Source organism: Sphingosinicella terrae (assembly GCF_003347635.1).
In the GTDB taxonomy this organism is placed as follows: domain Bacteria; phylum Pseudomonadota; class Alphaproteobacteria; order Sphingomonadales; family Sphingomonadaceae; genus Allosphingosinicella; species Allosphingosinicella terrae.
In genome coordinates this window covers 1-45,164 of sequence record NZ_QDFY01000021.1, presented here as the reverse complement: position 1 = coordinate 45,164, position 45,164 = coordinate 1, and the positions used below count along the sequence as shown (strand labels likewise).

General features: G+C 63.0%; 34 protein-coding genes and 1 tRNA gene. 12 read left to right on the top strand and 23 right to left on the bottom strand.

Annotation, left to right across the window (positions count from 1 at the left end; genetic code table 11):
- Positions 1–17 precede the first annotated feature (17 nt).
- Positions 18–93: transfer RNA gene (locus DDE10_RS22235), tRNA-Glu, on the top strand.
- 658 nt (positions 94–751) lie between these two features.
- Here the strand turns inward: DDE10_RS22235 and DDE10_RS22225 are convergent.
- Positions 752–1,048, bottom strand: a complete 297-nt coding sequence (locus DDE10_RS22225) for a helix-turn-helix domain-containing protein (protein ID WP_114955005.1) — start codon at positions 1,046–1,048, stop codon at positions 752–754.
- Between the two features lie 148 nt (positions 1,049–1,196).
- Between DDE10_RS22225 and dndB the strand changes: the two genes are divergently transcribed.
- From dndB to DDE10_RS22200, 5 genes are read left to right on the top strand one after another with little or no spacing between them, the layout of a single operon-like run.
- Positions 1,197–2,234, top strand: coding sequence for a DNA sulfur modification protein DndB (gene dndB, locus DDE10_RS22220; RefSeq protein WP_114955004.1), 1,038 nt, complete (start codon positions 1,197–1,199; stop codon positions 2,232–2,234).
- 39 nt (positions 2,235–2,273) lie between these two features.
- Positions 2,274–3,767, top strand: coding sequence for a DNA phosphorothioation system sulfurtransferase DndC (gene dndC / locus DDE10_RS22215; RefSeq protein WP_284734831.1), 1,494 nt, complete (start codon positions 2,274–2,276; stop codon positions 3,765–3,767).
- The gene (dndD, locus tag DDE10_RS22210) at positions 3,764–5,764 is read left to right on the top strand and encodes a DNA sulfur modification protein DndD (RefSeq protein WP_114955003.1); all 2,001 of its coding nucleotides are present in this window, start codon (positions 3,764–3,766) and stop codon (positions 5,762–5,764) included. Before dndC ends, dndD begins: the two co-directional genes overlap by 4 nt.
- Positions 5,745–6,113: a DNA sulfur modification protein DndE gene (gene dndE, locus DDE10_RS22205; RefSeq protein ID WP_114955002.1), complete on the top strand. Its 369-nt coding sequence runs from the start codon at positions 5,745–5,747 to the stop codon at positions 6,111–6,113. Before dndD ends, dndE begins: the two co-directional genes overlap by 20 nt.
- Complete coding sequence (locus DDE10_RS22200) at positions 6,113–7,279, top strand: cysteine desulfurase family protein (protein WP_114955001.1); 1,167 nt, start codon at positions 6,113–6,115, stop codon at positions 7,277–7,279. The genes dndE and DDE10_RS22200 overlap by 1 nt, the downstream gene beginning before the upstream one ends.
- 28 nt (positions 7,280–7,307) lie before the next feature.
- On the opposite strand, the gene DDE10_RS22195 is transcribed toward DDE10_RS22200, so the two are convergent.
- From DDE10_RS22195 to DDE10_RS22115, 17 genes are all read right to left on the bottom strand, one after another.
- On the bottom strand, positions 7,308–8,582 hold the full coding sequence (locus tag DDE10_RS22195) for a DGQHR domain-containing protein (RefSeq protein ID WP_114955000.1): 1,275 nt from the start codon (positions 8,580–8,582) through the stop codon (positions 7,308–7,310).
- Positions 8,579–9,106: a hypothetical protein gene (locus DDE10_RS22190; RefSeq protein ID WP_114954999.1), complete on the bottom strand. Its 528-nt coding sequence runs from the start codon at positions 9,104–9,106 to the stop codon at positions 8,579–8,581. Before DDE10_RS22190 ends, DDE10_RS22195 begins: the two co-directional genes overlap by 4 nt.
- A 451-nt stretch (positions 9,107–9,557) precedes the next feature.
- Positions 9,558–10,046 (bottom strand): hypothetical protein, encoded by a 489-nt coding sequence (locus tag DDE10_RS22185; RefSeq protein WP_114954998.1) that lies wholly within the window; start codon positions 10,044–10,046, stop codon positions 9,558–9,560.
- On the bottom strand, positions 10,047–12,026 hold the full coding sequence (locus DDE10_RS22180; protein WP_114954997.1) for an AAA family ATPase: 1,980 nt from the start codon (positions 12,024–12,026) through the stop codon (positions 10,047–10,049).
- Complete coding sequence (locus DDE10_RS22175; protein WP_114954996.1) at positions 12,016–12,213, bottom strand: CxC ATPase DNA modification system associated small protein; 198 nt, start codon at positions 12,211–12,213, stop codon at positions 12,016–12,018. The genes DDE10_RS22180 and DDE10_RS22175 overlap by 11 nt, the downstream gene beginning before the upstream one ends.
- Positions 12,203–14,176 carry a DEAD/DEAH box helicase family protein gene (locus DDE10_RS22170; protein ID WP_284734830.1) on the bottom strand — a complete coding sequence of 658 codons (1,974 nt, stop codon included), beginning with the start codon at positions 14,174–14,176 and terminating at the stop codon, positions 12,203–12,205. Before DDE10_RS22170 ends, DDE10_RS22175 begins: the two co-directional genes overlap by 11 nt.
- Complete coding sequence (locus DDE10_RS22165; RefSeq protein ID WP_114954994.1) at positions 14,173–16,437, bottom strand: sigma factor-like helix-turn-helix DNA-binding protein; 2,265 nt, start codon at positions 16,435–16,437, stop codon at positions 14,173–14,175. Before DDE10_RS22165 ends, DDE10_RS22170 begins: the two co-directional genes overlap by 4 nt.
- A gap of 75 nt (positions 16,438–16,512) precedes the next feature.
- Positions 16,513–17,601, bottom strand: a complete 1,089-nt coding sequence (locus DDE10_RS22160; protein ID WP_114954993.1) for a GTP pyrophosphokinase — start codon at positions 17,599–17,601, stop codon at positions 16,513–16,515.
- A 240-nt stretch (positions 17,602–17,841) separates the two neighbouring features.
- Entirely contained in the window at positions 17,842–19,356 is a 1,515-nt protein-coding gene (locus tag DDE10_RS22155; protein WP_114954992.1) for a hypothetical protein, read from the bottom strand.
- 156 nt (positions 19,357–19,512) lie between these two features.
- The gene (locus DDE10_RS22150; RefSeq protein ID WP_114954991.1) at positions 19,513–19,935 is read right to left on the bottom strand and encodes a CopG family transcriptional regulator; all 423 of its coding nucleotides are present in this window, start codon (positions 19,933–19,935) and stop codon (positions 19,513–19,515) included.
- An 85-nt stretch (positions 19,936–20,020) separates the two neighbouring features.
- Positions 20,021–21,988, bottom strand: coding sequence for a relaxase/mobilization nuclease RlxS (gene rlxS / locus DDE10_RS22145; RefSeq protein ID WP_114954990.1), 1,968 nt, complete (start codon positions 21,986–21,988; stop codon positions 20,021–20,023).
- A gap of 322 nt (positions 21,989–22,310) precedes the next feature.
- Positions 22,311–22,658, bottom strand: coding sequence for a hypothetical protein (locus DDE10_RS22140; protein ID WP_114954989.1), 348 nt, complete (start codon positions 22,656–22,658; stop codon positions 22,311–22,313).
- A 323-nt stretch (positions 22,659–22,981) separates the two neighbouring features.
- On the bottom strand, positions 22,982–23,395 hold the full coding sequence (locus DDE10_RS22135; protein ID WP_114954988.1) for a single-stranded DNA-binding protein: 414 nt from the start codon (positions 23,393–23,395) through the stop codon (positions 22,982–22,984).
- 305 nt (positions 23,396–23,700) lie between these two features.
- Positions 23,701–24,627 carry a HEPN domain-containing protein gene (locus DDE10_RS22130; RefSeq protein ID WP_114954987.1) on the bottom strand — a complete coding sequence of 309 codons (927 nt, stop codon included), beginning with the start codon at positions 24,625–24,627 and terminating at the stop codon, positions 23,701–23,703.
- 60 nt (positions 24,628–24,687) lie between these two features.
- Positions 24,688–24,927, bottom strand: coding sequence for a sigma-70 family RNA polymerase sigma factor (locus DDE10_RS22125; RefSeq protein ID WP_114954986.1), 240 nt, complete (start codon positions 24,925–24,927; stop codon positions 24,688–24,690).
- Between the two features lie 302 nt (positions 24,928–25,229).
- A complete protein-coding gene (locus tag DDE10_RS22120) occupies positions 25,230–26,192 on the bottom strand; it encodes a DUF2493 domain-containing protein (protein WP_114954985.1) in 963 nt (320 codons plus the stop codon).
- 253 nt (positions 26,193–26,445) lie between these two features.
- Complete coding sequence (locus DDE10_RS22115; RefSeq protein ID WP_114954984.1) at positions 26,446–27,384, bottom strand: ArdC family protein; 939 nt, start codon at positions 27,382–27,384, stop codon at positions 26,446–26,448.
- Between the two features lie 296 nt (positions 27,385–27,680).
- Between DDE10_RS22115 and DDE10_RS22110 the strand changes: the two genes are divergently transcribed.
- On the top strand, positions 27,681–28,424 hold the full coding sequence (locus DDE10_RS22110) for a LuxR family transcriptional regulator (RefSeq protein WP_114954983.1): 744 nt from the start codon (positions 27,681–27,683) through the stop codon (positions 28,422–28,424).
- A 107-nt stretch (positions 28,425–28,531) separates the two neighbouring features.
- Here DDE10_RS22110 and DDE10_RS22105 read toward each other — a convergent pair whose 3' ends face one another.
- From DDE10_RS22105 to DDE10_RS22095, 3 genes are all read right to left on the bottom strand, one after another.
- Positions 28,532–29,605: an IS110 family RNA-guided transposase gene (locus DDE10_RS22105; protein ID WP_114954982.1), complete on the bottom strand. Its 1,074-nt coding sequence runs from the start codon at positions 29,603–29,605 to the stop codon at positions 28,532–28,534.
- Between the two features lie 664 nt (positions 29,606–30,269).
- Complete coding sequence (locus tag DDE10_RS22100) at positions 30,270–32,357, bottom strand: ParB/RepB/Spo0J family partition protein (RefSeq protein WP_114954981.1); 2,088 nt, start codon at positions 32,355–32,357, stop codon at positions 30,270–30,272.
- 949 nt (positions 32,358–33,306) lie between these two features.
- The gene (locus tag DDE10_RS22095) at positions 33,307–33,672 is read right to left on the bottom strand and encodes a hypothetical protein (RefSeq protein ID WP_114954980.1); all 366 of its coding nucleotides are present in this window, start codon (positions 33,670–33,672) and stop codon (positions 33,307–33,309) included.
- A 62-nt stretch (positions 33,673–33,734) separates the two neighbouring features.
- Between DDE10_RS22095 and DDE10_RS22090 the strand changes: the two genes are divergently transcribed.
- From DDE10_RS22090 to DDE10_RS22075, 4 genes are all read left to right on the top strand, one after another.
- Complete coding sequence (locus DDE10_RS22090) at positions 33,735–35,294, top strand: recombinase family protein (protein ID WP_284734828.1); 1,560 nt, start codon at positions 33,735–33,737, stop codon at positions 35,292–35,294.
- Positions 35,291–36,184, top strand: coding sequence for a plasmid partitioning protein RepB C-terminal domain-containing protein (locus DDE10_RS22085; protein ID WP_114954979.1), 894 nt, complete (start codon positions 35,291–35,293; stop codon positions 36,182–36,184). The genes DDE10_RS22090 and DDE10_RS22085 overlap by 4 nt, the downstream gene beginning before the upstream one ends.
- Positions 36,181–37,062, top strand: coding sequence for a plasmid partitioning protein RepB C-terminal domain-containing protein (locus tag DDE10_RS22080; RefSeq protein ID WP_114954978.1), 882 nt, complete (start codon positions 36,181–36,183; stop codon positions 37,060–37,062). The genes DDE10_RS22085 and DDE10_RS22080 overlap by 4 nt, the downstream gene beginning before the upstream one ends.
- Before the next feature lie 233 nt (positions 37,063–37,295).
- On the top strand, positions 37,296–38,414 hold the full coding sequence (locus tag DDE10_RS22075) for a DUF4062 domain-containing protein (RefSeq protein ID WP_114954977.1): 1,119 nt from the start codon (positions 37,296–37,298) through the stop codon (positions 38,412–38,414).
- 460 nt (positions 38,415–38,874) lie between these two features.
- Here DDE10_RS22075 and DDE10_RS22070 read toward each other — a convergent pair whose 3' ends face one another.
- A complete protein-coding gene (locus tag DDE10_RS22070; RefSeq protein WP_114954976.1) occupies positions 38,875–42,690 on the bottom strand; it encodes a hypothetical protein in 3,816 nt (1,271 codons plus the stop codon).
- 149 nt (positions 42,691–42,839) lie between these two features.
- Between DDE10_RS22070 and DDE10_RS22065 the strand changes: the two genes are divergently transcribed.
- A complete protein-coding gene (locus tag DDE10_RS22065; RefSeq protein ID WP_114954975.1) occupies positions 42,840–43,649 on the top strand; it encodes a hypothetical protein in 810 nt (269 codons plus the stop codon).
- A 17-nt stretch (positions 43,650–43,666) separates the two neighbouring features.
- Here DDE10_RS22065 and DDE10_RS22060 read toward each other — a convergent pair whose 3' ends face one another.
- Positions 43,667–44,923: a tyrosine-type recombinase/integrase gene (locus tag DDE10_RS22060; protein WP_114954974.1), complete on the bottom strand. Its 1,257-nt coding sequence runs from the start codon at positions 44,921–44,923 to the stop codon at positions 43,667–43,669.
- Positions 44,924–45,164 lie beyond the last annotated feature (241 nt).

Sequence of the window (45,164 nt, the reverse complement as noted above, 5' to 3'; positions counted from 1 at the left end):
GGCTCCGCAAGCCAATTGGCCCCTTCGTCTAGCGGTCTAGGACGTCGCCCTCTCACGGCGAAAACACGGGTTCGAGTCCCGTAGGGGTCACCAGCTAAATCAACGACTTAGCCGCCCCAACCGGTCCGCCAAAAGGCTACTTGCTGCATATTCACTGCAAAGCCGTGGCTGGATTTCAGCGGATCGTCGCGGACATCAAAGCTCGACAGGCGAGCAATCCTTCCGCAACCTTCGCCAGTGGCGAATCACCGCTTCGCTGAGGCGCGTGGGAACCGTGGAGCGAGCTGCGTCGGGATCAACCTAGTGGCGCTGCTTGTTTGCGTGGCTCGTCAGCGGCGCGGCCCACGCCGCTAGTCGTTGCCGCCTATTCCGGGTACGACGCCCGAAGGCCGAGGAACTCAGTCAAGCTCGCAGCCGGTGTTAGGGTGATCGTACCGACCTTGATTGTGCGGATCTGGCCTGCGCGGATCAGGTCATACAGCTTCGAGCGGCCGATGCCGGTTGGCCGGCACGCCTCGGGGATGCGCGCCGTGAGAGCATACGGGGCACTCAAAGCCGAGCGTCTTCCGAATGAGGGGGCTTAGACATCTGGTCGGTGTATCGCAGTTTCAATCGATCCGGGACGGCCTCCTTGACGCATTTAGCACCACCCTGAGAAATCTGGACGCGCTGGCTGGGCTGCTTTTGACCGAAAGCGCGATGGTCCGTAAGGCGAACCAACTCACTACTGAAAGGGGCGGCAGCTCGCTGATTAGAGAGCTTTCCCGGAACTAAGCGACTTGGGGCCGCGGAGTGAACGCGGCATGGACCTTACCTCATCATGCTCAAGTTCGACTGTGTCCAGCAGAGCGGAAAGCGACATGCCTAGTGCGACGGCAATCCGGGCCATCGAGATCAGCCCCACATTGATCTCACCGCGCTCGATCTTGCCGAAGGCTCCGCGGTCCAGATTCGCGAGGGCCGCGAACGCCTCCTGCGACAGGCCTTGGTTACGCCGCAATTCCCGAACCCGGGTGCCGAATGCGAGCTGAACCGAGGGATATTTCATCCCCCCATAATCACGGGTGCACTACGGGGGTCCACGGATTATATATCCCCGGTATATTGACTGTGATATACAGTCAGTGGATTGGTTTGATGCGGGGGCGCGCACGGGCGCCAATGGTAAGGCTGAGCCGGTCACCGAAAGGAAGCTTATGAACGTCTATAGCTTCACGGCCATCCGCGGCGTCCAGGCCGGCCGAGCTTATTATGTGGCGATGGTCCCTCTCAAGACTCTGGAGCGGCTTTTCCAGTTTAGCGAGGGTGAGCTGCCCCCTCAGCTTCGTGCGCAACGGGAGCTGAACAAGGCGCGAGTGCCCGGTATAGCTCGCTACCTTACGACCAATGCTGGACAATATGTGCTCTCGGCGCTGGCCGCGACGGTTGACGGCGTCATGCGATTCGAGCCGGCCGATGGACATCGGTCTGCCGGCAACCTGATTGTCGACATGAATGCCACGATCCTGATCAATGACGGTCAGCATCGAAGAGCCGGCATCATTGAGGCGCTTAAGGAACGGCCTCATCTCGGTGAGGAGACGATCGCCGTCACTCTGTTTCCGGACGAGGGGCTTGCTCGCTCGCAGCAGATGTTCGTCGACCTGAATCAACATGGCGTGAAGCCTTCGAGGTCGCTCCGGCTCTTCTATGACAGCCGAAACCAGGCAGCCGGGCTTTCGCGGGCCGTCATTGATGCCATCCCACTGTTCCGTGACCTCACCGACCTCACCCGAGCCTGTGTCTCAAGCGGATCGCGCAAGCTCTTCGCCTTCGGCAATATCCATAGCGCAACCGCCACTCTCGTCGAGGAGGCAGGTTTGGATGCAAGTGAAGACAATCCCCGACCTGCGGTCGAGTTTTGGACCCACGTCATCGCAGCGATGCACGAATGGCGGCTTGTTGGCGAAGGCCGGCTCACCGCGGCGGAGCTCCGGCAGGATCGGGTACACGCCCACGGCGTCGCGATGGAGGCGATGGCGATCGCCGGCGCCAGAATGATGGTGGAGCGCCCGATTGAATGGCCCGAGAGCCTGCAAGGCCTGGCCTCGATCGATTGGTCGCGATCGAACGCTCGGCTGTGGGAAGGCAGAGCGCTCGTCGGCGGTCGTATCAACCGGTCTCGAACGAGCGTGCTTCTGACTGCCGAGGTTATCCACAGCGCTTTACGAAAAGAGCCGAAAAAGGCGAACTAAAGAACTGACGCAGGCAAGCGCATCAGCTAGGGTTTTCGGGTGAAGGACGTGAACAGCAAAGCCTCGATGGAAGCGCCTGCGGGGCCCGAGTCCATCGACAAACTCATGGAGGACGTGCGGGAGATTTATCTCTCGGATCACCGTCCATGGGTCGTAGGCTACTCCGGCGGGAAGGATTCCACGACGGCGCTCCAGATCATCTGGAGCGCGATCTCCGTCCTCCCGTCGGCGCAGCGCACGAAGAATATCTACGTCATCAGCTCCGACACGTTGGTCGAGACTCCGGTCGTCTCCCGTTATATCGATGTGACGCTCGAGCGGATCGCAGCAGCGGCACTCGAGCAGAAAATGCCCATCATCACGGAGAAGGTCGTTCCTAACGTCGACCGGAGCTTCTGGGTCAACATGATCGGCCGCGGCTATCCTGCCCCCTCCCGCCGTTTCCGCTGGTGCACCGAGCGGCTGAAGATCGAGCCCGCTAACGACTTCATCAAGAGCCGCGTCGCCGAGTTCGGTGAGGTGGTAATGGTTCTCGGCGTTCGCTCGCAAGAGTCGGCGACAAGGGCTCAGGTCATGTCCCTTCACCGGATCGAGGGTTCGCGGCTGTCGCGCCACTCGTCTCTGCTCAACGCCTTTGTCTATGCGCCGATCGCGAGCTTCTCGACCGACGACGTGTGGACCTATCTGCTCCAGAACCCCTCGCCCTGGGGTAATGACAATCGCGACCTCGTTGCCATGTACCGCAACGCGCAGGCGGGCGAATGTCCGCTGGTCGTCGACACTTCAACGCCTTCCTGCGGCAATTCCCGCTTCGGATGCTGGGTCTGCACCGTGGTCGAACGAGACAAGGCAATGGAGGCAATGATCGACTCCGGCGAGGAGTGGCTTACACCTTTGCTCGAATTTCGCGACCTGCTAGCGGAAACCCAGGACCCGGAGCGCAAGCGGGAGTTTCGCGATTTTCGTCGCCGTACCGGCCAGATCAACTTCATTCCAGGCACCGACCGGGTGATGCCCGGCCCCTATACCCTTGAATTTTGCCGGAGTCTGCTCCGCCGGCTCCTCGAAACTCAGAAAGAGGTGGCGAGGGATGCGCCGATTGGCGAAGCGCCCATTCTTATCCAGGAAGACGAGCTACACGAGATTAGGCGGCTTTGGCGAACCGAGCGCGGCGATTGGCCGGACAGCGTGCCGAGGATCGTCCGGGAAACCCTCGGCAGGGACCTTGACTGGGTCGCCGAGGATGCCGTCGCCTTCACTGCCGACGACGGCGAGCTGCTTGACGAGATCTGCGCCGAAAACCAGGTGCCAACCGATCTCGTCATGCGCTTGCTCGATATCGAGCGGGCTTCGCACGGCCTCAAGCGCCGTCATGCGGTTCATACGCGGATCGAGAATGCCTTCGGTCTCGACTGGCGTGACCTCGACCTCGTCGTCGACGAACAGCGGCGCAGGCTCGGAATTGAGAATGCCGATCGGCTTGAGGACGATCCCGAACATTCGCCTGCCTCCCAGGAAGACAGGACAAAATGATTCTTCGAACGATCGAACTCGAGAACTTTGGGCTGTATGCCGGCCGCCAGCAGCTCGACCTCGTTCCGACCCGGGGCCGGCCCGTCGTCCTGTTCGGCGGGTGCAACGGCGCCGGTAAGACGACTCTTCTTGAGGCGGTCCGGCTGGCGCTCTATGGAAAGCGCGCGCTCGGGCTTAGGGTCTCCCAGTCTGAATATGAGGATTATCTCCAGCGCCGGGTTCATGTCGGCTCGAAAGGTAACGCTGCGCGAGTTGCCTCGGTCGGCCTTGAGTTTGATTACGCGGAAGCCGGGATAGTCCAGCGCTACCGGGTTTCCAGACGCTGGACGGTGCGGGGCGCGAGGGCCGTCGAGACACTTATCCTCGAGAAGGACGGAACTCCGGTCGAAACGGTTCCGCGCGAGGAATGGCACGCCTTCCTTCAGGAGCTGATTCCGCCCGGAGTGTCGCAGCTCTTCTTCTTCGATGGCGAGAAGATCGCCGAAATTGCCCGTGACGACCCGGACGAGGGGCTTGCGGACGCCGTCCGGGGCCTGCTCGGAATCGAGCTGGTCGGCCGCCTTCGTACGGATATCGGTCTTTATCTGGCCCGCCGCAGCCGTCGCGACGACGGCGGCGCGGCGGAGATGCTCGAGACTGTCGTTCGTGAGATCGGCGCCCTTGATCGCCGAATAGCCGATCTGACCGAGGAGGTAGCCGAGCTTAACACTCGCCATCTCGCGCAGACCGGGGCGGCGACCAAGGTCCGCCAGCGCTTTATCGCCGAAGGCGGCGATGCCGCTAACAAGCGTGCCTCGCTAGAGGGGATGAGGACGGAGATCCGAGAGCAGATCGCCCGGCGCGAGCAGGAGCTTCGTGACCTTGCAGGAGGACTGCTGCCCTTCGCCATGGCCCCCAGGTTGCTCGAGCGCTTCCTTGCAGCTTTGTCGCGGGCGGGGGATGCCGGAGCCGCCGAGGAGGCCGAAGCGCTTCGGCGCCGCCTGCTCGCCTGGCGGGCAACCGGCGAGCCGGCCAGGAGCGCCGCCTGGAAGGATGGGCATTGGCGCGATCTCGAAGCCTTCCTCACGGCGGATGCCGACAGCTCAGGGCATTGCGACACTTCGCTCGCCAGGCTGGACGCCGCTGAGCGTCGACGGCTTGCTACCCGGCTCACGGAGGCGCGCGACGGGATGCCGGCGAAGGTATCGGTGCTGGTTTCGGACCTCGATGCGCTTACCAAGCGGCTCAGAAACGTCGATGCCGAGATGGTCAGGGCCTCGGGCCACGCTGCCGGCGTCGTCCTGGACGAGCTCCTCCTTGCCGAGAAGGATGTCGGGGTTGTCGAGGCCCAGCTGAAGGCGCGGATCGAGGAGCTTCGAGGCCTTGAATATGAGCGGGCTACTTTGATCCGGGCGAAGGACCGAGCGATCGAGGCCCAGAGCGAGGCGGCCGCGACGGAGGAGCGAGCGGCTCTGGCCGGGCGGGTCGGACGAGCGCTGAAGCAATATGAAGAGCGGCTTCTCGAACTCAAAATCGCTCAGCTCCGGAAGGAATTCGTCGAGTGCTTCAATCACCTTTCGCGAAAGGGCAGCTTCGTCGCCAACGTTCGGATCGATCGCGCCACGTTCGATGCGACCCTCATCGATCGCGACGGAGTCGAGATTCGCAAATCGAGCCTGTCCGCGGGTGAGAAGCAGGTCTATGCGATCGCCATGCTGTGGGCGCTCGCCCGCACCAGCGGTCGGGCTCTTCCCATGATCATCGATACGCCCCTCGCTCGGCTGGACAGCGAGCACCGCTCGACGATCGTCGAGCGGTACTTCCCTCAGGCCAGCCACCAGGTCATCGTCCTTTCGACCGACACCGAAGTGGATGGAGCTCTGCTCGAGCGGCTATCGCCCAGCGTCAGCCACTCCTATCGTCTCGAATATGATCACCAGTGTCGGGCGACACGCGCGGTTCCCGGTTATTTCGGCGAGGAACCCAGGGAGGCAGCCGATGCACTACAGCAAGCTTAGAATCTCGACCGAAGCGACAAGCCGGCTGCGCTCTCTTCGCCAACGTACCGGGGTCACTCCCAATCTCCTCTGCCGTGCCGCGATCATGCTTTCGCTTGAGGAGGGGCCCGTCACCTCGCTTGCGCCGGACGAGAAGGGACTGGAATTCAACGCCTACACCCTCACCGGCGAGCATACCGGGACGATCGGCGCGCTGCTTCGCTTCGTCGAGGAAGATGACGGCGGCCCCGAGCTCAGCGACCCGGTTCTGATCGAGCGTCTTCGGGCGCACATTCACCGCGGCATCGGGACCCTGGCGGTGCGAGCCAAGTCACCGGCCGATCTGGGACGGCTGGCGATGAGGATCTGATGCTCGGGTCAACCCTTCCCGTCTACCTCGACCATAATGCGACAACCCCTGTCGATCCGCAGGTGGCCGCGGCGATGATGCCCTACCTCAGCGAGATTTTCGGCAACCCGTCGAGTGTTGAGCATGTTCACGGCAGCCAAGCCCAGGGCGCCGTTGCTAAGGCTCGCGAACAGATCGCTCAGGTCCTCGGCGCAAGAAGCAATGAAATCATCCTGACCGGGAGCTGCACCGAGGCGAACAACATCGCCATCCTCGGCGCAGCGCGAGCACAGCCAGACCGCCGTCACCTGATCACGACAGCGGTCGAGCACCCGTCCGTGCTCGAGCCCTTTCGGCAGCTCCAGCGGGAGGGCTATGCACTCACGGTTATTGCTGTCGACGAGCAAGGCCGGGTCGATCCGGGGGATGTCGATGCCGCGCTGCGCGATGATACCGGACTCGTCTCCGTCATGGGCGCCAACAATGAAGTCGGAACGATTCAGCCGATCGCAGAAATCGGCGCCTTGTGCGAACGCCGGGGGGCTCTGTTCCACAGCGACCTTGCTCAGCTGATGGCTCACCGCAAGGTCGACGTCGCCGCTAGCCACATTCACCTTGCGAGCCTTTCGGGCCATAAGGTCTATGGCCCCAAGGGCGTCGGGGCTCTATATGTTCGGTCACGCTCGCCTCGGGCACGGCTCCAGCCCATCATGTTCGGCGGGGGGCAGGAAAAGGGAATTCGCCCGGGGACCGTCGCCGTGCACCTTGCCGTCGGCCTTGCCAAGGCGGTCGAGATTGTTACGCGTGAAGCGGAGGCGGCCGATCAGCGCCTCCGGGCAATGGCCGAAGCTTTCCTCGATCGTGTCTCGGCGGGAATAGACGGAGTCCAGCTCAATGGCCACCCGACCGAACGGATCGTCAATAACATCTCCTTGTCGATCGCCGGCGTCGAGCCGCTGGCGCTCATGCAGCGCCTGAACACGTTCGCCAGCTTTTCTGCATCCAGCGCCTGCGCCACCGAGAAAGTGCAGACCAGCCCAGTCCTTCTTGCTATGTTCGGCAATACGCCGCGCGCGCGCCAGGCGTTCAGGGTGTCGCCGGGGCGATTCACGAAGGACCATGAGCTGCTTGAATTTGCAGATCTCGTCGTCGTAGCGGCGAAGGACCTGCGCCGCTACGCCGCCTGACGGCGGCGCTTAATTCCGTCAAAGTGGCTCACCGAAGCCGGGCGGCCTCCTCGATCGCGCGCCTGATGATGCTTCGCCCTGATCCGGAAGCGTTGCGGAAGCGGTCGTCGGCAAAGTCGATGCGAGCTGCCGGCTCGAGCACTCGACGGAAATGGCCGACGGAGATGATCTTCGTTTCGAACGCATCCTTCGCCAGGATGCGGAGAATGTCGAACAGGGCCTGCAGACCGACGGTTTTGAAAATGAAGGAGTCGGTGCGCGCAAATGACCAGAACAGGTCGTTGCAGGCCGTAAGATAGTTCAACACCATCGTGTAGATTACAACGTCCTGGCCCTCGAAATATGCCTCACGCAACGGAGAGCGGTCCTTTCGCCGCTCCCTGATATCGATTCTTCTGACTTTTCGGGGAGTCTGGAGGTTGTTGGCATCCGCCTTTGGATTGCTGGTGATCAGGCGAGCAATTCCCTCCACCACGACCGCCGTCGACACCTTCCAGCCGACGCCGCCAGTAAGGTGGGCTAGCTGCGCATCCTTCTTGGGAGCAATGATGATCCTGCCTTTCAGCGGGGACTTGGGATCACTGCCAAGCCGCCGGGTCAGGAACACCGCAAGCTTGTCGGGACTCCAGTAAGAAGGTTCATCATCGTCGATATTGTAACCAAACATCTCATAGGTGAGACTCTTGTCGACCCTCTTCTGATTCGAGTTGATGGTGGCGAATATCTGCGCCTGAAAGGGCTTGGGCAGGTCGAGATAGACTGCACAGATCATGTCCATGCCCAGGCGCTCGACGACTTCCGCCTTGGCGAAGCCGAACAGGCGGTGCTGCCCGTCAACGACGGCAGCGAGCTTGTCGATCGTGGGAATGACGAGTTCGTGGCAGCCGTCGGCGGCCAACTCGATGCGCCAGCGCCGGTCGACCTGGGCGGAGCTTGCCGCCGTAGCCGCTGTCAACTGGTCCGCCTCGGCGTCTTCGAGCGCCTGATCTTCCGGGGCATCCTCGATCATTCCGTCGGTCGGCCGCGAGTTTGCCGCAAGGATGATGGAGTTCGGAAATGCGGAATCGTCACGATCGATATACCTACCGATCTCCTGAAGACGCTTTTCCTGATACTCCCGCTGAATGCCTCCCAAAAGATACGGCTTTTCGGGATTATCGGTATGCTCTGCGGTCAGCCGGTCGCTGAAGCAGACGTCGAGGAGAAGCTTGGCAGGCAGTGCCGCAACCCAGCATTCCGCTAGCTCCTGATGGACGCGGAGCGCCTTCGTTCGGAAGGGGAACGTGATCTGCGGGATCGTCATGATTGAAATCCTGTGAGATTGCCTTCGAGAGGACGCGTCGGATCGTCGCCGCCGATCGAAGCGGTCGGAGCCCGGTCGTCATAATAATCGGCGTTGTCCGCGTTCGCGATCCACCAGTACCACAGGGAAGCCAGAGTGCTTGCGCCGCCGACGAAGAACGCGGTCTGAGGCCGCAGAGCATCGTCCATGATTAGCCACGCGCCGATCGCCGAAAAGATCAGAGTGAAAACGATTGAGAAGGCTTTCATTGCCTTGAGATATGTCCCGAACAGGATTTGCAGACAGGTCGACCCGATCAATGCCGGAAAGAAGGTCGCGATGGCCGTTCTAAGATTGGTGGTGCTGGCCGGCGGGTCGGAGCGTGCCAGCATGACGAACTCCAGCCAGATCCCGAGTCCGCCGACGAAGATCACGCTGGCAATAAAAAAGAAGCAATAAGTGGCGTGCCTGAAGGGCTCGCGCCAGCGGCGCGCGAGGTCACGCCGGAAATCCCTCCAGCCCCCGCCGGGCACAATCGTTGCCAAGGTCACTCCTCCACGCTTGTGCTCAGCGGGCTGCGGTGAAACAGGCGCTGCCCGTCCCCCTTCACCTTCAGGTCGCCGGCTCCGAAACCGAAGCTGAGCTTCAACGGGCAAGCGATCGGGAGTCAATATCCGGCACCTGATTGAATTCCGGCGAGGCGCCGGAACAAAAGAATGCCCCTCGCTCTTTTCCAGTGCCATCGACAGGAGCCCAATCGCCGCCAACGGACTGAACCAATTACACTCATCTATAGGTCGCGTTCGCCGCTTCACCACTCGCCCCAGACCTCGTGGGAAGGAGCCGTCGCGTCAGGACTGACAAGCGAATGCGCCTTCCAACTGAATGCATTTCGGAGCCGCAAGCTCGCGCGCTTGGCTGGCGGTCGCTGCGGGCGCGATCAGACGGAGCTGCCTAACGACTCCGGCAGCTCGGAAGCCGCGGGTTTCAGTTCAATCAAGAGGACGCGAAAGGACCTTCCCGGGCTGCCTTTCCAACGATGTCAGCGAACTGACGGAGGAATTCCTCGCTCGACTGCGGCTTCTGATCGAACCTTTCGGCGAGATAATCGTAGCCGCCGCTTGCATAGGCATTGAGGCGGCGGGTGCCTTCGTCCCGAAGATAGCTGTCGCCGTTACCACCAATCAGCTCGCGGAAGGTGGAGCGGACCTCTTCCTCCTCGCTGAGATCGACCTTGCGCTTCTTCAGCTCGGCGATCACGAGCATTGCAAGCAGGAAACTCTGGGACGGCTTGTAGTCGTTGACGAAATAGTCGACCATCTCTTTGGTCGGCATTCCCGCCCGTACCGGATCATCGCTAGATCCGGTGACTAGGCCAGTGACCGCACAGAAATAATAGAGGTCGAAGATGGTGCCGTTGGGAAGAGTCTTCTCGACATTGGAGAACCAAGCGTACGCGTCCTCGCGGATCCGGAAAGCAGCCATTTAGCGCCCCTCGACTTCCATGTCGAAAGCCTCGAAATAAGCCTCGTCCTCGACAAGTATCCCGTCGGCAGTCCGGGTGACTCCAGTTTTCGGGAGCCCGGCCATGAGCCTCTGAGTTCCCGGCGTCTGTCGAAAAAACGTGAGGTGAAGCACATCGCGCGCCGCCCGCTTAAGGGCGGGCACGAAATAGGGCCGCTCGGTATTGATGACGAAGGTTACGAACTGCGAGCACAAAGTCGGGACGAGCTCGCCAACGGCCCGTCTGACGGTTCCATCCATCTTCCCGACGGGGCTGTCAACCAGAAGCGGGAAACGGTTGTCGCCTCGCTCGAGGAGAGTCATGAGGAATGTATAGCCGACAGACAGCGTCTGGGCTTCGCTTCCCCGCTCCTGACCCGCCAATACGAGGTGCCCGTCGATGGACTCCAGGGCGATGGGATCGTCGGCCAGGATCTGCCTCAGGCGCCGATTGCAGGAATCCACAAGCTCGGTCTTGATCGCCCTGCGCGCCAGCTCCTCGGCACGCCGGATGATCTTCGTGACAGCCGCCGTCTTAGCGCGCAACATCTCGGTGCCGGTCGCGTCAGCGATCTTCTTGCTCGCGTCGTCGATCTCGCGCTGGATCCGGGCAAGCGAGAAGATTTCGCCGGTTCGAACGTTGAGCCCCGGATCATCGATGTCCCGAATGAGATCCTCGCATTCACCGCATTTCGCATCATGCGCCTTCTGCTGCTTCTCCCACTCCTTGACCTCCTCGCCCCCAGCATCGACGATCTTGCGCCAGTAGGTCCTCACATCCTGACTCGCCTTGAGGTGATCACGCCGGGCAGTGGACAATGCCGCTAGCCGGTCGAGCATCACGTCGTTCAGGCTGGGCTCGCCGGCCTTGGGCTGGTAGTGCTCGATCTCGCTCTTGATGAAGTTCATCGCTCCGGTCTCCTCGGAGCTCAGAACAAGCCTTGCTTCGTTGGAGATCTGCTCGCGCATGACATCCGTCATCGGCGTTCCGCAGATGCACTCCGTCCGCTTCTTGAGGTCGTTAAAGAACTGGGCCGAGGTGGCTTCCGGAAGCTTGAGCTCGTCAAGACAGTTCTTCCAGTTCACGAGCTTCGCGCCGATGGCCGGACTGAAGCTCAGCGGATTGCGAAGGGACTGAAGAAGCAGGTCACGGGCGGACTCGACCGCCGCCTTCGCCGTCGCTTCCGCGACTTTCGCGTCGGCGTGAGCGGCCTTGTCCTTCTCGTGGCCGCTGGTCTTTGCCGTGATCCGCGCCTGCAGCTCCTCACTGGCCTTCTTCGCTGTTTCGCGATCCTGCACGGCCTTTGTCCGCATGCGCTGAAGCTTGGCCTTTCGGACTCGAAGCTCGTCGCGCTTCCTGCGCAGGGCAAGGAGCGCCTGCGAGGACTTGGGCCCGGTCGCATTCTTGATTGCGGTATCGAAGCTGTCTTCCACGAAATCCATGATGTCCTCAACCAAGTAGAGCTGGCATAGTGAATCGATGGCATCCTCGGCCTTGGCCTTATCTTCGAGGAACAGCTCGTTCGCGAGCTCGCCGTTGAACACGAACAGGTTCAGGAATGAGCTTTCCACGAAACGCCGGATCTCGGGCAGCGGCTTCCACCCACGAACCAGTCCACCGCTTCCCGGCCGCGTCGTGAGGCTAGTCGCCCGGCCGTTGACGAAATCGAGCTCGAGCTCGAACGTTACTGGCTTTCCGTCCACCATCAGCCGCACCTTGAACCTGCCCGTCGAATGCTTCGCGTCCTTTCGGCGCATGGCCCGCACCTTGGTTTCGTCCCAGCTCGCGCCCTCGCCGCTCAGGGTAGCCTTGAGCATTTCGAGAGTCGTGGTCTTGCCGGTGCCATTCGGCATCTGGAGCAAGGCGACGTGATAGGACTCGCCGCCGTCCTGGCGCAGGTCGACATCGACGTCGGGACAGCGCAGCCCTTCCGAGCTCCAGCCCGCAATGTTAATCTTCATCTGCGGTCTCCGCGCCACTGACCGCCGACATCAGGCGCGCATAAAAGCTCTCCTGGCGCTCGACAGCGTCGTCCCCTTCCGCGAGGGCTTCCGCCCAGGCGATCAGCCGTGCCGCGACAGTCGCGGGCTGGCCTTCCTCTTCCGCGGCTTCACGAATTGCGGCCTCAAGCGCTGGATCAAGCGCCATCCTCGTCCCCCTTTCGTGTAGTTGCGAGCTGGCCGAGCCAAGCCGCCCTGTCCTGATCGGCATTCGCCATGAATTCTCCCGGGGCCGGGGGGCGAACGAAGTCGATGACGAGCGCTCGTTTCGAAGGCCGGGCCGGGTCGCTTCGGAGGCAGCGGCCGATCCGCTGCACCGTCTCGAGCCTCGCCCGCGCCGACGCAAACAAGACGACAGCATTGAGCGACTGGATGTCGATGCCCTGCGAGATGCGATGACAGGTCACCAGACAGGCAATCTCGCCGCGCGCAAAGGCAATGAGATGATCTCGATCGTCATCGGCATAATAGGTCCGGTAGCGGTTGGTATGTTCGTCGATGATCTCGAGGACCTGCTCGCCATATTCGCGCGTCTCGACGAAAATGATCGACCGGTCGAGTGTCTCGGGCCGCTCGTCAAGGAAGTTGCGATAGACCTCCGGCTTCATCTCCGCCGTCTTGTAGACCTTTGCGATCTCGGTCCAGATCTCTTCGTTGGTCATCGGTCGCCCCTCGCGCAACCGGGCCGCCTTCCTGGCATAGATCGCCTGAAGCCGGTCGCGGTCTCCCGACGTGAGATCGTAGGCGAGCGGCAGATAGTCGAATTCGGCAAGTACGCCGCGGGCGATTGCTCGCTCGAGCGGAAAGCGATAAAGCGTGTCGCCAAGCTCAGAGGCGATAAACTCATTGCCGGTCTGATCGTAGGCGCGCTCCGGGGTCGCGCTGAGCCCGAGGCGCCACCCGAACTCGGAATGCCGGCCGGCTAAGGTGCCGACCAGGGCGGGTACGCCCAGACCATGGACCTCATCATGAATGATGAACGCTCGACGGGTGATGTCTGCCCTCAGCGGCTCCAGTATGCGCGCCAACTGGCTTCGTGAGACCACGATCAGGGCCTTTCGTGGATCGAGCAGGTATTCCGCCGCTTGGCGATTCGTCTCGTATTGCCGAAGTATGAGCCAGCCGGTTCCACTCTCCTGCGACCAAGCCTCGAGCTCGACCGACCACTGATCGAGCAAATCGGTCCCGTCTGTAGTCACGATGGCTGTATCGATCCTGTTTTCAGAGATCAGTCGCGTGAGGATTTTGATCGCCGTACGGGTCTTGCCCGTGCCGGTAGCCATTTCGAGAATCCCCGACTTGGCCTGCATAAACGCGTCGGCGGCTTCATCTTGGTGCCGCCAGCGTGGATCGACTGGAGCGACATCGATGCCAATGTCGGCGGGCGGAGAAACCGGAGCGACGGCCTTCAAGCGAGCAATCACTTCGGCGGAAGGGGGAAGCACATCGAGTCCCGGCGCGAGGTCGGCCCAAGTCTCCTCGAACTGCTCGACCTTGGTCTCGACTCGGCCGACTTCCGTCGGCACCCAGTCACGGTAGACGTCGATAGATTCGTAATTGCGGCGGTGACCGCGGGCCGTCTCGTTTGCCGAGCCGGTGAAGGCTAGTCGAGCACCGCTGTCGAGGTTAAAAACGCCCATCTTCTCGTGGAACAGCCCAGCGCCTTCCACATGTGCGGCGAAGGCGAATTTGAGTTTTAGCCGCTCGTTCGCGATCAGCCAGGCGAAAATTCGCGCCCGGACCGATTTTTCTCCAGGCTCGGCGGCTAACTTGGCAATGTCATCGAGGACCGAATCCACGAGCACCGCGCGATAGCGTTTCCGTTCGACCTCGTCGTTTAGCGCCGCAAGCGTCGCAAGGTCTCCGGCAGGAATCTCAGGCGAGGCAATCAGCCTGATCTCGAGTCCGCTTTGGTTGCCGAGCCTGAGCAGTCCCTCCGACCAGGTGAGCAACGCAGCCGAGGAAAAATAACCCGACATTCGCCGGTACAGGCGCGATGCGGCTAGACATGGGGCGAAGAAGTCTTCGGCAAGGTTATCCTGACCCGAGCGGTAATGGGGTTTAAGCCGAAGCATGAGGTTTTCGGCCGAGTGCCCCGCCCCCTGGATCATTCGGAGTCCAGCCAGTTCAACGCATCCTCGCGGCGCTGCTCGGCAATCGCCCGGCGGTGATCCTGGATGAAGCGCTCGAACTCGTCATCCTCATCGGAAAAATCGGCAGGCACGACCGGATCCATCTCGGGCGAAAGCCCATCGGTCACCCGCGCATCCAACGCCTGGCCTAAGGCGGCCCCCACATCGCTCTGCCAAGCCAGCTGGCCGTCCGAATGGTGGGCCTCGGACAGGGCCTCGAGCCATTGATCTAGCCGGCGACCGGGCAGGTGCGGGCGTTGCCACGAGGCGCCTCCATCCGGCGCAACTGCCATCGCGCTCCCCGTCAGCACCGCGAGCACGGTCGCCGCGTTTGAGGAATCGAGCCGAATGCCGAGGATCCGGTTGACCGTCATGAAACCGATGCTGCCCTCTGTCCGAAGTTGTAGCCCGGCCGCTAGAATGCGCTCCAGCGGCGGTCGACCGACCCGATCTTCGCGACGAGAATAGCCAAGCTCGAACCGCCCGTGACTGCGTCTAAGGTCGAGCCACATCTGCCTGTCCGATTGATCCGTCGGCCATTCCTCAGGACTGGCCACGGAGAGAAGTGAGCGAAAGATTGACGGCGCGGCATTTGCACGGGCCCAGCGGCAGAGCCGCATTTCCGCCGCCGGGCTCCACAAGGGAAACCGGCCCCAGGGCTCGCCGCAGCGCCGGGCAAGCCCAAACAGCCGCGCCTGCTTCTCGTTGAGCAGAAAATCGAGCCTGTGGGCGCTCAGAATCTCCTCCTCACCGAGCTTGTGCGAGGGCAATGCGTAGACCCCCGGAAGTACACGAATGAAACGCGCCGGGTTCATGATCAGGGTGGGAGCGAGACTGTTCGCCGAGCGCCCGCTGGGAAGAATATCCCGGGCTCGGGCCATCAGCTCGCCAAGTCGGGTGGGTCCGACGCGAAGAAGCTCCCGCTCCAGCGCCGCGGTGATGGTGTTCTCGTTCGCCTGCTCGGAATCCGCGGGCGGGACCGTCGCCGAAGCGCTTGGCGGGATATCCCCCGCCGGTCCGACCGCCTGCCACCGCCCCTCCCAGATCTCGACGAAGAGATGCCTTGCCGCTTCCATCACGATGACGAGGTCGCGATCCGAGCATGGATCGTGAGGGACGGCCGCGTGATACCGATCGAGCAGCTCGCGCACCTCGGCCGGTCCGCCGAGCCGCGTCAGCAGCCAATGAAGCGCTGTCGCTCGGCGAAGCCGGGTGGCTGGCTTCTTGGGATAGGCATAGCCTGCCTCCAGATGCCATCTGAGCACGAGTTCAGCCGCCGCGGCGGCTTCCTCGATGGCGATACTCCCACGAGCATGGTCGAGCGTTCGCGGTAGCGGGCGCCCCCGGCTTGAGAGTCGAAGCTCCTTGGCGACCCGCTTGACGTGATCACGATTGAGGCGGTGGTGGAGGCGGCCTGCGCCGATCCGCGATGCGAAGCCGGCGATCCAGCGTTCAAGGCCAAGCCCGCGAATTGCGAGTGCAAGGTGCAACCGGCGGTCAAGTCTCGATTCGCGGCGATTAAGCTGAGCGGCGGTCAAGTGAGCCTTGCCGTCGGCAAGCCGGTCCCAAGTAACCGGTCGATATTCGTCTAGCAGGGCCTTGAGCCTCGAACGGCGGGAGTGAAGGCGAAGCTCGCTAAGCGCACGCGATTCGAGCTGACGAATCCGCTCGCGAGTAAGGTTGTATGACCGACCAATCTCCTCGAGCGTCTCGTCTGCGCAGCCGATCCCGAAACGCCGCCGAATGATGTCGAGTTGGCGCGGCTCGAGCCGAGCCAAAAGCCAGTCGACGAGGTCGAACAGAGAGCAATCAGGTGGAGGATCGTCAGGCAGACCTATCTCCAGATCCGCTGGGATTCCAAGCAGCCTGGCCGTTGCCTCGCCGAGTTGGTCATCTGGAACCCCGTACCGGCCGAGCTGGGCGCGAACGTAACCTGCAAGGTGCGTCATCAGCTCGCTGACTGACCGCTGCCCACAATTGGGCTGGCGAAGCATCCAGGCCTCGACCATCAGCCGCTGCTGTAGCAGCGAGCGCAAGGACATGCCCGCCAGCTCGGGCCGGCCTATAATCCGCTTGAGGCGAACCGACATGGGCCGGTCGGCCAGAAGCTCGCCAACCGCGGTCTCGTCGATGAGCGCCATCAGCTGACCGATCTCGCCGACATCGAGCCGAGCCGGCGCTCCGGAAAAGCTGGTCGCGTCAGCTTCGGAGCGAGCGGACGAAGACGATGTGAGCCTCATCGCGCGCGCACGCTGGTGCGCAAAGCGGCTCGGACGGCCGGCCCTATCTCGATCCTAGGTGACATCAGCCGCCCACTATGCCGCCTCAGATTCGGGAGCCGGGTCGTCGAGTCTCGCCAGGAAATCGACATATCTCTTGCTCAGCGTGGCGGGTCGGGGAGGACGGGTGGTGGTGCGATCGGCGAAATACGCCAGTACCTGTTGCGCATTCTTCTGCAGCAAGGCGACGGTCAGAACGTCCGCAGATCGCGGATTGAGCCTCACGTCGGGGACCCCGATCCGGTCTAGATAGAGGTTAAACTGCTCGACCCGCGCCTGGGCAACCGCGATATCGGGGAGGCCCGTTCCAAGCGCTTGAGCAATCCTCCCGGGATTTGAAAGCTCGAGGATCATCGCAACGTCGAATGCCACCCCCGCGTTCACAGCCAGTTCGAGCCCTGGAAAATTCTTGCGCAGCCGAGCAACGAAATCATGAACGTCGGTAAAGTCGCCGGTCTGCTCCTCGAGCCGAACTTCCGTCGCCTCGATCAGCCGACTGATCGTCGCGTCGCCAGAGAGGGTGAGGTGGCCGAGCGCCTGGAGCAGCCCCTTCTCGACGAGACCTGGTCCTCCACCCTGAGGCTTGTAGGAGATGTCGTGTTCGATCTCGTTCCAGACATGGGCCATCATAGAGCAGATCTGGACCTCGCAGCTCGTACCGCGAAGATTCTCAAAGTCACCGATCAGCTCCTGCTCCGGAAGGCAGACTTGGCAATGGACTCCGCGATAGAAGCGGGCGTTGGCGAAATCGATCTTGTCCTTCGGGTCGGGGACGACGTTTCCGTCGCCCGGCCCCTTGAACACCTTGCAGATCTCCTTCTCGACCTGTTCCTGGTCCTCTGGTCTATACGTCGCGACCCTGACTCCCGCCAAATCGCTGATCCCGGCGAAGATCTCCTCCACCGACGTGTAGTTCTTCTCCGGGTTCATGGCGAAGCGGCGAAGCTTTCCCTGGAAGCTCCGAACCGACTTTGTTCGGGATGTCACCTGCGCACGAATCACGCTCTCTTCGAGGATCGCCGTACGAGTGAGATCGGCCACCCGCGCGGCTAGCTTGATGTAGCGATCCCGCTCCCGGCCGTAACGCTCAACGGCCTCGGTAATCTGTTCCTCCGATAGTGCCATCGCCCCGTATTGTGCCCCCAACCGCAACCGACTGGCAGGCTAGCCAAAAAATCGTGAATGGACAACGGCCTCACGCAGAACGGGCACACAAAGCCATGCGCTCGCAAGCGATGACTGTACGCCCTTGCAGAAAATGGGAGCAGTGTCACGGCGACACAGTAACGTGTCAGCTACCAGCGAAACCTTTTGTCTTGATCGACCAAGCGACGACCGCTCCACGGCAGGAACCCGCAATCGCCATTACCAGCGAAGAGCGCTGAACCAGTCCAGCAGCTGCTCAATCACGTTTGAGCCTTTTTCACCCTTCCACATCGCTCTGACATATGTTGAGAACCCAGTGACGAAGCGGACAAAGGGGATCTGCTTGATTGCTTCTGCGCCTGCCTGCTTAGCCGCGCCTTCGACGAAGCTCTTCCGGGCATGACTTGTAGCTTTCAGCCGCCGCTTGGCTTCGAGTAAGGCGCTTTGCAGCAAGGCTCGAATCCCGTTGCGCTGCATCTCCACGGCATTGACTATCGCCTGGTCGGCATTAAGCCCCGAGGTGCCGCTTGCCGCTTCGGCCGTCGCGGTCGCCGTCGCCAGCACCTCGGCAGCTTCTTTGTCCATCACGAGAGGTGAGTTGCGAAGAGCACCCACCAGCGCTGCTCCGGAGCGGAGCCGTTCAAGTAATTCCGCGCGTCCAGACGGCCCGATCCGCGCGTTGTCCAACTCTCGGAGCAACGGATCCTGCTGCGCATAGACGTTGAACTGTTCGACGAGGTCGCTCAGCAATTCTCCCACTTGCTCGGGTAAAGGAAGCGAGTCGGGATCGGGGCTTGCTCTGGCGCGAATGTCGGCATCGTCCAGCCGCCGCAGAGTGTTGCCGTGGGACCAGATGATGTGCCTTTCGGCAGTTTCAGGAGTCTTGCCGAGAGCATCTGCAAAGGCATTGAGCGGATGCCTGAGATGCGCCGAACGGTTGCTCGCCGTGGGAACTGCACGCTGCAGGACCCGGCATTTTATCAGCAATAGGCGGTGCAAGTCCGCCTGAATAGCACTAACAGCCCTGGTGAGATGATTCAGAGCAACCGGAGTCTCGCCCGTCGCGAGGAACTCGGGACCGACTGCCGAAGCCGGCGGGAGAGCGTCGACATCGAACGCGGCAAGCCCTTCGCGCGCCGACCCGGCACCACTTTCGGCAGTTCGGGTGAACAGGTCGGACTGTCCGCCCACCGAGCGAAGGTAATCGGCGATCCTCGCATCATCTGGCCAGTTCTCCGGGCGATCAAATTGCGCACGATCTAACAAGGGCCGAAGCAGCGGTCGGCACTCGGCGTCCTCGCTGAGCATGAGCATCATCTGATCACGAAGCTCCTGACGTGCCCCTGTCGAGTCCCACAGCATCCTGTAGCCGGGGCTTATCGCCTGGACATCGAACGCGTCGAACAGCTTCCGCCGTGTTCTCGGCAAGGTTCTTTCGAATGAGCGCCGGTCGAGCGGCTTGCCCTTGCGATAGAACTTCCACAATCCGTCGTTGGACAAAGCCCACAAGGGTTGCCAGCCGTTCGAAGCACGGTCCGGAAAATTCGGCGCCACATATTCACCGAACCTTCGCTCGATCATCTCCGAATGGAGGAGATCTGGGTCTAATCGGCCCAGATCGGCAAGGTCGATTGCAGCAATAACGCAGACAGGCTTGAAGAAGCGCGCACTCGGCGCGCGGCTTCGGTGGACCGATCGAATGAGGGAAGCCCAGTCCTTCCGCTGTTGCGCCATCCCCTCCCCCTACCTCGCCTAAGCGCGCTGAGGTACGACATTGGCCTCGCTCCCTCTTCGCGGCTGTGACTAGTGGTGTTCCTCCAAGGGCCAATCGAGGTGGCCTGGTCCAACTAGACTCAGAATAGAGGTTTCTCCATCAATGCTGCGGCATTATCAACTGCGCTCGGCCCGCAAACCGTCAGATACTTTGGCCAGACGCACTTCCGAATTTGACGCCAACCGCCGCCCCACCAAATCGATGAACGCCTGATATCGCTTAAGCCCAAGCTGCCGCGTCTCGTCATCGAACGGCGGCTGGTGCGCGACCATCGTCAGCTGATGGTGGACAAACGTGCCGAGCGCTTCGGCCAGAAGATCGACCTTGCCTTCGAGCCGCTCCTGCCCGCGGCTGATCCGGTCCAAGCGCACTCCGAACCTCAGGTCCAGCTCGTGACCAGCACGCCGCTCGAGCACGGCTTTAAGCCCCTCGGTCAGCACGGCCGTCTTCGACGAACCGGACGATGCGCAGAGCCGATCGAGAGCCTCCGACAGATCGTCGGGAAGATAGAACTGATGGCGTGTCTTCAACGTCTTCATGGTAGCGCCACTATGGAGGCAAGCGGCGTCGTGCCAAACGACGACTCCGCCGCACCAAGCGCCCGCTCACCGCACGTCATCCGGCTCACATGCCGATGCTGGGCCCCTGCCGCTCGCGGCCAATGGTCCAGCTGATCCCGCCGCCTCGCACTATGCACGATATTTCCCGGCCGATCTGCCGCTCCAGTACCGGCCGCCACGGCACCAGACTGAACTCGAGCGAGTGCTCAACCAGCGCAAATTTTCGGTCGCCGACCTGAATGGGCCCGCGGCAGATCCCCTGCACGTGATCGCCGATCCCGTGCTCGCGGAAGGCTCGTCCGCTCTCGCGCTCGATCTTCACCGCGGCGGCCCTGAGCTCCCGCCGCTCCAGCTGATCCACCAGGTCGGACCTGAAGCGGTAATCCTCCCCCTCCAGATCGATCATCCGCTGCGCCGCCAGCCACTGCATCCGCCGGTCGATTGCCTTACGGACCTCAGCCCCAAAACCTCGCCCGAGCTCCACCGGCTTCTCAGCAACGATCTCACGGTCGAGCCAGGTCGCTCCGTCGCGCTCGGGCAGCAGGTCAAGCCGGTCACCGCTGAGGAGCGCGACGGTGAGGGGCATTCGAGCGCGAAGCCGCCGCTCATACGCCTCGACCCGCTCCAGATGATCCGGAGCGATCTGCCAATAGCCATCGACCTCCCGCTCGACAGGAAGGCCGCTCCGGCGAAGGGCCTCGAGCCGGCGGATATGCGCCGTCGCGAACGACTCGCTCGCCGTCGGGTCGCGGAACTGATGAAGCTCGACGCTGTACCAGCCCTTGCTCGTGCCGGCGATCGCCGCAATCGTCCGATCCACCTCGCGCACGCCGGCCCGCCTGGGCTCGATCTGCACGATCGCCCCCGGCCGCGCGTCGAAGACGCTAGCTCCAACATCGAGATAGTGGGTGTGCCCATCGACCCCGTCCACGATGAGGAACCGCCGATCGGCATGCTCGTCCGCCAGACCGGATGCGACTAGCCGGCCCACCACCGGCCGCGCATCCGATGCATCCGGATCGTAGATCGCCTGGTCCTGCGGCGCCCGCGGCTGCATCGCGATCCTGAGCGCGTGGTTCATGGTCCGCACGATGTCGCCGCGCCGTCCCATCTTTCGCAGCGTCGTCTCCAGCTCCGGATCGAGCTTCCACCGGCCGCCGGGCTGCTCGCTTGCCAACCCCATCCCCGAGAGCGTCCGCAGCCGCGCCGTCCGCAGATCCTGCTCGACCCAGCTCCCCCGCCGCGGATCCACGAGCCCCTCCGCGTCCATCGACCGGATCAGTCGCCGATCAATGCCGGTCAGCCGCTCCTGCTCGACCTCGCCGAGCTGCGAGCGAAGGATCTCCCGCTCCGTCCGCGGCCCCAGGTCCAGGTTGACGAGTTCGGCCGCTCGCTCACGCAGCCCCTGCGTCAGGTACTCGCGCGCAATGATCAGGTCCTTGCCGCGATCGTCCTTCCCGCGGACGATCACATGGCTGTGCGGGTGACCGGTGTTGAAGTGATCGACCGCCACCCAATCGAGCTTCGTCCCGAGGTCCTTCTCCGCCTGGGCCATAAAGCGCCGGACGAGCGGCTTCAGGTCCTCATATTCTGAACCATCCTCCGGCGCGACGATGAAACGGAATTGATGGCGGTCTCCCTCGCCCCGAGCGACGAAGTCCTTGCCGTCCGCCCGATCCTCCCGTTCCGAGTAGAGCCCGCCGCGCTCGCCCTCGCGCGTGGTCCCGTCCCGTTGCAGGTAGCGCATGTGGGCCGTCGCTCGTGCGAGGCCCTTCTGCCCGAGCTTCACGATGCTGGCCTTCACCACCACCCGCCGCGCCGTACGGCCTCTATACCGCGGCCCACTCGAAAGCACGCGCCCCGCGCCGGCACCGCGACCGATCCGACTCCCGTCGAACTTCGGAGCGCCGCCGCGCACCCTCGGTCCGCCGGCAAGCTGCGCCGCCTGCCTAATGCGGTTGGCGAAGCGCTTGCCGCTCCCGCGACCGCGGTCGCCAATGCGGCCGAGCCACAGCTCGAAATCATCTTCCATGGGACGAGTATGAGGCGAGCCTAACGGCTGTCTTCAAGGTCCTCCACAACGTGCCGCAGAAATCCGCCACTTCTCGAGCAAGTGGAGGCATGCGCCCCCGCATGCCTCCACAAAAAACGATGTGCAGACGCCACTTTCAGGGCCTCAGGGAGGCACTGCTTTAATCTTGCCTTCCCCTGCTCCCTACTGTCTCCCTACTGCAGATCCTTCCCAAGACCTCCCACCACCAGCACCACCGATCGCGCCAAAGCTGCACCGAGTGAGCAAAAGGAAAGCGGAGCGACGCTGCCGCGTCGCCCCCGCAAGAGCCATTCCGGAGCGATCATCGCGCCCGAAGGAGCTCGAATTCAGCCTCTCCGCGACCCTCGCAAGGTCGCTTCCAGAGCAGCTCCACCGCCGCTCCTTCGCCATCGACCAGGCACATTCCGACATACCAGCGGCCATCCAGAACGCTCAAAATCGAAACCCGGGAGAGCTCCTGAGACGCATATTCATCGTCGAGATCCCAGCCGATCTGCTGACCCAGGTACCGCTCCCGAACCCGAGCCTCCCATAGGAAGTCGACGGCTTCAGCCTCGATAATCCGCGCGGCCAGAACTCCTCCGAACTCCGCCCGAAGCGCGTCCAACGCGGCATCGCACCCGCGTCCGATCGTCGAAAAATTGTTCATCGGATGTCTCCTTCAGCATCGTCTTCCGATCGAAGACGGCGCCTGCGGAGCGGGCGGCGAGGCGGCTGTCAGGGCCGCCGAAGGCGCCGCGAAGCGGGGCGTGGGGGAGCCGATTTGCGAAGCAAATTGGGGGCACCGCGCAGCCTTGATCAGCTGCCTCGCCGCCCGCCACACTGGGCCTCTACGAGACGAGACCCCTCCCCCGCAGTCTCTCCTCCCGCACCAAGACGCACGAATCGAGGAGCCTCTCGGCGGTGGAATGGCAGCACGAAAGAGGATGGTAAGAGCCCCGGCGACCGAAGCCGCCGGGGCGATTGACCGCCTTAGAACGGCACGTCGTCGTCGAGATCCTGCTGCGGTTCGGACCCGCCGCCGGCGCCGGACTGCCGCGGCCGGCTAAGGAACTGGACGTCCTCGGCGATGATCTCGCAGCCGTAGCGCTCGACGCCCTCGCGGTCGGTCCAGCGGGTGTAGTGGAGCCTGCCGCGGACCGAAACGAGCATGCCCTTGGTCGCGTGCTGGGCGATGATCCTGCCGAGGCCGTTGAAGCAGGTAATACGGTGCCACTCGGTGTCCTTGGCGGTGAAGCCGCTTGCATCCTTGCAGGTCTTGCCCTCGCTGTCTCGCTTGGGACGGCTGGTGCCGAGGCTGAAAGAGGCGATGTCGGTGCCGCTGTTCGCTGTGCGAAGGTCGGGATCGGCGCCCAGGTTGCCGACGAGAAGAACGGTATTGGTCATGTCGAAAGTCTCCTGTTCCTGTCGCCGGGACCACCCCGTCGACAGCCCGGAGAGAGGCGCGGCGAATGCGGCGGCGCGCACCGGAGGCGCAGCCGCAGGGAAACCCCGGACCGAGGCCGGCGCGGGCAGCCCAAAGGGCAACACGGGCCGAAGGGACGCGGGTTGCGCCCCGCCGCGGCCGTGCCAGGAGGGCTAAAGAAGGAGATGGGTGAGGTCCGTCGGCCAGCTTCAGGAGAGTCGAAGGTGATCAGAAATCGGTTCTATAGCGCTCCTGACGATCCGCTCCGGCCGCTCGTAAGAACGGATCAAGCGGCGTTCGCTTGCGCCTCAAGCATCGCGATGCGTTCCGAGCAGACCACGTGCACGACCTGCCCGAGCTCTTCCACGCGCTCACCGAGCCAGGTCAGCTCATCCTCGCTAATGCGGTAGTGTTTCGAGTATCGAGCCTTCACGTACGCGGCTTTGAGCTTCTCAAAAAGACGCCTGTCGCGGCGGCTATCCTGCGGCCAGATGTGCACCAGCCGGCGATCAATCCGCTCGGCCTGAGTGCGCAGGAACGCTAGGTTGTGGACGTGCGGCGTGTAAAAAGTCTGCACCAATAGTACGCAGTGGTAAAGGTTCTCGGTCGCCTGATGGAGGAGGAACGCGGCCTTCTTCCAGCTACGCCGCCCCATATAAAATTTGAATCCCTCGAGAAACTCAGCGCCACTAGGCATCCACTCCTCAAAATACTCCTTTGCCATCGCCAGGGCTTGCTCCGGCGTCTTCGGCTTCGGCTCCGGAAGCTCAGTATCGTCGCTCTGATAGAGGGCGACGCCATCTCGGGCGACGTCCATGAAGAAGTATCGACCGTGCGCCAGCCCGTCGTTCACCTCCTGAAGGGTGTGGACGATGAAGTTGACTGGTGTCCGGAGCGTCTTGGTGATCGAAAGCTCACGAATCAGGCGGTCCTCGGCCTTCGCCCAATATTCGACCCGGTCGGTCAGGCGCTTGTCGTTGACGATGATCAGCAGGTCGAAATCCGACTGATAGCCCTTCGCCGTGTGCGGCTCGTCGACCCAGTTCCCTCGTGCGTAGGAGCCATAGAGGATGATCTTCTGGATGCGTCCCCTGCGTTTCCAGTCCTGCGTCGCGAGCCCGATCTTCTCCTCGAATTCCTCGAAAAGGATCTGCACCACGCGCTCCAGCTCGCGCTGCTTTGCCGGTGGAAGATGGTCGAGATCCGTTCGCATCGGGGTCGATCCTAAGAGGTCGGGACGCCGCTGGCGAGGGCAAGAGAGCGTCCCGGATGGTCAGAACCACCGCTCCCAACAACTGAGCTTCCGGCCGCGCAGCTGCTTGTCGAGCTTGTAGATGGCCCTCGCCAGATGTCGCTCCACCTGACGGACGGTCAGCCCGGTACGGCGGGCGATCTCGCCGTACGATATGTCGTCCAGGCGGTGGGCCATGAAGATCTCCCGCTGCATCTTCGGCATGTTGAGCATGGCGTCTTCCATGCGGCGCAGGAGTTCGGGATCGGGTGTGTCGGACATGGCGGCATTCCTCGTGGTACGGAGGCCGGCCGCGTCGGAATGACGTGCCTCGCGCCTCCGCCCGACGTCCGCGCCCTCTCCTCTGGCCGAACCGCGCCACGCGCCGGAACGCGGCCCCGATACGGGCTGTGAGATCCATGTTTGGGAACATGTGCCGACGCCTTGGTTATAGCGCCGGCAGCCGTATCGGCGCCGCGGCCGGCCGAAGCCGGCAGCAGCATGCTAGTCCCAGCGCCAACGTTCCAGCAAGCATCTGCCGCGATGGGAGGCCTGGACCGGCATCATCCGGTCCAGGCCGGCGGCTACGCCGCCTGGGCGGCGCGCGCCGCACGCTTCGGGTTGGTGCCGAGAGGGCCGCGGCGGTCGACGACGGGGACGCCTCTTTCCTTCGCCTGGATGACCAAACGCTCGAGAACGCCGTTGCCAGCGAAGGCCACCAAACAACGCGGATTGAGCGAGAGCATCTGCTCGTTGCGCTTGAATCCGGCGCGTTGCCCGAGCCGGGTCTCGAGCCCCAAGACGAGCTGCGGGACCTTGCGTCGCTCGGCCCAGGAAGCCGCGAGGCGATCGATGCCCTTGCTGTCGCCGCCGTGGACGAGGATCAGGTCGGCGACGCGGTCGCGTACCCTGTCGAGCGTTTCCCAGACATTGGTAGCGAGCGTCTTCGCCTGCTCATCGGTCTCGAACGAGAGGCGGCCGCCTGCGAACAGCACCGGCGTTCCCTCGGGCATCGCGGCCCGACGGCGGGATTCAGCCCGCGCCCGCAGGAAGTCGCGTCCGTTCACCACGGCCGAGGTGCAGCCGGCCCCATGATTGAGCCGCGAGCTACCGGCCGGCCGCCAGCTATGACCGGTCTCGCGCATGTAGAGGAGAGCCGCGGTCTCACGAAGCGCCTCAAGGCCAAGCATGGCGGCTTCGGCCGCCCGGGCGCGCTCGATCTCGGTCTCGAGCTGGCCCGAATGCACCTCGGAGCCGTCGGCGGAGGCGAGGAGGCACCGGATCTCGTCCGTCGCCCGGTCCACCTGCGCCAGGCGCTTGGCCGCGGCGCGGTGGAACAGGTTCACGAAAGCCCAGGCGATCTCTTCGGCGTCGTCCTCCAGAGCCGTATCAGGAAAGAGGGCGAAGAGGTCCGACCAGACGGCGGCCAGCGTCTGCTCGGCGGCATCAGGGTCGATGCTTTCGGTGCAGGGGCTCGTGCTCGGTCGAGCTACGTTGAGGTGGCCGAGCTCCAGCGCGGCGAGCTGGGCGGCAAGGTTGGTGTGCATGGCGGACTCTCCTGATTCGCGCCGGGATCGGCGCCGGGAGCCCGGAGCCCCGGCTAAGGCGAGTGCCCGCACTGCCCAAAGGGCCGGACACCCCGAAGCCGCGGCTGGCGCGGGCAGGCTGCCGCGCAGCGGCAAGCCAACACGGGCCGCGGGCGCAGCGGGTTGCGGGCGTCTCGCCGCCGGGGCAGGGCCTCTCCCGGCCGGCCGTGCCGCGCATCAATGCGGCGGTCCACGCCACCTCGCGCCGCCACCCTTAGGCCGCGCGCACCTGCACATCCTCGGCATCGCGCTCATGCACCAAATCTGCCGACGCCTCATTCCGCCCAAGCCGCAGGAGCAGCGAGGCGGCTTCCTCGGCCTTCGCTGCCACGGTGAAAATAGCGCGGCTGTCCGCCTTGAGCACCTTGAGCCATGAAGCGAGGTAGCTGGCGTGATGGTCGAGATGCTCGACGGGGAGCCCCAGCTCGGCACCGAGAATTGCGGAGGAAAGCTCCGCTACCAGCTCCTCCATCGCGTAAGCCTCGCTGCCGAACCGGCCACCCATCTGACGGGCAAGCCGGCCTTCGTGGCCGGTCCAGTGCGACAGCTCGTGCGCCAGCGTGGCGCGATAGTGGTCGAGGTTCCGAAAGAGGCCGGGCTCCGGCATCGTCACCTGGTCGGACACGGGAGAGTAGAAGGCCTCGGCGCCGAAGTGGCGCAGCCTCGCTGGAATCGCTGAAAAGAAGGCGTCGAGGACCTGGTCACGCTCCGTCGGCGGCGGAAGCGGCTGCGGCTCAGGGAAGAAGCGATCCGGCAGGCCGTCGACCTGGCACGCATTGAACACGGTGAAGCTCTTGAGGACGCGGCGGGTGCGGTCGCCTTCGGCTTCATCATCCGCGCTGGCCTCCCGTGGCAGGTACGTCCGATAGAAGATGGCGATCGAGCCCCGCTCGCCCTTCCGCACCTGGGCTCCAAGCATGTGCGCCTGTCGATAGGTCATCCAGAAGGGCGAAGTGTGCCCCGCCGCCTCGGCCGCCATCCAGAGCCAGAGGACGTTGATACCCTGGTACGGCGTGCCGCAGGCGCGAAGTGGCCGCGACACCGAGGCTCCGGTCCAGGGCTGAACCCACGGCCGCGTGCCCGCCTCGAGCCGCTTCACGACCGCGGCGGTGATCGTTTCTGCCGGCGAAGGCCGGCCGAGTGAATGTTTCATCGGGAGTCTCCCCAATCTGACCGGCTCGAATCGAGCCGCGATTTCGGAAGCTCCCTCTCCTTTTCATGTCCTACCTTAGGTTAAGCTATTCCCCCAATTGGGGGGTTGAAGAGCGATACTATATCTTGTCATACTCTGATCGTGGACAAGCTCGCTGACTTGTTCGGCGAGCACTGACACGGCCATCGATGGCCACTCTCTCGGAGTGAGATCCCGGGAGGCGGCCTCAAGAGGGCGGCACGTGGACTCGGCGCTTGGGACGCCCCTCGTGACCGTGCGGAACGCAGCGGTTCGGCATGTTCGAACGGGTCAGTGCCTTTGTCGGCGACATGAACGCCGCCGACACGCAGGCGGAACTGCGGACGATCCTTGCGGAAATCACCAGAGAGCTGGGCTTCCGGCACTTCGCACTCACCCATCATGTGGATCTGCGCCGCTCATCGGAGCCTGCCATTCGAATCCACAATTATCCCGAGGAATGGGAGCGCTATTACGATCGCAAGCTGCTGGGGCGGACCGATCCCGTTCACCGGGCCTGCCAAACGACGCTGGTCGGCTTCACATGGTCGCAGCTGCCGAAGATGATCCCGCTCACGCGCATGGATCGCGCGCTGCTCGACGCGGCCGCTCGGCAAGGCCTTGAAGAAGGCTATACCGTGCCGGCGCACGTCCCGGGAGAGGTGAACGGCTCCTGCTCGTTCGCGACTGCTCGCGGCCGGCCGCTCTCAGCGGAGCACTTCGCGACGGCGCAACTGGTGGGCGCATTCGCTTTCGAGGCGGCAAGACGGCTCGTGAAGCGCGATCATCAGAAGCGAGCCGACCCTGCCCGCTTCTCGGACCGCGAGCGTGACTGCTTGATCTGGGTCGCTCGCGGAAAGTCGGATTCGGAGATCGCGACGATCCTCGGCATCAGCACGGAGACAGTGCATCAGTACGTGAAGCAGGCCCGGGCAAACTACGATGCAGTAAGCCGATCTCAGTTGGTCGCCCATGCGCTGTTCAGCGGCACCATCTCCTTCCTCGACATCTTCAAGCGATAGTCTCTCCGCTTGGCACGTCTAGCGCGTCGCAGGCAGGCTGAGGCAGCTTAACGCTGAACGTCTCCGGCTTACGCGCGGGCCGCGACAGCCATGGGTCCATGCAAAGGCTAGCCTTTGGGAATCCTCGTCCCGCGAGGAGGGTAGGCTTCAAATGGCGTGTTTGTCTTCCACATGGCTAGCAGCACGATCGCCAGCTTTCTCGCCAATGCAACACGCGAACGGGACGAGCCGATTCGATCTTTCAGCTGAAGACCCCATTCCTTCAAGGCGCAGTCGCGGCCGCGAGATCGCAGGATCAAAGCCGCCGTCGCCAGATGGGAACGCGTCAACTTGTTTCCGCTCTTGGTTATGCCCAGGGTCCGGTTGTTATCACCGGACTGATAGCGTCGAGGCACGAGCCCGAGGTACGCGCCCACATCGCTGTTCCGCTTGAACCGATGAGGATCTTCGATCGCACTGTAGAATGACAGAGCACTAAGCGCTCCCACGCCTGGCACCTCCATCAAGAGGCGGCACACGGGATGCGCGTGTGCTCGGCGCTCGATCTGCTTATCAGCGTCCGCAATGAACGCTCGAAGGCTGTCGCAGACCGCAACCAGCGGTTCCAGCTCCGGCCATAGATCGAATCCGTCCTCTTCCCGGATCGCTGCCACCTCGGCTTCTACCCGTTTTCGGACAGGGCGGTTCCCGCTCGGCATCTCGACTAAGCGGCCGAAGAGTCTGAGGCGTGAACGGAGGCCGGCCTCGAGCGACACCCGTACCTTTACCGCCCGATGCCGCAGGACGATCTGCGATCGGATTTCCTGACACTCCAGGCTCTTCAGGTAAACCTGGGAGACCGTGTGCTGCCCCAGGCGAGCCATGTCGGCCAAGCCCCTCGCGTCTCCGCAATCTGTCTTATTACGGCGGATCGCGAGAAATCGCCTCGCCTTCCGCGCATCGAAAATTCCCACCGGAAACCCTCGGTCGCGAAGCTTCCGCACAATGTGGGTTGCGGCCCCCGCCTCGACGGCGATGAGGCCGATTGACGCCATTGGAAATGGCGCAAGGGACTCCACAACGTCAGCAAGGCTCGTGGCACAATCCTGCTCGCGCAGGACTGCGCCTGAGTTGTCCACTACGCAAACACTGATGCTCTCGTGCCCGAGATCGAGACCTACCCAGAATTCACCGACTGCCATGCGTCAAATCTCCGTCGTTGGACGGGTGGTATGACGATGGTGAGGCTCCAAACCCTGGGTTTTTTTGCATCCAAGGACCAGTATGATGTTTACTAGCGCAAACGGACGCGGTCCCACGCTATGCGCCGTGGCTCGGAGCCACTTAGGTAACATCGGGATTCCGCGTCCGCCGCTCCGATAGGGAGAACGCAACACGAGCCGGTCGTCAGGTTGGGGCAAGCGGGTCAGCGCCCCGGGCCAATCTCACGACGTTTGATCCGGTCTCAATCGCCTAGTAGCAGGCAGAGTGCCGAGTCAGCCAGATGGGCGGTTGTGATCCGTCCGATATCGCTCCTAATCGTTCGCGATTGGAATAAGCTCGCCACGGGTTGAGGACGGCAGGGACACCGGGCGGCGATCATTTCGAACTTGGCGCCGTCGTCGCCAATCTCCTGTGAGCGATCCGTCGCCCGTCCGGACGGGTGATGACGGCCGGCTCAGTGAGGCTCCTCAGCCAAGCGCCGTGGGGTCCGGGTTGATCGCGGCGGAAAGTAGGGCGTGCCTGCATATCCCTCTTGGGCAAGCCCTCTGGCCAGTTCTCACAAGTTCCGGTGGCTGCCCCCAGCCAGTGACGAGAGTGCGGAGCGGCGCCGGAGCGCCGCCCCTGAGAAAGTCGTGGAAGGCCTCAGGCCGCTTCCTCGATCGTCTCGGACGGCTCATCGCCGCCCGCCTCCGGCGCGCCTCCTCCACTCTCGGGCGCCGTTTCGGCCGGCAGATCCTTGTCTGGAGCCGCCGCAGGCTCGTCTTCCCACGGCGGAGTCTCGTCCGCGGCGGGAACGGAGGATGCCGCGGGCGGCGCGAATCGCATCGGCTCCGGAACCCAGTCCAGTGCCCGCTCCTTCACCTCCACATCCGCGATGAAGTCGCCGGCGAAGATCCGCTCCGCCGACTGCGAGAGCTGCGCCTTTTTCAGTCCTGCATAGCGGGAGGCGAAAGAGGGGCCGCCGACCTCCTCCAGCGCCGCGAGCGTCACCGCCTTCGGCACCCGGTCGAAATAGTTGACGCCGGTCGGCCGCCACCATTTGGCAACGTCGATCTCCAGCAGCGCTCCGACATGGTCGTGGAAGGGGCACATCCTTTCGGCGGAGTTGGCGCTCGCCTCCAGCGTCCGCGCGACGGCGTGACTGAGCCAGGCCGCTCGCGCTTCCTCCGGCAAGGCGCGGAATGCATCGAAGCGCTCGCCGCGCGTCGCGCCTTCCGTCCAGCTGCGCTCGAGCGCCTCCACCGCCTGCGCCCGCGCCACCGTCGCCGGAGCGTCGGGCGTCTTGAACCCGAACACGGGATCGGAAGGCTGAAGCGCGAGCAGCGACGACCCACTCCTCCCGCTCGAATGTCCCGCATCCCGGTCTACCATCAGGAAGATGGCCAGATCGAGAGCCAGCCCCGGATCGGCGGCGACATGGACCGCGAGCACGTCCCGCCGCTGGATCGCCAGCTCGTCGAGGAGAGCGCGGGAGATCGCCTGCGGACGGTCCTGGGGCTCCGGCTCCTTGACGGGGGCGGGAGTATCGGGTCGGTCGACGCCGGTGTCGTCCCCCGGCTCCTCGTCCTTGTGGTCCGTGGCTTCCGAGTAGAACACGGAACCCAGCACCGGCGCGCCGCTGTCGTCGAGCTGGAGAAAGGCGCCGAGCTTCGGCCGCAGCGCCTCGTCGATGATCGCCGGCTTGTGCCGAAGCGCGGCGATCTCCCGTTCCAGCGCTTCCGCCTTCTCCTCGGCCTCCTGCCGTACGTCGTCGGCGGTCTCCTCGTCGTCAATGACGGCGATCAGTGCCTCGATCTCCGCATGGGCGGTCTCGATGCGGCAGGCCTCGTTTTCGGTCAGCGGCTCGCGCTCGGGCGCGACCCGCTGCAGGCCGGCGGTCGCGGGATGGCCAATCCAGGACTCGAGCGCCGGCCGGACCCAGGCGAGACCCAGTTCCTCCGCCTTGTCGGTGGCGAGCGCCTCAAGCTTGTCCGTGGCGAGCCGCTCGAGCAGGGCAATGTCGAGCCAGCGCGCGTCGTCCTCGTCCGAGAACAGGTCCCGCTCGATGCGGCCCCCCGCCGCCACATAGGCCTCCTCGCCGACGAACCGCGCCCGTCGATCGCTCGCGCTCACCGTCGCCTGCGTCATCATCCGGCGGATGCTGTCGGGATGCTGCGCCATGTAGCTGCGGCTCACCTGCTCGAAGACGAACGCCTGCCGCTCCCGGTCGGGCGTCGCTCCATAGGCCTTAGCGACGTCGAGCGTGATCTCGCCGGCGCCGAGCGCCTCGAACACCACAGGCGCGAGGTTCGCGAGCCGCAGTCGCCCCTCGACGAACCGCACGGTGAGCCCAAACCGGCGGGCGACACCCTCGACGTCGGCCCCCTGCTCGATCAGCTGTCCGAACGCCAGACACTCGTCGGCCGGATTCATGGCGAGCCGCTGGAAGTTTTCGGCAAGGCCCGCTTCCTGCACTGCCGCCGGGGCGCCGTCGACGACGAGGCAGCAGACCTCGTGGTCAGCCGGCAGCTTTCCCTCCTTGGCGAGGCTGGCGAGCGCACGGAAGCGGCGGCCGCCGGCCTCGACGGTGAATCGGCCCCTGGGCTTGCGGCTCGAGGCGACGACGAGGTTCTGCAGCAACCCCCTCGCTTCGATATCCGCCTTCAGCTGAAGATCGGCCTGCTCGTGCGTCGCCCGCCGCACGTTGCGGGGGCTCGGCATCAGTTTGTTCAAAGGTATCGTCCTGATCATGGAAGATCTCCGAGTAAGAGCCGGTGCGGCCTCTCCGCACCCGTCGCTCGTCCGGTGACCGCCTCCTCTCCTCCAGGCGCGGCGCCGCCGCGCCATCGCGCTGGAACTCAGGGCACCTCCAAGCCAACGAAGCGCCCGCCCCGCCGGCCGCAGACGGTGAAGGGCTCGACCATCCCCCAGGGGATCGTCGCGGATTGCGCGAAGATCCTTCGGCGGCGTGTCTAGCCGTTCGGAATGCGAAGATCGGTCGGGAGCGTTCCACGGCACTGCCGGCAGCCGAGCCGAACCCGGATCCCGTCTGCGGCCACCTCCTCGAGGCTGAATTCCCAAAGCCAATTCGTGCGTATCTCGTGCCTGATGATCGGGCGGACCCGCCGCGTTCTGCAGGAGTCGAAGATTGGAGGTGTTATAGCCGCTCCTACGGCATGAGCGGCAAAGTTGGTCTTGGAGAGGAGGGACACGAGTCGTGTGGGCTGACGGTCGAGCACTTCGAAGATCAGCACATGCCACTCGTGGAGGATCTTGCTGATCCGCGTCCTGACGGAGTCATGCGCTCGCGCCTGCTTCTCTGACGTGCGCAGATGATTGCGAACCCGCTTCCCCAACCTTCGACTGACCGACATAGATCGGCCAGCCAATGTTGCCCTTCAGGTCCACTTGTCGGGGATCCCGCGCGAGATAGGTGATCACCCCCCTTCCCTCTCCGCATCCCGGGCCGACACAATCGTCGTGCGGATCGCGGCTTCGACTTCGGAGGTCGTACGGCGCGGCATGAGCACAGACATGGTAGCACGCCTTCGAGTCGCCAGGAAAAGCCTTCGCGCCTTTCGGAGCTGTGCAGCGTGCTCATGTCCCTCGCGCGCGCGGCTGTCCTACTTCCGGTGCACTTCACTGGCGGCGCTCCACGCTATTCAAGCTAGGTCACGGCCCGGAAAACGGCTGTGCGGGCTCAGGAAGGTTCTCGCGTGCTCGGCAGGGTGGCATCGATAAGCTGCACGACGCGGGCGAGGGCGTCTCGCATCCCCAGCAGCTCGGCACCCACCATGTGATGATTGCGTCCCGCGAGCGCGAGAACGGTCGCGAGGACGATGTCAGACTCCCTCGCGAGCTGGACGAGATGATACCCGCTTGGACCGTAGCGCCCGCTGAGCCAGTTCTTTGCTGTGCGTTCGCTGGCTCCCGTCCAGCGCATCAGCGTCTTGGTTGCCCGGTGGGACGCGCCAAGCTCGGTTCGAAGGGCCTCAGCGATCGCTTCAGCATATGCATCGCTGGCGCGCGAGCGTGGCGGAAGTTTGTTGCCCGTCTTCGGAAACATCTTTCCCGCTCCAATGATCTAGGGCTGCCGCGACTCGTCAAGCTGCTGCTGGAGGAGCGGTCATGATCAATTGGGATAAGACGTCTGAATCAGCCGATCCCCTGGTGCCGGCCGCCGAATATGTGCGGATGTCCACCGAGCATCAGAGATATTCGACCGACAATCAGCAGACGGCGATCAGGCGTTACGCCGAGAAGCGCGGCTACGAGATCGTCAAAACCTACGCCGATGAAGGCAAGAGCGGTCTCCGTCTCGACGGCCGAGATGCGCTCAAGCAGCTACTCGCAGAGGTCGAGACCAAGTCCGCGGCGTTCAAGGTAATTCTCGTCTACGACGTCAGCCGCTGGGGCCGGTTCCAAGATCCCGACGAGGCCGCCGCAATCGAGCTGGCATGTAAGAAGGCAGGCATCGCGGTTCACTATTGCGCCGAGCAGTTCGAGAATGACGGCAGCATCGGATCGTCCATCATCAAGACGGTGAAGCGGGCGATGGCAGGAGAATATAGCCGGGAACTCTCGGTCAAAGTGTTCGCCGGCCAGTCCAATCTGATCCGGCGGGGCTTCCGGCAGGGAGGTCCGGCCGGATTTGGCCTGAGGCGCCTCCTCGTCGACCAAAATGGAGCTGCGAAAGGCGAGCTGGGACGGGGCGAACACAAGAGCATCACCACGGACCGCGTCATCCTGATTCCCGGGCCGCCCGACGAAGTGGCGGTCGTGCGCGAAGTCTATCGTCTGTTCATCGAGGAGCGGCGGACGGAGACGGAGATCGCCGATATTCTCAACGGCCGAGGCGTGCTCACGGACCTGTCGCGCCCGTGGACGCGGGGAACGGTGCACCAGCTCCTCATCAACGAGAAGTATATCGGCAACAACGTTTGGGGGCGGACCTCCTTCAAGCTGAAGCAGGCACGGCAGGAAAACCGGCCTGAGGACTGGATAAGGTGCGATGGCGTGTTCGAGGGGATCGTCGATCCCGCTGTCTTCGCGGAAGCTCGGGCAATCATAGCGGCTCGATCCGCGCGACTCACGGACGAGCAGATGCTCGAGAGGCTCTCGCGGCTGCTCCAACGGAATGGGAGCCTCTCCGGACTAATCATCGACGAGTGCGAAGAATGCCCTTCCAGCAGCGCCTTCCGCAGCCGGTTTGGCAGCCTACTGCGGGCTTACACCCTGGTCGGCTTCTCGCCCGCGCATGATTATCGCTACCTCGAGATCAATCGGGCCCTTCGCCGCATGCATCCCGAGGTCATCGCCGGAGTGATCGAGGGAATCCGCACAGCCGGTGGGAGGGTGCTGCAGGACAGCGGCACTGACCTTCTCTGGGTGAATGGCGAGTTCACCGCCTCACTCGTCGTCGTCAGGTGCCGGCATACCGCGGCGGGTTCGTTGCGTTGGCAGATCCGGCTTGACCGGAGCCTCCGTCCCGACCTGACGATCGCAGTCCGCATGGACCGAGAGAACCAGAATCCGCTCGACTTCTACCTGTTGCCAAGCCTGGACGTCCGCGAGGCCGTGATCCGCCTGTGCGAGTATAACGGCCTCTCACTGGATGCCTATCGCTTCACCTCCCTCGACAAAGTCTACGAGATGGCGCGGCGTGAAATGCTCCGGAGGGCGGCATGACCGAGGCCACTCCAGCCCAGAGGGTCGAGATGATCCCGGTCGATCGGGTCGTCGTCGTTAATCCGCGCGTCCGCAACCGCCGCATCTTCAACGAAATCGTCGAGAGCATAGCCCTCGTCGGGCTCAAGCGACCGATCACTGTCACCCGTCGCCAGCAAGGGGACGAGTCATTCTATGACCTCGTCTGCGGCCAAGGTCGGCTCGAGGCCTGCAGGACCCTCGGCTACGAGGAGGTGCCGGCGCTGATCGTCACTGCGGATCAGGACGACTGCCTCGTCTCGAGCCTCGTGGAGAATTGCGCCCGACGGCAGCACCGGGCGCTGGATCTTCTCCAGGACATCGCCGCGATGGGCGAGCGAGGTTACTCCATCGAGGAAATCGGAAGGAAGACGGGCCTCTCCTATGAATATGTGAGCGGCGTGATGCGACTGCTCAGGAAGGGCGAGGAGCGCCTGCTACGCGCCGTGGAATCCGGGGCGATCCCGATCACGGTGGCCGTGCAGATAGCCGATGCGGACGACACGGAAGTGCAAGCAGCGTTGCAGAGCGCCTACGAACAGAACCTCCTCAAAGGCCGCAAGCTCGTGGCGGCGCGACGCCTGGTCGAACTGCGCCGCCGCCGCGGGAAAGGGCTCCGTGTGGACCACAGACAGAAGCGCCCTCTGTCAACGCAGGCACTTGTCCAAGCATACGAGGAGGACACCCAGCGCAAGCAGGATCTCATCAGGAGGTCCGAGATCGCAAAGGCGCGTCTGAGTTTCATAACGGAGGCGATCAGAAGCCTGATCGACGACGACGCCTTCTTCGCCATACTTGAGGAGGAGGATCTGATCACTGTTCCCGCCAACCTCGCGGCGCGTATCCCGGAACTGGTGGGGGTGGCCGAATGAAGCGAAAACTCAAGCTGGCGTTCGAAGCGGCCAGCCTGCGTATTCCTCTCACTCAGATCCTTCCGCTTCGGCCCGTGCCGGAGAAGGTGAAGAAGTCCGTCAAATATGCCCAGATCGCGGCATCGATAAAGGAGGTGGGGATCATTGAGCCGCCGGTCGTGATCAGGGACGCCGGCGAGCCGAATACCTACCACCTTCTCGACGGGCACCTTCGTGTCGAGGTTCTGAAGGACCAAGGTGTAAGCGCCGTCGTCTGCCTCATCTCGACCGAGGACGAAGCTTATACCTATAACAAGCGAATAAACCGGCTCGCGATCATCCAGGAGCACCGGATGATCATTACCGCGCTGGAACGCGGAGTGTCGGAGGAGCGGCTCGCGAGAGCGCTCAATGTGAACATCAAGGCCATCCGGAGCCGGCGGCGCCTGCTTGAGGGTATCTGCCCGGAGGTGGCGGAATTGCTCCGGGATAAACATGTTGCGATCAACACGTTTCGTGAGTTGCGCAGGCTCCGCACAGAGCGTCAAATCGAGGCGGCTCAACTCATGGTGGCGATGAACCGCTATACCATTGGATACGCACGATCACTCGTCGCAGCGACGCCCGAAGACCTCCTGGTGAGGCCTAAGAAATCCAAGACGCTGAAAGGCTTAAGTGCAGAGCAGATTGCGTTAATGGAGGAGGAGTCAGCCAAGCTCCAGCGGCACTTCAAGCTCATCGAAAAGGATTACGGAGCGGACCATCTCGATCTCGTCCTTGCCACCGGATACGTCGCTCGTCTCCTCGCGAATGCCAGAGTCGTCGGCTACTTGGCTCAATGTCACCCAGAGATCCTGGCCGAGTTCCAGAAGGTTCGAGAGCTGCAAAAGGCGGCGTGAGAATCATCGACCTATGTGACACCAGCCGCTCTTCTGGGTCCCACCTCTCCCCGCGCTCCCCAGTCTCGGACCCCGCACCCATCTCCACAGGGAAAACTAAGCGTCAGTGCCGCGCGTGAAGCTGCGTGGCTACCGACGCCGGGCGGCTTCATCGCTGTTGTCGGGTTCCGCATTTCTTCCCTGCTCTCGTGTGTACCTCTCGACAACTCTCAATCGCGTCCTAGATCGCACCCATGAAGGTTTTCATCAGTTCTCTAATCAGCGACTTCGGCCCATTTCGGGATGCCGCGCGACGAGCGGTAACGACTCTCCGCCACGAGGCCCTGATGGCCGAGGACTTCGAGGCACGACCAACCTCGCCTCAGATCGCATGTCTGCAAGGCGTTCGCGATGCCGACATCGTGGTGTTGATCCTCGGTGAAAGGTATGGACCGGTCCAGCCTACCGGTCTTTCCGCGACACATGAGGAGTATCGCGAGGCGCGCGGCACGAAGCATGTGCTCGCCTTCGTGCAACAGGGCGTCACGCCTGAGCCTCGACAGGCCGAATTAATCACCGAAGTGCAGGACTGGGAGGCCGGACTGTTCCGCGGCGGCTTCGCCGATGCTGAGGACCTGCATGCTGGCATCATCCGGGCCCTGCACGACGTTGCCCTAACTGACGCGGTCGGTACCGCTGATCCGGAGGAACTCACCCGTCGGGCCCTCGCGCTGATCCCTCCGGAGAACCGCAATATGTCCTCAACCGGTGCGACCGTGGACATTGCCATCGCCATGGGCCCACGACAGCAGGTGCTGCGGCCCGTCGAAATTGAATCGCGCGATTTGTCCGAGCACGTTCTCCAATCTGTCCTGTTCGGACCGGACCGCCTCTTTTCACCTTCGCTCGGAAACAAGGTCGAGATCGCAGATGGCGCCCTAGTAATCCGCCAGGATCGCGGCGCGTTCCTGCGGCTCAGCGAGGACGGCTCGATCCTCATCCTTCAGCCGCTCGACGAACCATCGACCGGGAGGGGATGGGACATGGGCGGTCACATGGTTATCATCCAAGAGATAGTCCAGCAGCGGATCGCTACCGCCCTGGGCTTCGCGACCACCCTTATCGACCATATTGATGCCACGCAGCGTTTGACTCACGCCGCTGTCGCCGTACGGATCGCCGGTGCGGAGTACCGTGCCTGGCGAACGAGGTCGCAGAACGACGCGAGCCCAGATTCGGTGACGATCGGCATGGGTGAGCGCAATCACCAGCCTGTGGTGAAGGTCCAGCGCCGAGCGGCGCTGCGAGTCGATCGATCGCGCCTCATCGAAGATTTGCTCGTGCCGCTCCGTCGGCAGTTCCCGGCGGGCTGAGCGGAGTCGTTCACACGGTTCCAATCGCAGGAGTCGCGGCTCTATCGCCACAGAAGTTTATGGAGATTCCGCTCAGTCGCAGGATGTTCGAACATGCTGGAGGACGGCACCGCGTCTACTCGATGCTTCTGCTCCGTACTCCCGACCCACCAGACGCTATCGTCAGATCGGCCGCTCTTGTAGTCGTCCCTACCATCACTCCCTCTGCAGGTTCGCTTGGACTTCAACAGAGGCTTCTTTCCGGGGCGGAATGCAAGTGGACGCCCCTGCACAGGTCGAACGAGTTCTAATGCGGATTTAACGGCCGCGCCTATCATATGACACCGCCTCCGGACAGGAAGTGGACCCTCGCTCCATCGAATCGCTTCTGTGGAAGACAGTTCGGGCATTCTCGTCAGCACGTATGAGAGCCGTCGCGATACTTTACAAAGTCTGCAGCGCGTCGCCTGCGAACCGGAGTTCAGCCCCGGAGGGAAGCTCCACCGTGCGCCGCTTTAGGCTTCAATTCTCCCCGCCATCGCACACCTGCCGGGCCTCTAGGGTCCGTTGCGTCTTTCAAATCACGTCCATTTTCGAGGAGGGTCGTGACAGCCCCACTTATGGGAGACTGCCGCTCCGTCGGTAGCCGTCGCCAGTAGATCAGGAGTGACTCGGCCAGCGACCCTTCCCGCCCACTTGCGTGGTACAGATGCCTGCGGACAGCCTCGTCCCACGCAATTTCACGTCCTTCGACGCGGAGCCACTTGAGGTACACCAGGGCAAGGCGTCGCGGGACCACATGGGAGTTGTCGCAGAGCGTCTTCACGAGGCTCTCGACGTTACTCCCACTGAGGGGAGCCGTCCTTAGTTGTCGGAATATCGCTTTTCTGATGCGCCAGTGACACGGCCAAACGAGCGTGCTGCACACCCTCCAGACGGCTTCGCCGCCTACCGCAAGGATGCCAAGCCCGAGCTCCGGAAGCCGTATCTTCTCGGCTTCTGCAAAGCTGAACGCATAGCTCTGGCGGCCTGTCGCTTCGAGGAGCTTCAACACGGCCTCGGCCATCACGGCAGCCGCCTGTTCGCCGTGAAGATCCAGATAACGGCTGAGCACTTGAACGAGACGGGAATATTTCTCCATCCGCTGGGGCTCCCTTACCCTTCGCGCGGTCAGGAAATTCTCGATTGCTGCAAATCCGGAAGTCCGCAGACCGCCGGCATCCTGGATCTGCTGTTGCAGGAGCTCCAGCCCGGCCTCGAAATCCTCTTCAAGCAGATACAGAAAGTCCACGGCCATTAGGTCTGCCTCGTGGTTGACCTGGAGGTGGGCCCGCAGGAGGACAATTGCCTGGTCCGCGATGGGCTGCAGTATTGAGAGCAGCTCCAGAAAATGCTCTCTGAGATCCGGAACAGTGGTCATGTGCCGGTGGCGGGCGCGGTGGGCGAAGAAGATACGAATCGCCCATACGAGTTCCATGCCTCTCGCCTGGCCCGAGGAGAGCAGGCGCACTGCGTAAGGAAGCATCTCCTCGCCTGACATAAATGGAGAGTCGGCAGCATACCAGAGAGCCCGTTGAAGGCGCTCCGTCTGCTCCGGCCGCGCATCCGCCAGGCAGGTGAGGCATGCGGAGGCTAACTCATCCGGGTGCGTCTGGGCGAACGCCTCGAGCAGCTTGGCAGCCGAGGCTGAGGACGCAGCAAGAGTAGTCCAGATGATTCGTTCGGGAGCGAGGTCGCGGAACCGGAACAGCGTCCTCATCGCGATTGTGCGGACCGGGAGCCGAGGGCGAGTTGCGTCGCCAACGCTGGTCAGCAATCTATCATCATCCAGCACAGCGCCGAGCCAATCGATTGTATCGTCGAGGTCGACTTCAAGCAGGTACTCGATCAGCCGGGCGGAGGGGGACTTCTGAAATGCCTGGTTCAGGGTGGTAGTCTGGCGCCACAGGGTCTCCCAAAAGGCGTCGCGGGCGACGTCCGCTCCTCGCCAGTGGAATTCATCCTCTCGCGCCAGCATGCGCGAGAGGTAGACGCGTTTACTCTCGTGCGAGAGGGATGATCGCCTTAGGTAGGCAGCCACCGCTTCGTCGACCTGCTCGGACCAGCGATCACGATAGAACTCCGCCTGATCAAGCATCTGGCTGATCCACCAGCCGAAGATCGGATGCTCCGCGGCTGCACCCGGGCACAGCGCGAGCAGGAGCAGGATACATTGGCGTGCATAGTCCTTGGCGGAGCTAGTATATGGATCGGACGCGGCACGGCGGAGTTCCTCCAGCACCTCCTGGACTTCCGAGCCTTGAACGCCGCGCATCAGGTCCAGCAGGCGGAATGCCACGACTGCCGGCGGCAGCTCTGGGTGGCCGTGGAGCCGCGGCCACAGCCGACCCCCAAGATTCTGAAAGAGAAGGAAGATGAATAGAAACCAACCTCCGGGGACGCCGAAGTCGGGCCGCCTGGGAAGAACGGGAATACCACGGCGGACGGCCGTGAGGTCAAGCTGGGAAGCCTGCAGGAACTCGCGAACCTGATCGTGCTGAAATCGGTACTCACCTTCAATCAGCTCTAGGAGATGCTCATCGCAGAGTGCATCCACGGCAATGAAACGGTTTCCGAAAAGCTTCTCCATTCGGTCCTTCGTGACGTTCTGCCGAGCGGCGCCGAGCATGTGCATAGCCAGGCTTCCAAGAAGGGCAGTCACCTCTGGCTGCCACCTTGGCTTGCCGAGGAGTTCCAGCGCCGTAGCGACCCGGTGGTCGATGAATGCTTCCAATACCTGCGGAAGGTTCATCGTTCGCACATCCGCCCGCGAGCCAAGTACGTCCGCCAAGTGAAGCAGAAATGGGTGTCCTGCGGCTCCTGCGGACAACCAGCTTTCCATTCCGTAGGCCTTAACGGCCTCCGCCGCTTCTTCGCGTGTGAAGTCCCGTAATCGGATCAAGCGGGCCGATGCATCCTCCCGCTTACGCTCACCAGAGGAGTCGGTCCGCTCTGGGAGTAGATGGAGCAGCCGGGGTGGTATCGTGGGCTGGATGGCGGACCAGCGCTCCGGACGACACGTTACGACGAGCCTGGCATCGTGGGAGATCAGCCAGTCAATCGTGCTCGGAAGCCAACACTCGCGCAGATGAGGATCGCGGACATCCGCATCGTTCAAACCGTCAAGAAGCACGAGAAGCGGTCCATCCCGATGGTTCGCGAAGTCCGAGAGGCGACGTGCGTCAGGTCGTGAATAGCCGGCGGCCGGCCATGGAAGACGTTCCAGCATGTCTGCGATGCCGTCAATATCCGGCTTAATCTCGGCACCGCGGATGAGCAGGCGGGGCGGAAGTCCCGCTTCCTCCCGTTCGGCGAGCTCGGCCAGTGCCGAGGTCTTTCCCACGCCCGAAAACCCTATGATCGGCAGGATATTCGCGGGCCCAGCGAGAAATCTCCGAAGTGCTTGCTCGAAGTCCGCCCGCCGCACGGTTCTGTTTCGCTTGTAGATGTCACTCCGGTCCAGCTTGTCCGCGACGAGCTTCGACACCGTCGCCGCGGCAGTGCGCCTCGGCCGGCCCGCAACCGGTAGGGGCCGAAGCGCTCTTTCGGGAAAGATCTGCTTCAGCTTACTGCCGACGGCTCGCTCGACAGCGGCCGGTGAGGCGATTTGATCCCATTGGAAAAACTGCTTACGCACCGGCCGAGCATTTGAGAGCCATTCGTCCAGCATAGCGGGGAGCAGCAGGTGATAATCAATCGTTCGCATACGCGAGAGCACGGTTGGCAACACTTCACCGAGAGATAGTTGAGAAAGCGATGCGTGCTTATCGAGCAACTCTTCGATCCATGTTGCGATTAGAGCATGGTTTTCCTCGATCCACCGGCGCGGTTTCTTGAAGAAAGCGTCGGTGGTACGGGCGGGATCAGTCGCAAGGACAAGGTAATACCGAAGTCGCTTCTCCGGAGGCGGCATGTCCCCGTCGACAATCAGGAAAAGAAGAAACTTCAAAATCTCTTTCAACGCGTCCGGACGCGGCATCCGGTAGGACAGACGTTTGCACTGCATCACTCCAACGAGCTGCTCGTCCTTCCAGAGAGAAACGTCTATGCCAGCATCACCGCCCGCCAGAGCGAGCCGGACTCGATCATAATAGCCCTCCTTTTGAAGCTGGAACCTGGCAAGCGAGTGCAGAAGACGCTCAAAGTCTTCATCGCTGAGATTCAAGTACGGGAACCTTCGTGAGCCGGTGGGGCCGGCGTCCACAGGTGTGACCTGGCGGAGGTACGCCTTTTCCGCACGCTGGGAGAGAATCCTCATGGTGGGGAATGTTTAGCTCGTTTCGCCCGCGCCGACATCTTCCGAAATTGGACGCGGTGAAATAAACAGGCGAGGTGATCGTGTTCTACTGATAGTGTTTGGCCAGCAAAGATCCGGTTGGCGGAGCGCAGCTTCGGGCGAGCAGGCAGATGCAGTGGACTAACTTCATTCCCTTGGTAAGCGGATTGGTCGGTGCCATCATAGGAGCGCTTGCGAATGCCTTCCTTCGCGATCGCAGCGACAGGCGAACGGCGCGTGAAGCCTTGGTGGGTGAGATCGCGAGGCATGCTTCCGAGATCCTGGCAGCTCTTCTGGAGTTTTTTCGGGCGCGGCAGATCGACGGCGCCGGTCTTGAGAAGTGGAGTGCCCTCGCCGCGCTCGAACGTGCCCTCGGCCAGGGAACGGCGTTGGAGATCCGGATTTTCCGGGAGTTCCGCGCGAGGCGGGTGCGCACTGCCTACCACCGGCTTCTGAACAGGTCGGAGATCCTCAAGGACGCCTTGAGCAGTGAGCAGGCGCTTTCGGAAAAGCGGTTCAAGACCGGCACTAGGTGGGTCGAGGAACAGATTTCTGAATCCGTGCGCGTTGCGTCAGCGGCGGCGGGAATTGATCTTGTCGACCGGGCTCGGCTCATTTTTGTCGGCTGGCGGAAGGTTACACTCAAGGATCGGCAGGCACTGTCGTATGACCCTGACCCCCTGCCCTGGGAGTATGCGCTCGCCTTGCAATTCGCTGACCCCCTCCCGCAGGACGCCGTGGAGACGATCCATCGCCGCTCACGGGATCGCATAGGTGACATGGTCTGCGCGATACACGACCGCGCCCCTCACGTCGTCTTGTCCGGCCAGTCGAGCAATTTTCGTGTGGAGATCGATGCCTGCTGCGCGCTGTTCGCCGAAGAGGTCAATCTACGGTTCATGGGTCTCGGACATGCCGAGCGAGGGGCCCCGACGCCATAACGGGTGCACCGAACGCATCACCCGTGGACGAGCCGAAGACCCTGCGCCTTCACGATACCAAGGTTGCCCAAGCCGATCCGAACAGCATCACGTACATAGGATGGTGCCAGATGTGCATAGTGCTTGCGGGTGATCCGCTCGTCAGCGTGTCCCAGAGACTCCGCTATGACCGCCACTGGCACTCCCGCCATGGCCAGCCTAGAACCATAGGTGTGGCGAAGGATGTGGAACCCCGCCTGGTCAACGCCGGCGGCACGACAAGTCTCTGTCATTGGTCGGATCTGGTGCGAGGTCCCGAGTGGACGCCCGTGCTGATTCAAAAACATGAGCTCGTCGCCGGCGCGGCGGCCACTGACCTGGCGGAACAACTCCACGCCCTCGTCGGAAAGATAGACGTGGCGAGGCTTGCCACTCTTCGTCTCTGGAAACAGCACGACTCCGGCCATGAAGTCGACGTCTCGCACGCGCATCCGAAACAATTCGGACCAGCGGGCACCGGTCAGCAGCGCAGCCTGGATCAGCGGCCGGAACCATTCGGGGGCTGCTTCGATGAGGCGCGAGATCTCGCCGGGCGTGAAGTAGCGGATCCTCGGGGAGTCGACCTTTGCAAACGGCTTCACCCGCCGCCAAGGGGTGTCGTCCGGCACCTTCCCCATCATGAACGCTCTGTTGAGTGCAGCACGGAGCGGCGTGAATACGCGGTTCGCGTTCGACTTTTGAATGCGCGCGGAATCGGGCCCGATCGGACGCTTCTTTCTCACCCCCATTTTGTTTGCGCGGTACACCGACGGAGTGCTGGCGATCCTGTTCACGAACGCGGTCAGCCGCTCAGTCGTGAGCTCGCTGACCTGCATGGCACCGAACTCGGGCCGGAGATGCCGTTCGATCGTGTGGCGCGTAGCTTCCAGCGACTTGCCGGTGAAGTTCTCAAGGTAGTCGTTGAGCGCCTGCCCCACCGTATAGGGCTCAGGCTTTCGCCCCGAATTTCGGTCGAGCTGCGCGAACCACTCGCGGGCAGCCGCCTGCGCTTCGGAGAAGGTCAAGACAGCAGACGTATCCGCGTCGAGCACATCGTCCGCCGGCCCCAATAGGGTCTGGGCCCGCGCTCCATCGCCGGATCGATACTTTGCGACCCAGGTTCCCCCCTTCTCACCCTTGCGGTATCCGAGCGCCCTCCCCCGCGCGAGCGAATGCCAATAGGGATTGCTGCGGACCGGCAGCTGCGCGCGCGCGGTGCGGCTGTCGATCTTGGCATGACGGAGGGTCCTGGCCATTGAGCGCCCTTTCAAACTCGCCACAAATTCGTTGCAAAACCGTAGCAGGATTAGGGTGGACGAGGAAGGACCCGAAGCTCAAAGAATGGCGGAAAACCGCCATCCGTGGGCGTCCGCCCGCGTCCGCAAAACCCCCGCGACCTCTGCTCTCACGGCGAAAACACGGGTTCGAGTCCCGTAGGGGTCACCAGCCTTTGCAAAGGCTGAGCGAGATATTGGTCGCCCTCGCGGCTCATCCCCG

Excerpts from the sequence above, each read along its gene's own strand:
- DDE10_RS22225 (WP_114955005.1), bottom strand. The coding sequence starts at position 1,048 with ATGAAATATCCCTCGGTTCAGCTCGCATTCGGCACCCGGGTTCGGGAA.
- dndB (WP_114955004.1), top strand. The coding sequence starts at position 1,197 with ATGAACGTCTATAGCTTCACGGCCATCCGCGGCGTCCAGGCCGGCCGA.
- dndD (WP_114955003.1), top strand. The coding sequence starts at position 3,764 with ATGATTCTTCGAACGATCGAACTCGAGAACTTTGGGCTGTATGCCGGC.
- dndE (WP_114955002.1), top strand. The coding sequence starts at position 5,745 with ATGCACTACAGCAAGCTTAGAATCTCGACCGAAGCGACAAGCCGGCTG.
- DDE10_RS22200 (WP_114955001.1), top strand. The coding sequence starts at position 6,113 with ATGCTCGGGTCAACCCTTCCCGTCTACCTCGACCATAATGCGACAACC.
- DDE10_RS22195 (WP_114955000.1), bottom strand. The coding sequence starts at position 8,582 with ATGACGATCCCGCAGATCACGTTCCCCTTCCGAACGAAGGCGCTCCGC.
- DDE10_RS22185 (WP_114954998.1), bottom strand. The coding sequence starts at position 10,046 with ATGGCTGCTTTCCGGATCCGCGAGGACGCGTACGCTTGGTTCTCCAAT.
- DDE10_RS22180 (WP_114954997.1), bottom strand. The coding sequence starts at position 12,026 with ATGAAGATTAACATTGCGGGCTGGAGCTCGGAAGGGCTGCGCTGTCCC.
- DDE10_RS22175 (WP_114954996.1), bottom strand. The coding sequence starts at position 12,213 with ATGGCGCTTGATCCAGCGCTTGAGGCCGCAATTCGTGAAGCCGCGGAA.
- DDE10_RS22170 (WP_284734830.1), bottom strand. The coding sequence starts at position 14,176 with ATGATCCAGGGGGCGGGGCACTCGGCCGAAAACCTCATGCTTCGGCTT.
- DDE10_RS22165 (WP_114954994.1), bottom strand. The coding sequence starts at position 16,437 with ATGAGGCTCACATCGTCTTCGTCCGCTCGCTCCGAAGCTGACGCGACC.
- DDE10_RS22160 (WP_114954993.1), bottom strand. The coding sequence starts at position 17,601 with ATGGCACTATCGGAGGAACAGATTACCGAGGCCGTTGAGCGTTACGGC.
- DDE10_RS22155 (WP_114954992.1), bottom strand. The coding sequence starts at position 19,356 with ATGGCGCAACAGCGGAAGGACTGGGCTTCCCTCATTCGATCGGTCCAC.
- DDE10_RS22150 (WP_114954991.1), bottom strand. The coding sequence starts at position 19,935 with ATGAAGACGTTGAAGACACGCCATCAGTTCTATCTTCCCGACGATCTG.
- rlxS (WP_114954990.1), bottom strand. The coding sequence starts at position 21,988 with ATGGAAGATGATTTCGAGCTGTGGCTCGGCCGCATTGGCGACCGCGGT.
- DDE10_RS22140 (WP_114954989.1), bottom strand. The coding sequence starts at position 22,658 with ATGAACAATTTTTCGACGATCGGACGCGGGTGCGATGCCGCGTTGGAC.
- DDE10_RS22135 (WP_114954988.1), bottom strand. The coding sequence starts at position 23,395 with ATGACCAATACCGTTCTTCTCGTCGGCAACCTGGGCGCCGATCCCGAC.
- DDE10_RS22130 (WP_114954987.1), bottom strand. The coding sequence starts at position 24,627 with ATGCGAACGGATCTCGACCATCTTCCACCGGCAAAGCAGCGCGAGCTG.
- DDE10_RS22125 (WP_114954986.1), bottom strand. The coding sequence starts at position 24,927 with ATGTCCGACACACCCGATCCCGAACTCCTGCGCCGCATGGAAGACGCC.
- DDE10_RS22120 (WP_114954985.1), bottom strand. The coding sequence starts at position 26,192 with ATGCACACCAACCTTGCCGCCCAGCTCGCCGCGCTGGAGCTCGGCCAC.
- DDE10_RS22115 (WP_114954984.1), bottom strand. The coding sequence starts at position 27,384 with ATGAAACATTCACTCGGCCGGCCTTCGCCGGCAGAAACGATCACCGCC.
- DDE10_RS22110 (WP_114954983.1), top strand. The coding sequence starts at position 27,681 with ATGTTCGAACGGGTCAGTGCCTTTGTCGGCGACATGAACGCCGCCGAC.
- DDE10_RS22105 (WP_114954982.1), bottom strand. The coding sequence starts at position 29,605 with ATGGCAGTCGGTGAATTCTGGGTAGGTCTCGATCTCGGGCACGAGAGC.
- DDE10_RS22100 (WP_114954981.1), bottom strand. The coding sequence starts at position 32,357 with ATGATCAGGACGATACCTTTGAACAAACTGATGCCGAGCCCCCGCAAC.
- DDE10_RS22095 (WP_114954980.1), bottom strand. The coding sequence starts at position 33,672 with ATGTTTCCGAAGACGGGCAACAAACTTCCGCCACGCTCGCGCGCCAGC.
- DDE10_RS22090 (WP_284734828.1), top strand. The coding sequence starts at position 33,735 with ATGATCAATTGGGATAAGACGTCTGAATCAGCCGATCCCCTGGTGCCG.
- DDE10_RS22085 (WP_114954979.1), top strand. The coding sequence starts at position 35,291 with ATGACCGAGGCCACTCCAGCCCAGAGGGTCGAGATGATCCCGGTCGAT.
- DDE10_RS22080 (WP_114954978.1), top strand. The coding sequence starts at position 36,181 with ATGAAGCGAAAACTCAAGCTGGCGTTCGAAGCGGCCAGCCTGCGTATT.
- DDE10_RS22075 (WP_114954977.1), top strand. The coding sequence starts at position 37,296 with ATGAAGGTTTTCATCAGTTCTCTAATCAGCGACTTCGGCCCATTTCGG.
- DDE10_RS22070 (WP_114954976.1), bottom strand. The coding sequence starts at position 42,690 with ATGAGGATTCTCTCCCAGCGTGCGGAAAAGGCGTACCTCCGCCAGGTC.
- DDE10_RS22065 (WP_114954975.1), top strand. The coding sequence starts at position 42,840 with ATGCAGTGGACTAACTTCATTCCCTTGGTAAGCGGATTGGTCGGTGCC.
- DDE10_RS22060 (WP_114954974.1), bottom strand. The coding sequence starts at position 44,923 with ATGGCCAGGACCCTCCGTCATGCCAAGATCGACAGCCGCACCGCGCGC.